Origin of the sequence: Streptomyces sp. NPDC002701, assembly GCF_042889045.1 — a bacterium.
In the GTDB taxonomy this organism is placed as follows: Bacteria; Actinomycetota; Actinomycetes; order Streptomycetales; family Streptomycetaceae; genus Streptomyces.
Map to the genome: position 1 here is coordinate 1 of NZ_JBIAQL010000019.1, position 55,773 is coordinate 55,773.

Here is a 55,773-nt window from a genome sequence, read left to right on the forward strand (position 1 = left end):
CCGGCGAAGCCGATCGCTGCGATGACGACCGCTCCGAAGACGACCACCCCGATGAGGATCCGGTGCGTCTTGGTGAGCTGCATAGGCGCGGCCACCCGTACTCCCCTCCCATTACGACCTGTTGCGCGCAACAGAGTGGCACATGTGTACGGGGTGCGGATGCCCGGTACGGGTGGGGCCCGGCCTCCGTCGGGGCCGGGCTCCGTCAAATGTCCTGGTCGGGCTACGAGTTGGGTCGGCAGCCGTCAGTTCTTCTCGGCGTCGGACTTGCTGGGGCTCGCACTGCCCCCGGTGTCCTTGCCGATGCTGGAGCCCTTGCCGGACGCCTTGCTGGCACTGGCACTGGCACCGGCACTCGCACCGGCGCTCCTGTCGGGGGTCCCGCCGCCCGAGCCGGCTCCGTCGCCGGCGCCGCCGCCGTTCGCGGTGACGACCGCCTGCACGGCCTCCTTCGCGGCCTTCTGGGCCGCCTTCGTCAGGTCGGCGGCCTTCGGGGACTCGTCACCGGCCAGGCCCGCGCCGTTGTAGTCGACCGTCACGACGACGTTCTCGACGCGCGTCACCAGCGTCTGCTGCCTGAAGGTGCCTTCCTGCTTCTTCAGGTCGTACGTCACCAGCGTCGCCTCGTTGCCCGTCCCGGACACCGGCTCCGACTTGGTGTTCTTCGCGCCCTCCACGGAACGCGCGTCCTCGGCGTGCTTCGCGTAGTACTCCGAGGCCAGCTTCTCGCCGGTGCCGCGGGTCTCGCTCGACTCGAAGCGCAGCAGCGACACGTTCAGCCAGCGGAACTGCGAACCGTCCACGCCGTTGTTGTCCAGGCTGTCCCAGGAGCAGTTGCCGCGCGTGGCGATGTCGTCCGACTCGCCCTCCTTGTCGGACTTGGTGCCCTCGGGGACCAGTTCCTTCAGGGTCTTCGACGAGAACACCTTGCAGGGCTCGGGCAGCTTCGCGTACGCCGCCTCCTTCACCACCGCGCCCGCCTCCGTGGGGGAGGACGACGCCGAGGCGGCGGACTCCTTCTTCGCGTCGTCGCCGGAGCCGTCGCCGGAGTCCGAGGAGCAGCCGGAGGCGACGAGCATCGCGGGGACGGCGGCCGCCCCGACCAGGACGCGGGTGAGTCGCTGACGGTGTCGCTGTACGGATCGGTGCATGGTTCCTTCACTCAAGACGCTCGGATGTACGTGCGTGTACGTGCGAACGGCCACGGTAGCCCGAACGGGACATGTGCGGCTGAGGTTCCGCCGAGGCCGAAACCCTCGCCGAACGCCTCTAATCGCTGAACGTCCCGGCGAGCTGACCCGCCAGTTTCCGTGCCCTGTCCTGCATGTCCTCGCTGCTCGGGACGTCGGTCGTGGTCGCCGGCTGCTCGTCGTACTGGATGGTCACGACCACGTTGGACGTGCGGAACACCACAGTCACCGTGCGCTGCTTCGAGTCGTTCAGCGCGTCGTCGAGGAAGGCCGCGTCGCCCAGTCCGCCGAGGACGCGGGGCTGGAGGGCGGTCGGGGTGGAGCCCGGGGCGCCGGTGCCGGACGGGTCACCGGAGGAACCGCTGCCGGCGTCACCGCTCGCGTCGCCGGAGGTGCCGGAGGGCTCCTTCGTGCCGGCGGCGGACTCGGAGGCGGAGGGCGCGGACGAGCCGGACGACTCCGACGTTCCGGATGAACCGGGTGACTCGGACGCGTCAGGTGACTCGGGTGTCCCGGCCGGCGCGGAGGACGACGGGGCCGGTTCCGGAAGGTCCGCCTCCTCCTCCTTCTCGCCGTAGATCTCGGTCGCGCGGTCGTCGTCGCTCACCGCGTTGTCGTACGAGACCACCCGCTCGAAGTCCACCAACAGGTGGTCCGTCGCGGACGCCGACTCCGCCTTCCAGCGGCAGCCGACCTTGCGGTCCGTGTCGTACGTGACCGTCGCCGTGCCCTCGTACGCCTTCTCGCGCTGCTCCTCGTCGGTCAGCTGCTTGATGCCGGGCAGCAGCGAGTCCAGCGTGCCCCGGGACACCGCGCCGCAGGGCTCCGGCAGCGTGCGGTACCTGCCGGGCTGCGCGGCGGCCGTCGTCGCGGTGCCGCCCGGCTTCGGGTCGTCCTCGCCGCCGCCGTCCGACGATCCACTGGTGCAGCCGGCCAGCAGCGCCGCGAGAAGCGCGGCGACGCCGGGTGCGTGGGCCTTCCGCTGCACGGTGGGCTCCTCTCGACGGGTCGCTCGACTGGGCTCGCGACCAGGGTGTCCTGTGGTTATTCGGTTGCCGCACGGGGGCGGTCCCTGGAGACAATGTGTATCGCACGCACTGCCGTGGATGCCGGTCCGTTGTCTCAAACGTTGGCCTTGGCGCCGGTTTTGCGATTTTTGACTTCTGTTGGTTTTCCGGGGGAACGAGGACGATATGTCGTACGTGGAAGTGCCGGGGGCGAAGGTCCCGATCCGTATGTGGGCGGACCCGGCGTCGGTGGAGGACGGCGCGATGCAGCAGCTCCGCAACGTCGCCACGCTGCCGTGGATCAAGGGCCTGGCCGTCATGCCGGACGTGCACTACGGAAAGGGCGCGACGGTCGGGTCGGTCATCGCGATGCGGGGTGCGGTGTGCCCCGCGGCGGTCGGGGTGGACATCGGCTGCGGCATGTCCGCGGTGAAGACGTCGCTGACCGCCAACGACCTGCCGGGCGACCTCTCCCGGCTGCGCACCAAGGTCGAGCAGGCGATCCCGGTGGGCCGGGGGATGCACGACAGCCCGGTCGACCCCGGGCGGCTGCACGGGCTTCCCACCGGCGGGTGGGACGACTTCTGGGCGCGGTTCGACGGGGTCGCGGAAGCGGTCAAGTTCCGTCAGGAGCGAGCCACGAAGCAGATGGGAACGCTCGGATCGGGAAACCACTTCGTCGAGATCTGCCTGAGCGAGGACGGTTCGGTCTGGCTCATGCTGCATTCCGGGTCCCGGAACATCGGCAAGGAACTGGCGGAGCACCACATCGGTATCGCTCAGAAGCTGCCGCACAACCAGGGACTGATCGACCGTGACCTCGCCGTCTTCATCGCGGACACCCCGCAGATGGGGGCGTACCGCAACGACCTGTTCTGGGCGCAGGAGTACGCCAAGTACAACCGCACGCTGATGATGGCACTCCTGAAGGACGTGATCCGCAAGGAGTTCAAGAAGGCCAGGCCGGCCTTCGAGCCCGAGATCAGCGCGCACCACAACTACGTGGCCGAGGAGCGCTACGAGGGAATGGACCTGCTGGTCACCCGCAAGGGCGCGATCCGCGCGGGCTCCGGCGAGTACGGCATCATCCCCGGCTCGATGGGCACGGGCTCGTACATCGTGAAGGGTCTCGGCAACGAGAAGGCGTTCAACTCGGCCTCGCACGGGGCGGGCCGGCGGATGAGCCGCAACGCCGCCAAGCGCCGCTTCTCCACGAAGGACCTGGAGGAGCAGACGCGGGGCGTGGAGTGCCGCAAGGACTCCGGTGTCGTGGACGAGATTCCCGCCGCGTACAAGCCGATCGAGCAGGTCATCGACCAGCAGCGGGATCTCGTCGAGGTCGTGGCGAAGCTGAAGCAGGTCGTCTGCGTGAAGGGCTGACGGACCTCCGCGGTCGGCGGAGGTCCGGGGGCGGCGGGCCCCCGCCGGCCGGCGGGCCTCTGCGGCTGACGGAGGTCCGGGGTCGGCGGAGGTCCTCCGGGGTCGGCGGGCCTCCGCGGCCGGTGTGGAGCCGGTGAAGGCGGCCGCGTGCTCCGGGGGCCGTTACAGCTCCCGGTGGACCTTCGTGTTGGACGCCTGGGCACGGGGGCGTACGACCAGGAGGTCGATGTTGACGTGCGAGGGGCGGGTGACCGTCCAGGTGATCGTCTCCGCCACGTCCTCGGCGGTGAGGGGCTCGGCCACTCCGGCGTAGACCTTCGCCGCCTTCTCGGCGTCGCCGCCGAAGCGGGTCAGCGCGAACTCGTCGGTACGGACCATGCCCGGCGCGATCTCGATGACCCGCACCGGCGTGCCGACGATCTCCAGGCGGAGGGTCTCGGCGAGGACGTGCTCGGCGTGCTTGGCGGCCACGTAGCCGGCGCCGCCCTCGTAGGTGCCGTGGCCCGCGGTCGAGGAGACGACGACCACCGTGCCGTCGCCGGAGGCGGTCAGCGCGGGCAGGAGGGCCTGGGTGACGTTGAGTGTGCCGATGACGTTCGTCTCGTACATCTGGCGCCACTCCGCCGGGTCGCCGGACGCGACCGGGTCGGCACCGAGCGCGCCGCCCGCGTTGTTGACCAGCACGCCGATCTTCTTGAAGGCCGTCGCGAACTCGTCGACGGCCGCGCGGTCGGTGACGTCCAGCGTGTACGCCGTCGCCTGGCCGCCCGCCGCGGTGATCTCCTCCGCGAGGGCCTCGATGCGGTCCTTGCGGCGGGCGGTGAGGACCACGCGGTAGCCCCCGGCCGCCAGCTGCCTGGCCGTCGCGGCACCGATCCCGCTGCTCGCGCCGGTGACGACGGCGATACGGGACGCGGGGGGCGCGGCGGGCGCGGGGGCGGTCATGGGGGTGCTCCTCGGGGAGGGGGCGGGCGTGAGGGCGGTGGTCTGTGGTTGTTGCTCGGTTGCTCGCTTCGGTGGTCAGGATATGTGGCGGGTCTCCGGCCGGGGGTGGGGTGGGGGCGTATGCGGGTGCGGGTGCGTCGTGGCTGGTCGCGCAGTTCCCCGCGCCCCTGGTGGGTCGGGTGCGGGGTGCCCGGAGGTGTGGAGGCGGGTCAGGGGGCGGGGAATAGTGCTGGTGGTGGGGGTGTTTGTGGATATAGTTGAATCGTAAACAACCTGCGAGGGATGAGGAAGCCATGCAGTTCGGGATCTTCACCGTCGGCGACGTCACGCCGGACCCCACCACGGGCCGGACCCCGACCGAGCACGAGCGGATCAAGGCCATGGTCGCCATCGCGCAGAAGGCCGAGGAGGTCGGGCTCGACGTCTTCGCGACCGGCGAGCACCACAACCCGCCCTTCGTGCCGTCGTCGCCGACCACCATGCTCGGCTGGATCGCCGCGCGCACCGAGAACATCGTCCTGTCCACCTCCACCACCCTCATCACCACCAACGACCCGGTGAAGATCGCCGAGGACTTCGCGATGCTCCAGCACCTCGCGGACGGGCGCGTGGACCTGATGATGGGGCGCGGCAACACCGGCCCGGTCTACCCCTGGTTCGGCAAGGACATCCGCCAGGGCATCAACCTCGCCGTCGAGAACTACGCCCTCCTGTACCGCCTGTGGCGCGAGGACGTGGTGACCTGGGAGGGCAAGTTCCGTACGCCGCTGCAGTCGTTCACGTCGACGCCGCGGCCGTTGGACGGCGTGCCGCCGTTCGTCTGGCACGGCTCGATCCGTTCGCCGGAGATCGCCGAGCAGGCCGCGTACTACGGGGACGGGTTCTTCCACAACAACATCTTCTGGCCGGCGGACCACACCAGGCAGATGGTCGAGCTGTACCGGTCGCGGTACGCGCACTACGGGCACGGCACCCCGGAGCAGGCGATCGTCGGGCTCGGCGGACAGGTGTTCATGCGGCGCAACTCGCAGGACGCGGTACGGGAGTTCCGGCCGTACTTCGACAACGCGCCGGTGTACGGGCACGGTCCCTCGCTGGAGGACTTCACGCAGCAGACCCCGCTGACGGTCGGCACGCCCGAGCAGGTCATCGAGAAGACGCTGTCCTTCCGGGACTACGCCGGTGACTACCAGCGGCAGTTGTTCCTCGTGGACCACGCCGGGCTGCCGCTGAAGACCGTGCTGGAGCAGATCGACATGTTGGGCGAGAAGGTCGTGCCGGTCCTGCGCGAGGAGTTCGCCAAGGGGCGCCCGGCGGGAGTGCCGGGAGCGCCCACGCATGCGGCGCGGGTCGCCGCGGCCGCTGCCGGTGCCGCTGCCGACCAGGAGGTGGCCGCGTCATGAAGTACGTCGTCGTCTCGGCGGGGCTGAGTGTTCCGTCGTCCACGCGGCTGCTGGGCGACCGGCTCGCCGCGGCCGTCGTGGGGCGCCTGCCCGCGACGGCTCCGGCCGAGGTCGAGGTGGTGGAGCTGCGCGATCTCGCGGTGGAGATCGCGCAGAACCTCACCAGCGGGTTCCCCGGGCCCGCGCTCGGTGCGGCGCTGGAGGCGGTGGCGTCCGCGGACGGGCTGATCGTCGTGACGCCCGTCTTCTCCGCCTCGTACAGCGGGCTGTTCAAGTCGTTCTTCGACGTACTGGACCGGGACGCGCTGGCGGGGAAGCCGGTGCTGGTCGCCGCGACCGGGGGGTCGGCGCGGCACTCGCTGGTGCTGGAGCACGCGATGCGGCCGCTGTTCGCGTACCTCCGGGCGGTGGTCGTGCCCACCGGGGTCTACGCGGCGTCGGAGGACTGGGGCGCGGAAGGGCTTGCGGAACGGATCGAGCGGGCCGCGGCGGAGCTGGCGGCGCTGACGGGGGCGTTGTCGGGGACGTCGGCGGGGGCCTCGCGGGGAGTGGCCGGTGACGCGGCCGTACCTCAGGCGCGGCGGACCGGGTCCGTGCGGGTCGGCGGTTTCGAGGTGACTCCCTTCGCGGAGCAACTGGCCGCGCTGCGGCCCGAGTAGGAAGGGGCCGCCCTCGGTCCTCGGCCGGCGTCCGGTCTTCGGCGTCTGCCCCGTCCGGCGCCGGGGCACCGTCCGTGAACCACCGGTGAAACGGGGCGGCGGGAAGTCTGTCTCGGGCCCTCCCACCGGGCACAGACGGAGAGAAGGGCCCGGCAGACTGGTCCCGTGCCCCACAATCTGCTGCTCGCCGAGGACGACCGTGCGATCCGCCATGCCCTGGAGCGGGCCCTGACCCTGGAGGGATACGCCGTCACGGCGGTCGCCGACGGTGCCGAGGCGCTCGCGCGGGCCCACCACACCCCGCCCGACGTGCTCGTACTCGACGTGATGATGCCCGGCATCGACGGCCTCCAGGTCTGTCGTGTCCTGCGCGCCGAGGGCGACCGCACTCCCATCCTGATGCTCACCGCGCTCGTCGAGACCGCGGACCGCATCGCGGGTCTGGACGCCGGTGCCGACGACTACGTGGTCAAGCCCTTCGACGTCGAGGAGGTCTTCGCCCGGCTCCGGGCCCTGCTGCGGCGTACGGGCGCCACCGACGACGTCCCCGGGGAACCGCGGCCCACGCCCGGCGGCCTGCTCGCCGCCGCGGGTCTGCGGCTCGATCCCCGGGCACGCCGGGTCTGGCGGGGCGCGCGGGAGGTGGAGCTCACCCGTACCGAGTTCGACCTGCTGGAGCTGCTCGTCCGCAACGCCGGCATCGTCCTCGACCACACCACCATCTACGACCGCATCTGGGGCTACGACTTCGGGCCCGGCTCCAAGAACCTCGCCGTGTACGTCGGTTACCTGCGGCGCAAGCTCGACGAGCCGGGCGTTCCCTCGACGATCCACACGGTGCGGGGCGTGGGATACGTGCTGAGGGAGGGCTGAGTGCGGCCCGGCCTTTCTTCACTGCGGTCCTCGCTGCGGACCACCTTCACCGTGTCGTTCGCGGCCGTGGCGGCGGTCGTCACCGTGCTCATCGGCTTCCTGTCGTACGACGCGGCCGCCCGGCTGGTGCGCGTGGACCAGCAGACCGTGTTCGAGGGTGTCGTACGGGACCTGCTCGACGAGGTGCGCGGCAGGCCGCTGTCGCCGGCGGACTTCGCGACCGCCGACGCCGACGGCGGCCCGCGCGACGAGATCGTCCGGCCGAGCGGCACGGTCGTGCAGGTGCTGGGGCCGGGCGGGTCGATGGTCGACCGGGGGCATCCGACGCTGCCCGTGACCGCCGCCGACCGGCCGGTCGCGGCCGCGCGGGTCGCCGGGCGGCTGGTGGAGCACCGGGACGTCGAGGTCGGCGACAGCGACGACGTGTACCGCGTCGCGACCGTCTCGCTCGGCGGCGGGCGGGGCGCCGTCCAGGTGGCGCAGGAGTTCAGCGGCACCGAGGACCTGCTGCGCGACCTCCAGCAGCGGACCGTACTGCTGGAGGCCGCCGTGGTGACCGCCGCGGGACTCTTCGGCTGGTGGCTGGCCCGGCGCATCACCTCGCGTCTGGTGCGGCTCACCGGGGCAGCCGAGGACGTGGCCCGCACCGGCAGCCTCGGCATCCAGGTGCCGGTCGCCGGGTACGACGAGGTGGCCCGGCTCGGCCGGTCCTTCGACCGCATGCTGGGGCGGCTCGCCCAGTCCGAGGACGACCAGCGGCGCCTCGTGCAGGACGCGGGCCACGAGTTGCGTACGCCGCTGACCTCCCTGCGTACGAACATCTCGATGCTCCGGCGGATGGACGAGCTGCCGCCCGCCGCCCGTGAGGAACTGGTCGCCGACCTCGCCCAGGAGTCCCGCGAACTCACCGACCTGGTCAACGAACTGGTCGCGCTGGCGGCCGGGCGGTCCGACTCCGAGCCGGTGGGGCGGGTGACCGTCGCCGACCTCGCCGACGACGTGGCGGTGGCGGCGCGCCGGCGCACGGGGCGGGCCGTCACCGTCCGGGTGTCCGGTGACACGGTGATCGACGGGCGGCCCGCGGCGCTGCAGCGGGCCGTGTCCAACCTGGTGGACAACGCGGCGAAGTTCGACCGGGGTGGCGGCGAGCCCATCGAACTCGTGGTGACGCGCGACAGGGACGCCGTGCGCATCGAGGTACTGGACCGCGGGCCCGGTATCGCCGAGGAGGACCTCGACCGGGTCTTCGACCGCTTCTACCGCGCGCCGGACGCCCGGAGCCTGCCCGGTTCCGGGCTCGGCCTGTCGATCGTCCGAGAGGTGGCCACCGCCCACGCCGGCAAACCGTTCGCCCACCGCCGCAAGGGCGGCGGCGCGATAACAGGCTTCACAGCCACCACCGCCACCCCACCCGAACAGGAACGAAAGTAAGCACCCACGGGGGTCGGGGCGCAGCCCCACCCGGGGGGCGCGGGGAACGGCGCGCTGAGCCACGACGCTCCCGCACGTCGTCACGGCGGGTCGGGGCGCAGCCCCATCCGGGGGGCGCGGGGAACGGCGCGCCCGGCCACAACGCACCCGCACCCGCCAACGGCACCCCCTCACCAGCCAGACCGCAGGTCATCGTCCTCGCCCTCCTCAAGCAGCGTCGCCGCCGCCCCCACCACGCTCGGGTCCGGCTCCCCGACGACCTCGTGGTCCTTGCCCGTGTAGTCGAAGCGGGCCAGCACGCTGCGCATGGCCTCGACCCTGGCGCGCTTCTTGTCGTTGCTCTTCACCACGGTCCACGGGGCCTGCTCGGTGTCCGTCTCGCGGAACATGGCGACCTTCGCGGCGGTGTAGTCGTCCCACAGGTCCAGCGAGGCGAGGTCCATCGGGCTGAGCTTCCACTGCCGTACGGGGTCGACCTGGCGGATCGTGAAGCGGGTGCGCTGCTCGCCCTGCGACACCGAGAACCAGAACTTCACCAGGTCCACGCCGTCGTCGACGAGCATCCGCTCGAAGCCGGGGGCCTGCCGCATGAAGCGCCGGTACTCGTCGTCCGTGCAGAAGCCCATGACCCGCTCGACACCGGCCCGGTTGTACCAGGACCGGTCGAAGAGCACGATCTCGCCCGCGGTCGGCAGATGCTCCACGTAGCGCTGGAAGTACCACTGCCCGCGCTCGCGTTCGGTGGGCTTCTCCAGCGCCACCACCCGGGCGCCGCGCGGGTTGAGGTGCTCGGTGAAACGTTTGATCGTGCCGCCCTTGCCGGCCGCGTCCCGTCCCTCGAAGACGACGACGAGCCGGCGCCCCGTCTCCTTGATCCAGCCTTGCAGCTTCAGCAGCTCGATCTGCTGCAGCCGCTTGTGCAGGTCGTACTCCGCGCGCTCCATGCGGCGCGCGTACGGGTAGTTCTCGCGCCAGGTGTCCACCGGGCTGCCGTCCGGCCGGATCAGTACCGGGTCGTCGTGGTCGCTGTAGTCGACGGTCATGCCGTTCATCAGCTCGGTCATGTCTCTCCCCAGGTGTGTCGGTGGAACCGCGGGGCCGGTGGAACTGCGGGGCCGGTGGAACTGCGGCATCCCATGGAGCCCGTACGCCACGCCCTCTCCCGGGGTTTCCCGGCTGTCCCCTCTCATGCGTGACCGGCCCCTGCCCCGCGTGACCAGGCTCTGCGCGCCCCGGCGCCGGCGGCGGAGGTCTCGGCCGGTGCCGTAGGAAAGCAAGCCGTATGAAAGCAAGCGGAGGCGTACGGACGGCGACACGCAGGCAAAGGACCCGCGCGAGGGCGGCGACGCCGGGGGCGGTCGGGGGCCTGCCGGGTAACGGGGGTGTCACTGAGTACACCTCCCGATACGGGCTCTGCGCCCAATGTGCGGACGACGCCCGTTCCGTAACTTTGTTGACGGAGCACAGAGAGTGCCGAACAGCGGGGCGCGGACCGTGCCCGACGGAGGCTGATGACGATGTTTCGCCGGACCAAGCGACGTGACCACGCCAACGGATCGAACCCTGTCGAGATGGCTCTGCGGCTGGTGAAGGTCAGCAAGACCTACGGAAGTGACGACAGTGCCGTGAAGGCGCTGGACGAAGTGACGTTCAGCCTCGCGAGCGGCACCTTCACCGCGGTGATGGGGCCCTCGGGCTCCGGCAAGTCCACGCTGCTGCAGTGCGCGGCCGGTCTCGACATGCCCGACAGCGGCATCGTGACGGTCGACGGCGCGCAGATGACCGGCGGCACCGAGGCCGAGCTGACGAAGTTCCGGCGCAACCGCATCGGCTTCATCTTCCAGCAGTACAACCTGCTGGACACGCTCACCGTGGTGCAGAACACGATCCTGCCGCTCAAGCTCGCCCGGCGGCGCGTGAACCGGGGCCGGGTGCGGGAGACCCTCACCGCCGTCGGCCTCGGCGACCGTCTCGGCCACCGGCCCGACCAGCTCTCCGGCGGCCAGCGCCAGCGCGTCGCCATCGCCCGCGCCCTGGTGGCCGAGCCGAGCGTGATCTTCGCGGACGAGCCGACCGGCGCCCTGGACACCCGCAGCGCGCGGGACGTCCTGCGGCTCCTCCAGGAAGCGGTACGGGTCCACGGCCGTACGGTCGTCATGGTGACCCACGACCCGGTCGCGGCCTCGTACGCCGACTCGGTCCTGTTCCTCGCCGACGGCCGGCTCGCGGGCCAGATGCACCAGCCGACCGTGGACGCGGTGGCCGAGCGCCTCGCGCACCTCGGCGACGACGTGATGGTGGGAGTCTGACCATGATGTTCACCCTGGCCATGCGTTCCGTCCGCAAGCGCCCCGGGCGCTTCGTCGCGACGCTGCTCTCCGCCTTCCTCGGCGCGACCATCGTCATGACGTTCAACTCGATGCAGGACACGGCCGGCGCGGACGGCGTCGACGCCGTCAGCAAGGACATCCTCGGTACCTCGGCGGGCGTCGTCGGCAGCTACGGCACCCTCCTGGTGTTCTTCGCCGTCGCCTCCACCCTGACGGTGAACGTGCGCCAGCGCTCCTCGGAGATCGAGCTGCTGCGCTGCTCCGGTGCCACCCCCGCGCAGATCAAGCGCATGATCGTCGGTGAGTCGGTGGTCGTCGGCCTGGTGGGTACGCTGCTCGCCATCGGTCCCGCGATGCTCGGCGGGCAGGCGCTGCTCGACCTCTTCAAGGACAGCGGGCAGGTCTCCGACTCCGTCGACTTCGTCTTCGGCCCCATCGCCATGTCCTCGGGCTTCGCCATCACGATGGTCGCCGCGGCGGGCGCGGCGTTCCTCGCGGTGCGCCGGGCCACCCGGCGGGTCAAGCCGCGGGGCAGGGGACGCACGTTCCTCACCCTCGGCTCCCTGATCCTCGGCGCGGGGGCGGTCAGCTTCACCTTCACCCTCTCCTCGACCGACGAGGCGCTGATGGCGCCGGCCGCGTACGGCTCGATCCTGCTCTCGGTCGCCTTCGGGCTCATGGCGCCGGGTCTGCTCAAGGGCCTGGTCATGCTGCTGCCCCTGCGGGGCCCGAGCGGCTACCTGGCCGTACGCATCCTGCGGGTGCAGTCCAAGCAACTGTCGGGTGTCCTCGTACCGTTGACCCTCTTCGCCGGGATGGCCACGGCGACCCTCTACATGCAGGCCGTCGAGAACGACGCCATCGACGCGTCCGGTGTGCCGAAGACCGTCGACGCGAAGAACCTCGAGACGCTCAACCTCGTGATCGTCGGCATCATCGTGGTCTTCTCCTGCATCATGCTGATCAACTCCCTCTACGCGTCGACGACCTACCGCCGCAAGGAGTTCGGCCAGCAGCGCCTGGCGGGGGGCACTCCGGGACAGGTGCTCCGCATGATCGGCATCGAGTCCTTCGTCCTCACGGTGACGGGTGTCGTCTTCGGTGTGGCGGCGGCGCTCGCCGGGATCATCCCCTTCACCGTGGTCCGCACGGACGGGGTGCTGCCGGAGCAAGGGCTGGGGATCTGGCTCGGGATCGTGGCGGTGGCCGCGCTGGCCACGCTCGGGACGAGCCTTGTCACCGCACGGCGGGCGCTGAAGACTTCGGCGATCAGTGCGGTCTCCCTGGCCGCGTGAGCCTCTCCGGGGCGTGGGCAACCGCTGATGCGGTTGCCCACGCCTTGTGCGTTGTGCGCGCGTTCCCCGCGACCCCGAGAGCGAAGGGGCTTACGTATCTTGGGGTTTGGCAGTTGTGTTGTGCGTGTTCGTACGCGCCTTGGATGAGAAGACGGTGGCCATGAGTGATCGCGAGAGCTCGGCGGGACAGCAGCCTCGGCAGAGAATCGACACGTCCGTGCCGCACTCGGCCCGGATCTGGAACTACTGGCTGGGCGGCAAGGACAACTACCCAGTGGACGAGGAGGCCGGCGACGCGTACACCGACGTCTTCCCCGGCATCGTGACCATCGCCCGCAGCAGCCGCGCCTTCCTCGGGCGCAGCATCCGCCACCTGGTGGAGGAGGCGGGCATCCGGCAGTTCCTGGACGTCGGCACCGGCCTGCCGACCGTGGACAACACCCACGAGGTCGCCCAGCGGCTCGCCCCGGAGGCCAAGGTCGTCTACGTCGACAACGACCCGCTGGTCCTCGCCCACGCGCGCGTGCTGCTCACCTCCACGCCGGAGGGGGCCACCGACTACGTGGACGCCAGCCTCTTCGCACCGGACCTCATCCTGGAGGCCGCCGCCAAGACCCTGGACCTGAGCCGGCCGACGGCGCTGATCCTCAGCGGCATCCTCGGTCACGTCGCCGACCACGACCAGGCCCGCGCCCTGGTCCGCGACCTGATGGCGGGGCTCCCGTCGGGCAGCTACCTGTGCGTCAACGACGGCTCGCGCGGCACCGATCCGGCCTACGAGGCGGCCCAGGACGGCTACAACGAGACCGGCGCGGTCCCGTACTTCCTGCGTCCCGTGCCGCAGATCGAGGCGTACTTCGAGGGCCTGGAGATGGTGGAGCCGGGAGTCGTGTCGGTCCCGCTGTGGCGCCCGGATCCCGACGGCGCCGGTGAGCCGACCCCGATCGGCCAGCACGGAGGACTGGGCCGCAAGCCCTGACCCGCGGCCCCGGCCCACGGCCTGCCCCACAGCGCTGCCGCACACGCTCTGGCCCGCACGCCCTGACGCGCACACCCCCCACGGCGACCGCCGCAGGGGGTGTGCGCGTCAGACCTGTCGGCTCAGGGCCACACCAGGCAGTACGGCTGATGCCCCGCCTCGTGCAGGCGGTGGCTGAAGTCCTGCCACTCGTGCAGGAGTTGGTAGACGTTGAACGCGTCCCGGGGGCCGCCGCGGTCCGGGACCGTGGACCAGATGAAGGCGGCCGCGCCCACGGCCTCCTCGCCGATGCCGCGGAGCGGGTCGACGACGGTCATGGGGAGCCTGACGACGGCGTAGTCCGGGTGGAGCACGACCAGTTCGAGCGGGGGCACCTTGTGCAGGGGTATGCCCTCTATGCCGGTGAGGACCATCGCGGCCATCGTCTCCGGCTTGATCTTCGTGAACATGCCGTTCATACCCAGCTCGTCGCCGCCGAGCTCCTCCGGGCGCATGGAGATGGGGACGCGGGCGGCGGTCGCGCCGTCCGGTGCCCCGAAGTATTTGTAGGTCACCCCCACCCGGCCACCATTCCCGCTGCTTCCTGGCCTGAGCTGGTCTGCCCCGCGGTCCGTGTAGTCCATACCGTCCATACGCGCGGACGGCTCGATCCGCTCAGGTTCGCCCTGCGACCCTTGAGTCTGCCGTGCTTCGGCCGCTTCCGCCTCGCGCCGGTGTTTCCCCCGCCGGGCACGCCGAGGACCGAGGTCATCGGTCCCCTCGCCCAGTCCGCCACCGCGATGCATATCTCCACCCGACTGCTTTTTTAGGATGCGCGACCCCCGCCACGCAACCCGATCATCGTGACAGTGACCTCCCCCACGGCCGCACGCCGAAACGTGCGGTGAAACACCTGTCCGCAGGATCTTCGCAGCCTCTGACACCATGGTCCGTGTGAGCTATCCGTACGAAGCCCCAGTTTCGCAGACTCTCTTCGACCGTGCGGCGGCCGTGACGCCCGGCGGCGTGAACTCTCCCGTCCGCGCGTTCCGCGCCGTGGGCGGTACGCCCCGGTTCATGGTGTCCGGTAACGGTCCATACCTGACAGATGCCGACGGGAGGGAGTACGTCGACCTCGTTTGTTCCTGGGGGCCGATGATCCTCGGCCATTCCCACCCCGAAGTGATCGCGGCGGTCCAGGACGCCGTCTCCCGCGGCACGAGCTTCGGGACACCGGGGGAGGGTGAGGTCGCGCTCGCCGAGGAGATCGTCGCCCGGGTCGGGCCGGTCGAGCAGGTCCGGCTGGTGTCCAGCGGTACCGAGGCGACCATGTCCGCCATCCGTCTGGCGCGCGGGTTCACCGGCCGCGCCAAGGTCGTGAAGTTCGCCGGCTGCTACCACGGGCACGTCGACGCCCTGCTGGCCGCCGCGGGGAGCGGCGTCGCCACCTTCGCGCTCCCCGACACCCCGGGCGTCACCGGCGCCCAGGCCGGGGACACCATCGTCCTGCCGTACAACGACCTCGACGCCGTCCGCGCGGCCTTCCGCGCGCATCCCGGCGAGATCGCCTGCGTGATCACCGAGGCGTCACCCGGCAACATGGGCGTCGTGCCGCCGCTGCCCGGCTTCAACCAGGGACTGAAGGACGCCTGCGCCGCGGACGGCGCGCTCTACATCTCCGACGAGGTCATGACCGGCTTCCGCACGAGCAGGGCCGGCTGGTACGGGGTGGACGGGGTGGAGCCCGACCTCATGACCTTCGGCAAGGTCATGGGCGGCGGTTTCCCGGCCGCCGCCTTCGGCGGGCGCCGGGACGTGATGGCGCACCTCGCGCCCGTGGGCCCCGTCTACCAGGCCGGCACGCTGTCCGGTAACCCGGTGGCGACCGCCGCTGGACTGGCCCAGCTCCGGCTGCTCGACGACGCCGCGTACGCCCGGGTCGACGCGGTGTCCGAGCAGATCCGTACGCTCGTCACCGACGCCCTCACCAAGGAAGGTGTGGTGCACAGACTGCAGAACGCGTCCAACATGTTCTCCGTCTTCTTCACCGGGGAAGACGTACGCAATTACGAGGACGCGAAGACGCAGGAGTCGTACCGCTTCAACGCCTTCTTCCACTCGATGCTGGCGCAGGGCGTCTACCTGCCGCCGTCCTCGTTCGAGTCCTGGTTCGTGTCGACGGCGCACGACGAGCAGGCGGTACAGCGGATCGCCGACGCCCTTCCGGCGGCGGCACGGGCAGCAGCGGAGGCCACGGCAGCATGAGTGACATCACCGTCGTACACGTGATGCGGCACGGAGAGGTCGAGAACCCGGACGGACTGCTCTACGGGCGGCTGCCCGGCTACCACCTGTCCGAGCTCGGGCTGCGGATGGCCGAGCGGGTCGCCGAGCACCTCGCCCCGCGGGACATCACGCACGTCGTCTCCTCCCCGCTGGAGCGGGCCCGGGAGACGGCCGTGCCGATCGCCGAGTCGCGCGGTCTGGACCTCGCGACCGACGCCCGGCTGATCGAGGCGGAGAACGTCTTCCAGGGCAAGGCGTTCGGGGTCGGGGACGGGGCGCTGCGCCGGCCGGAGAACTGGAAGCACCTGGTCAACCCGTTCAAGCCGTCCTGGGGTGAGCCGTACCTGGAGCAGGTCGTACGGATGATGGGGGCGCTGGACGCCGCGAAGGACGCGGCGCGGGGGCACGAGGCCGTGTGCGTCAGCCATCAGCTGCCGATCTGGATCCTGCGGTCGTTCGTGGAGCGACGGCGGTTGTGGCACGACCCGCGGAAGCGGCAGTGCACGCTGGCCTCGCTGACCACGTTCACGTACCAGGGGGACAAGATCGTGTCCGTGGGCTACACGGAGCCGGCGCGGGAGCTCGTGCCGGTGCATCTCCTCGCGGGGGCCCGGCCGGTGAAGGGCAAGTCCAAGGCGTACGGGGCCTAGCCTTTTCGGCTCCGCCCGGCTTTTCGTCGTGCCGGTGCCGGTGCCGGTGCCGGTGCCGGTGCCGGTGCCGGTGCGCGTGCCCGTGCGTGGGGGCTGGGCGCGCGGTTCCCCGCGCCCCTTCGGGGGCGAGTGCGGCCGGGACGCGGGATTCGTCGTCGCGGTTCTCCTTCTGTCCGTCACACATTCATCATCGGACAGTCACCGGAAGATACGTGTGTATGGGGAACCCCCCTGTTCGTCGTGCCCTCTAACCCGGTGTCCGGATTGTTCGGGCGCCGGGCACGACGAACGGGGACGGAAATGCGCGACATCAGTCGAAGGGGAATGCTGGGGCTCGGAGCCGGGGCCGCGGCCGCCATGGGGCTCGCGGGCTGCGGTACGGCTCTGGGAGACGGCGCCGGCGGTGTCGGAGACTCCGGACACACTGGTGGCGGCGGTGGCGGGCGTCCCGCCCGTCCCCTCGGTGACGGCTCCACCTCCTTCACCGGGAAGCAGCCCGGACAGCCCGGTGAGCCCGTACCACTCGAACCCGGCGAGACCCCGCCGCAGTTCGTCGTCTTCTCCTGGGACGGTGCGGGAGACGTCGGCAACGGCCTCTTCGAGCGATTCCTGAAACTCTCCGAAGAGCACGACGCGCGTATGACGTTCTTCCTCTCCGGCATCTATCTCCTGCCCGAGTCGAAAAAGCGGAAGTACCTCCCGCCGAACAACGCGCCCGGCGCGTCCGACATCGGCTATCTCACGGACGACCACATCAGGTCGACGCTGAGGAACCTCCGGCGGGCCTGGCTCGACGGGCACGAGATAGGCACCCACTTCAACGGCCACTTCTGCGGCGGCACCGGCACGGTCGAGAACTGGACGCCGGCCCAGTGGAGGAGCGAGATCGCCCAGGCGAAGGCGTTCGTCAAGGAGTGGCGGACGAACACCGGCTGGAGCGAGGACGAGGTGCCCGCGCTGCCCTTCGACTACGAGAAGGAACTCGTCGGCGGCCGCACCCCCTGCCTGAAGGGCCAGAGCAACCTGCTGCCCACCGCCCGCGAGCTCGGCTGGCGCTACGACGCCTCGTCGCCCGGCGGCCTCCAGGTCTGGCCCGGCAAGAAGGAGGGCCTGTGGGACCTGCCGCTCCAGGCCATCCCCTTCCCCGGCCACACCTTCGAGGTCCTCTCGATGGACTACAACATCCTCGCGAACCAGTCGGTCAACTCCACCCAGGCCCCGCCCGCCAACTACCCGGCCTGGCGCAGGCAGGCGACCGACGCGTACATAGCGGGCTTCACGCGCGCGTACGAGACGAACCGCGCCCCCTTCTTCGTCGGCAACCACTTCGAGGACTGGAACGGCGGCATCTACATGGACGCCGTCGAGGGTGCGCTGCAGCACATCGCCGGCAAGAAGGACGTACGCCTGGTGTCGTTCCGCCAGTTCGTGGACTGGCTGGACGTGCAGGACAAGGCCGTCCTGGAGAAGCTGCGGTCGCTGGGTGTGGGCCAGGAGCCGGCCGGCGGCTGGAACACCTTCCTCGGGGCCGTCCGGCAGCCGTGAGGGGGGTGCGGAAGATCCCCGGAACGGACATGCGAAACTTTTCACATGAGTGCCGCCAGCCGCGCCCCACGGCGCACGAACCGGACCCGTAGCCGCGCCGCCGCGCTGACCGGCGGCGCCGTCGCCGCGGCACTGCTCCTGTCCGCGTGCGGCTCCGGGGGCAAGAGCGGCGGGGCCGGGGACACCGGCTTCGTCACCGGTTCCGACGGCATCGCCACGGTCGAGAAGGGCAGCCGCGCCCAGGCCCCCGACCTGTCCGGCGAGACCATCGACGGCAAGCAGCTCGACGTCGCCGACTACAAGGGCAAGATCGTCGTCCTGAACGTCTGGGGCTCCTGGTGCGGCCCGTGCCGTCTGGAGGCCAAGAACTTCGTCAAGGTCTCCGAGGACCTCGCGGACCAGGGCGTCCAGTTCGTCGGCATCAACACCCGCGACACCAGCACCACCCCCGCGATCGCCTTCGAGAAGGCACACGGCGTCGAGTACCCGAGCCTGTACGACCCCACGGGCAAGCTGATGCTCCGCTTCGAGAAGGGCACGCTCAACCCGCAGGCGATCCCCTCCACGCTCGTGCTCGACCGGGACGGGAAGGTCGCCTCCCGGTCGCTGGCCGCCCTGAGCGAGGCGAACCTGCGCAAGATGATCAAGCCGATCCTCGCGGAGAAGTGACCGCTCGTGTCCCTTCTCGTCGCCGCCGGCACCGACCCCAACCAGACCGTCCTCACCGGGGCGCTGGTGCTCGCCGTACCGATCGCCGTCCTCGGCGGGCTCGTGTCCTTCTTCTCGCCGTGCGTGCTGCCGCTCGTGCCCGGCTACCTCTCGTACGTCACCGGGATCAGCGGCACCGACCTGGCCGAGGCACGGCGCGGCCGGATGGTCGCGGGCGCCTCGCTGTTCGTGATCGGCTTCACCGCGGTCTTCGTCTCCGGCGGGGCCCTCTTCGGCTACTTCGGCTCGACGCTGCAGGAGCACAAGGACGTCATGTCCAAGGTGCTCGGCGTGCTCATGGTCGTCATGGGCGTCTTCTTCATGGGCATGATGCCCTGGCTGACCCAGCGCGAGTTCCGCTTCCACAAGCGGCCGGTCGCCGGGCTGGTCGGCGCTCCCGTGCTGGGCGCGCTGTTCGGCATCGGCTGGACGCCCTGCATCGGCCCGACGCTCGCCTCCGTGCTGGCGCTCTCCTCCGACCAGGCGAGCGCCGGACGCGGGGCCATACTGACGGTCGCGTACTGCGTCGGTCTGGGCGTGCCCTTCGTCGTCGCGGCGATCGCCTTCCGCAAGGCGCTCGGGGCCTTCGGCTGGGTCAAGCGCCACTACGTGTGGGTGATGCGTATCGGCGGCGGCATGATGATCGCGACCGGTCTGCTCCTGCTGACCGGCGCGTGGGACAGCATCGTGCAGGAGATGCAGGGCTGGTCCGACGGCTTCACGGTAGGGGTCTGACTCATGGGCACGACACGGGACACTGACGTGCGGACCGACGGCGGGAACGGCAGGAGCGACGGCAACGGCGGCGGCCCGAACGGCGTTGACGACACCGCCGCGCGGGACGCCGGCCCGAACGGCGGGAACGACACCGCCGCGCGGGACGCCGGCCCGAACGGCGGGAACGACACCGCCGCGCGGGACGCCGGCGAGCTCGGTGACGCCGGAGCCCAGCTCTCCACCGCGCCCGGGGAGACGGCGATGCCCGGCTCCTTCGGCGGCACGCGGGCCCCCGGCGCCACGGGATGGCTCGTGTGGACCGGCCGCGAGGCCCTCGGCTGGGCCCGCTGGATCTGGCGGCAGCTGACCTCCATGCGGGTCGCGCTGCTCCTGCTCTTCCTGCTGTCGCTCGGCGCGATCCCCGGCTCGCTCATCCCGCAGTCCGGGACCGACGAGACGAAGGTGGCCGACTTCCAGGCCCGGCACACCACACTCGGACCCCTCTACGAGAAGCTCGGCCTGTTCCACGTCTACAGCTCCGCGTGGTTCTCCGCGATCTACATCCTGCTCTTCATCTCGCTCATCGGCTGCATCGTGCCCCGCACCTGGCAGTTCGTCGGGCAGCTGCGCGGCCGCCCGCCGCGCGCGCCGCGGCTGCTGACCCGGCTGCCCGCGTACACGACGTGGCGGACCGAGGCCGGACCCGAGCAGGTCCGCGAGGAGGCGCTGAAGCTCCTCAAGCAGCGGCGCTTCAGGGCCCATGTCGCCGGGGACGCGGTCGCCGCCGAGAAGGGCTACCTCCGGGAGGTCGGCAACCTCGCCTTCCACATCGCGCTGATCGTGATGCTGACCGCCTTCGCCTGGGGCCAGCTCTTCAAGTCCGAGGGCAACAAACTGGTCGTCGAGGGCGACGGATTCGCCAACACCCTCCTGCAGTACGACGACTTCAAGTCGGGGAGCCTCTTCGACACGGACGACCTGGAGCCGTTCAGCTTCGTCCTGAAGGACTTCGAGGGCACGTACGAGGAGACGGGACCCAACAGGGGCACCCCGCGCACCTACCAGGCGACCGTCGACTACAGCGTGGGTGCCGACGGCGCGGAGCGGAAGAAGACCGTCAAGGTCAACGAGCCGCTGGAGATCGACGACTCGAAGGTCTACCTCACCGCGCACGGCTACGCGCCCGTCGTCACCGTCCGGGACGGCAAGGGCGACGTCGTCTACCGCCAGGCCGTGCCGCTGCTGCCGCTCGACTCCAACTCCACCTCGACCGGCGTGATCAAGGTCATGGACGGCTACCGCAACGCCGAGGGCGAGCGGGAGCAACTCGGCTTCCAGGCGTTCTTCCTCCCGGCGTACGGCGGGGACGGCACCGCGGTGGTCTCGCAGTTCCCGGCGCTGCTGAACCCGGTGCTGAACCTGGAGGCGTACCACGGCGACCTCGGCGTCGACGCGGGTCTGCCGCAGAGCGTGTACCAGCTGGAGAAGAAGAACCTGAAGGAGTTCAAGAACGCCAAGGGCACGCAGCTGCGGGAGAACCTGAAGCCCGGCGAGACCATGCAGCTCCCGGACGGCGCCGGCTCGATCACCTTCGAGAAGGGGATCAAGGAGTGGGCGAACTTCCAGGTCACCCGGCAGCCCGGCGCCGGCTGGGCCCTCGCCGGGGCCTTCGGCGCGATCTTCGGGCTCGCCGCCTCCCTCTTCATCCAGCGCCGCCGCGTCTGGGTGCGCGCGGTGACCGGCCCCGACGGCGTCACGGTCGTCGAGATGGCGGGCCTCGGCCGCAGCGAGTCCGCCAAGGTCCCGGAGGAGCTGGGTGTCCTCGCCGGCCACCTGTACGACCTGGCCCCGGGCGCACCCGACAGCCCGGACCAGCCGGAGAACGAGACCCCCGCCGCCGGGCCCGCCCCGGCCGGCCGGACCCCCGACCCCGAACCTCCCGCCGCACCTGCCGAAGGGGCTGAGACGAAGTGACGCTCGCCGCCGCAACCGACCTCGCCGCCGCGACCGACCTGGCTGCCGCGACCAACGAGAACCTCGCGAACCTCAGCAACACGCTGATCTACTCCGCGATGGCCGTCTACACGCTGGCCTTCTTCGCGTACATCGCCGAATGGCTCCTCGGCAGCCGCAGCAAGGTCGGCCGCACGGCCGCCGCGCTGACCGCCGGCCAGGACGCCAGGGGCGCCAAGGATGCCAAGAAGGCGGCGGGACCCGCGGTCACCGTGCAGAACGCGGGCGGCACCGCCGTGCTGGAGCGGCCCAAGGTCGTCACCCGGGCCGCGGCCGGCGCGCGTGACGTGCCGGACGGGCCCGGCGCGCACGGCGGGGACGAGCAGGGGGACCTCTACGGCCGGATCGCCGTGTCCCTCACCGTGCTCGCCTTCCTCATCGCGTTCGGCGGTGTGCTCGCCCGCGCCCTGTCGGTGCAGCGGGCGCCGTGGGGCAACATGTACGAGTTCAACATCACCTTCTCCACGGTCGCCGTCGGTGTGTACCTGGCGCTGCTCGCGATGAAGAAGAACGTCCGCTGGATGGGTCTCTTCCTGACGACGACGGTCCTCCTGGACCTCGGTCTCGCCGTCACCGTCCTCTACACCGCCAGCGACCAGCTCGTACCCGCCCTGCACTCGTACTGGCTGTACATCCACGTCTCCACGGCCATCTTCTGCGGTGCCGTCTTCTACGTGGGCGCGGTCGGCACGATCCTGTACCTCTTCAAGGACTCGTACGAGAACAAGCTGGCGACCGGCGGCCGGCCGGGGCGGTTCGCGACCTCGGTGCTGGAGCGGCTCCCCGCCGCGGCGTCGCTCGACAAGTTCTCGTACCGGGTGAACGCGGCCGTCTTCCCGCTGTGGACGTTCACGATCATCGCCGGTGCCATCTGGGCGGGCGACGCGTGGGGCCGCTACTGGGGCTGGGACCCGAAGGAGACCTGGTCGTTCATCACCTGGGTCGTCTACGCCGGTTACCTGCACGCCCGTGCCACGGCCGGCTGGAAGGGCCGCAAGGCCGCGTACATCGCGCTCGTCGCCTTCGCCTGCTGGCTGTTCAACTACTACGGCGTGAACATCTTCGTCTCCGGCAAGCACTCGTACGCGGGCGTCTGAACCCGTTGGGCACGCCCTGACGAGAACCCTTCCGGCACGTCCTGACAGCTAGCAGAGGCGCAGGGGCCGGCCCGCCAGGGCGTCCTTGGGCCAGTGCCGGGAGGCCCGCCGCAGCGGCTCGGCGTCCGCGGGCCGGAGCCTCGACAGCTGCTCCAGCTCGGACCGCAGCCGCTCGGCGACGACCGGGTCCGGCAGCATCAGCGGGTCGGTCACCTGCCAGAGCCCGTACAGGAGCCGGCGCATCCTCAGGTGCAGCGCGGTGTCCGCGCCCTCCGGCGGCCGGGGTCCCGTGCCGACCCTGCCGAGCGCGACCGGGGCCCGGTCGTCGGTCCCCGGACCGCCTCGTCCGTCCGGGGCGGTGCCGGGACGGTACGGCGCCGACGAGAGGAAGGCCAGCGCGGCCAGCCACTCCCGCGGATCGACGCGGTGGAAGGTGTCGCGCAGATACGTGACGGCCGACTCGGCGGCTCCGAGGGCGAGTTCGTGGTGCAGCCGGTAGAGGACGCGCTGCTCCCTGCCCGCTGGGGCGCCGGGGGCATCCGAGCTGTCCGGACCGCCCGGACCGCCCGGACCGCCCGGACCGTCCGGAGTGTCCGTGTAGTGGTGTATGAGGGTGCGGTGGGCGGCCTTCCAGGTGTCGTGGTCCGGTTCCCTGCGGTACAGGTCCAGCAGCAGCAGCGCCCGCAGCAGCGGGTCGCCGACGAACTGCCCGGGCACCGTGGGCAGGCCCTCCTCGGCGAACCGTGCCTCCAGGGCGAGCACCCCCGCCGCGCCGAAGCCGGCGGGGAGCCGGGCCGCGGCCAGCGCGCACGCCGACTCGTGGTCGTGGGCGACGGCCAGCAGCGCCAGTTCGGTCCGGCGGTCGCCCGGCACCAGGCGGTCGAGGAGCTCGCGGTAGGCGGGGCGGCCGTCGTGCTGCGGTCCTTCGCCCTCCGGCCCGTCGTCCTCCGGTCGCGGTACGAGGCGTGCGGTGAGCAGGTCGCCGGGGGTGACGGCGCCCCGCGGCAGGTTCTGCCGGGCGGACTCGGCGAGCAGGGCGGTGCCGAGCGGGCTGCCGCCGGTCAGCCGGTGGGCGGCGTGCGGCAGCCGGGACGGTACGGCCAGCCCGCGGCAGGCCGCCTCGACGACCCGCGGGGTGTCGTCGGGCGACAGCGGCGACAGCGGCACGAGCAGGGCCCGGGACGACGCCGTGCCGCCGGGCTCCCAGCCGCTGGTGCGGGCCAGTTCGGACAGGGTGCTGCGGGTCGCGTTGCGCAGCGCCGGATGACCGTGGCCGCGCAGTCCGGCGAAGAACGCCACCCGGTCGGCGATGCCGCCGGCCCGGTCGCGCAGGACCGCTCCGATCAGCCCGACACCCGGTGTGCTCTGCGCGTTGTCGATGAGGACCACCGGGCGTCCGGCCCGGTGCCCGCGCGGCAGCGAACCGCCGTACGCGTCGTCGAGGTCGGCCAGCAGGGCCCGTACGAGATGGCCCTCGGCGTGGGTGCGCGCGTCGCCGCCCGCCCTGAAGTGCCCCGAGAGCAGGAGGAGTCCGAGCTTGGGGTTGCCGCCGGCGTTCGGGTGGTCGCGGTACCAGGTGGCGGCCTTGCGCAGCCGGCGGTGCGTGGGCGAGACCCCTTCGGAGAAGGCTTCCAGGGTGGCCTCGATGACCGGCTCGACCACCGGTCCCGTGCCGGACAGCGAGCCGGTCAGGGCGTCGGCCAGCGCGTCGGTCAGTCTGGCCGACACCCGGCCGACCCAGCGGCCCGCGATGGTGCCGACCCACGAGTCCGTGTCGTTCAGCAGCAGGATGCGCTCGGCCTCCTGGCGGATGCGCGGCACGTCCCGGTCGTTCCAGCCGCCCGCCGCGACGGCCAGCAGGCCCGCCGCGAGGCGCGGGAAGGGTATCCGCCCGGCGTCGGCCACCGGCTCCGCCAGCTGCTCGGCGATCGTCACCAGCGCCTGGGACACGGGCGACCAGACCTCGCGCGGCCGTCGGGCGGGCGGCCCGGTGAACTCGTCCGCCTCGCAGTCGATCAGCGCGACGGGCGTGTGCCCCTGGTACGCGGCCCGCAGTTCGGCCAGCAACGTGCTCTTGCCGAGCCCGCGGGCGCCGGCGAACACCACGAAGGGGAGGTCCTTCGGATGCTCGTACGGGCTCTGTCCGTGCTGGAACGGGCGCAGCCCGACGAGCCGTGGCGCGAGGCCGGGCGGCTCCGTGTCGAACAGCGCCCCTCGGCCGTGCAGCCCTCTGCGCACCGCATCTCCCCCTGGGGCCCGTGTCCGGTTCTGGTGTCGAGGTGAGGTGTATCAACCGTGGGGCGGCCAGGGGGCGTTGCTTCGGAGTGGACCGAGTGCTGTCGCTCGGCGTCCGTAAATGTCGGCGCCGCCGACGGAGTCCGACCGCGGAACACCGGCCCGGGGGCGCCCATGACGCCCTTCACGCCGGGCCGACCGATCCGCGCGCCCCGGTCAGTGGCCGGACGGTGTCGGGGTGTCCCACGCCAGGAGGTTCGCTGTTTTCAGGGCGGTCCAGAAGTCCGCCGGGACGGGGTGACCGAAGAGCCGCACGTTCTGTGCCACCTCCTCCGGTGTGCGGGCGCCGACCACGACGCTCGTGACGGCCGGGTGGCCGAGCGGGAACTGCACGGCCGCGGCGAGCGGCGGGACGCCGAAGTCCGCGCACACCTTCCGTAACGCACGGATGCGCGCGGCCAGTTCGGCGGGTACGGAGGCGTATCCGTGCGGCCCCCCGGGGCGGGGGTCGGCGAGCAGCCCGGACTGGTAGACGCCCGCGGCCATGACGGCGACGCCGCGCTCGGCGCACAGGGGCAGCAACTCGTCGAGCCCCGAGCGGTCGAGGAGGGTGTGACGCCCGGCGAGCAGGACGCAGTCGGGGCCGGGCGGCGCGGCCTCCCGCAGGAAACGGGCGGCGACGGGAGCGTGGTTGACGCCGATCGAGACGGCGCCGACGACCCCCGCGGCCCGCAGGTCGGCCAGCGCGCGGTACGCCTGCGAGACCGCGGCGCCGAAGTCCTCGTCGGGGTCGTGCACATGGAGGACGTCGACCCGGTCGAGTCCCAGCCGCTCCAGACTCTCCTCGACCGACCGCAGCACCCCGGCGTACGAGTAGTCGAGCCGCGGCCCGACACCGGCCGGCGGGTCCGCCCAGATCGGCTGGGTGTCGGGACCGCCCGGCTCGATGATCCGCCCCACCTTGGTGCACAGCACGAACGCGGCACGCGGCCGTACCGCGAGAGCGGCTCCGGTACGGGTCTCGGACCGCCCGTACCCGTACACCGGGGCCGTGTCGTACAGCCGGATGCCGAGGTCCCAGGCGGTGTCGAGGACGGCGGCCGCCTGCTCCGGCGGCACCGGCTCGAACAGCCCGCCGAGGGAGGCGAGCCCCAGCCCGAGGCGGCTGACCCGCAGCCCCGTGCGGCCCAGCGGTACGAGTTCGTCGGCTCTCATCGGGCTGTGCCGCCTTCCGTCGGGGTGGGCGCCGGTGTGCCTGCCGGCGTGGCCGTCGCGGGCGACCGCGGCCGCAGTCGCGGCCACCACCGCAATCACAACCACAGTCGCCGCCGGGCGACGCCGACCGGACTTTGCCTTTTCTTTACAACCCGTCCAGGTGCTGCCTCGTCTCTCCGCTCGATCCCCGACGCACTTAGCCCGCCGTGTCCTTGACCGGCGTGCGCGGACGGGACCGGCCAGTCCGGTACGGCCGACGAGACCAACGCGACTGACGAGACCGACGAGACCGACGAGAGAGAGCTTCTTCATGCGCCGAACTGTCCTCAGTGCCCTGGCACTTGCCTGCACCGCCGTGCTGGCGAGCACGGTGCCCGCGTTCGCCGACACGTCCCCCAGCCCCGTGCCCACCGCCCAGGCGCCGAGCCCCGAAGCGGCGAAGACCGCCAGCCCGGTCCCGTCCGAGCCCCCGAGCACCGAGCCGACGGTCGCACCGACCAAGGCGCCGGCCCCGGGCGAGGTGTCCCGCGTACCGAGCGGAGCGCCCGACACCGGTGTGGCGCCGACGGACTCCGGCGGCGAGGGCGGCCTGATCGGCGGGAGCGCCGCCGCGGCGTTCGCGCTCGGCGGGGCGGCGGTCTACGTCGTACGCCGCCGACGGGCGACCGGGGCATGACCCTGCCCTCCAGGCGCGCCTTCGTCGCCGCGGCGACGGCCTCTCTGCTCGTGGGCTGCGGTGGGGGAGGGGGCGGCAAGGCCGACGGGGCCGGCACCGCCCGCCGCGAGAGCCCGCCGTCCTCGGACTCCGCCGGGAAGACGTCACGGGACTCCGGGAAGCCGGGGCGCGCCCTCGCGCGTTCGGTGCCGGTGCGGCTGAGGATCCCGGCCATCGAGGTCGACACCCCGGTGATGCGGCTGGGGCTGGCCGCGGACGGCAGTGTGCAGGTGCCCCCGATCGAGGCCGACGACCGGGCGGGCTGGTACCGGCACTCGCCGACGCCCGGCCAGGTGGGTCCGTCGGTGATCCTCGGCCACGTCACGGCCGGCACGTACGGGGACGGCGTCTTCCGTCGTCTCACGCGCCTGCGGCCGGGCGACCGGGTCATGGCGCGTCTGGAGAACGGCACGACGGCCCGCTTCACCGTCAGTGGCGTACGGACGGTCGCCCAGGCGGAGTTCCCGACGGACGACGTCTACGGGGACGTGGGCCGCCCCGAGCTGCGGCTCATCACGTGCGGCGGTCCGCGCAGCAAGGACGGGTACCGCGACAGTGTGATCGTCTTCGCCGAGCTGAGCCCGGGAAGCACTTGACCGGCACCTCCCCGGCCCGCGCGGCCCCGGCCCGCGCGGAGGATCCCGGGCCGGCGGAACCGTACACCGACGGCCCGGGATCCTCCTCTACGAGCCCTACGAGCCCTACGAGCCCTACGAGCCCTACGAGCCCTACGAGCCCTACGAGTTCCGGGAACTTCCCGGATGCCACGAGTCCCACGATCGACGTCACGGCCTGGAGAGTGGTGAAACGGTCCCGCGAGGAGGCAGCGTCCGAGCTGTTCGCCGCCCTCTACCCGCGCCTCGCCGGCTGGTGCCGCCGCCTGGTCGACGACGACGGGACGGCCCACGAGATCGCCTCGGAGGCGTTCACCCGGCTGTGGGCCCGCTGGACCTCCGTGGCGGAGCCCCGCGGCTTCCTCTACGTCACCGCCGCCAACCTCGTGCGGGACCACTGGCGCAAGCTGGAACGGGAGCGCAGGGCGGTGCACCGGGCGACGGTCGAGGCCGCCGTCCGGCCCGGCACCGAACCGGCCGATCCCTCGGTGCGCCTGCTCGTGCAGTCGCTGCCCGAACGGCTGCGCGTCCCGATCCTGCTGCACTACTACGCTGACATGCCGATCCGGGAGGTGTCCGCGCTGACCGGGCGCAAGGAAGGAACCGTCAAGGCCGATCTGCACGCGGCCCGAGAACTGCTCCGCGCCCATCTGAGGAGAAGCCTTGATCACACACTCTGACGACGGCCCGGACTTCGACCCCGACGACCCGCTCGCCGTCATCCTGCGGCCCGCCTCCGACCACCTCGGTCCGCCGCCCGGCCGGTACGAGGCGATCCGCCGCGGCGCGGCCCGCAGAAAGCTGCTCCGGGCGGCGGCCGGGGCGGGCCTGGTGTGTGCCGTCACCGTCGCCGTGGCGCTGCCGGCCCTGCTGACGGCACCCGACCGGCCCGTCTCCCCGACCGTTCCCCTCGCCCCGCCGCCGTCGAGCAGTTCGCCGGTCCCGCCCGCCTCTTCGGCGCCGCCGTCGCCCGCGCCGGCGAAGTCCCGGGCCGCCGGGACGACCCCGACCGCGGGCACCGGCGCGCGGACGAGTCCTCCCGCGGTCGCCCCGAGCATGCCGCCGACGGAAGCGGGTGCGACGGGTCCGACCTCGGCGCCGACACCGGTACCGACTCCGACGGCCCAGCGGCCGTCGAAGGCCACGGACCCGGCCGGCCCCGCGCCCCAGAGCGGCTGACGGCCGTCAGCCGCCGCCCGTCAGGGCTTCGGCGGGGCCGTGTCCTCGGGTCCCTCGCCGCCGGTGTCGTCCTTGTCGGCGTCCTTCTTGCCGACGTCCTTCTTGCCGACGTCCTTCTTGTCGGCGTCCTTCTTGTCGTTGTCGTCGAGGGACTTGAGGAAGTCGGGGTTGTCGTCGGGCGCGACCCAGCCGCCCCGGCGGGCCGGTGAGGTGCCGCGCGGGGTGCGGGCGCGGCCGACGATCAGCCAGGAGATGGAGCCGACGAGCGGGAACAGCAGCACGAGGATCGCCCAGAGGGGCTTCGGGATGTAGCGGACGTCCTTCTCATCGGTGGTGATGCAGTCGATGAACGCGTAGATGCTGAGTGCCAGCGGCACCAGGATCATCAGCACCCGAAGCATGCGGTGGTCCCCCTGCTGTGGAAACGCTTCCGGACATCGGGGCCGGCTGAGCGGCCCCCCTTACGGAGCCAGCGTAGCGAGTAGCCGATACTGGAACGCATGGCTTACGACGATCTTCGCTCCCTGCTCCGGGCGCTGGAGCGCGAGGGCGACCTCCAGCGCATCAAGGCCGAGGTGGACCCGTATCTGGAGGTCGGGGAGATCGTCGACCGCGTCCAGAAGGCCGGCGGCCCCGCCCTGCTCTTCGAGAACGTGCGCGGTTCGGCGATGCCGCTCGCGATGAACGTCTTCGGGACGGACCGCCGGCTGCTCAAGGCGCTCGGCCTGAAGTCGTACGCGGACATCAGCGACAAGATCGGCGGGCTGCTGAAGCCCGAGCTGCCGCAGGGGTTCGTCGGGGTGCGCGAGGCTTTCGGGAAGCTCGGCGCCATGACGCACGTACCGCCGAAGAAGGTGAAGGACGCGCCGGTCCAGGAGGTGGTGCTCCGCGGTGACGACGTCGACCTGGACGCCCTGCCCGCGCTGTTCACCTGGCCGCAGGACGGCGGGTCCTTCTTCAACCTGGGGCTCACGCACACCAAGGACCCCGAGTCCGGCATCCGCAACCTCGGCCTCTACCGGCTGCAGCGCCACGACAAGCGCACCATCGGCATGCACTGGCAGATCCACAAGGACAGCCGCAACCACTACCAGGTGGCCGCGCGCCGGGGCGAGCGGCTGCCGGTCGCGATCGCCTTCGGCTGCCCGCCTGCGGTGACGTACGCCTCCACCGCGCCCCTCCCCGGGGACATCGACGAGTACCTCTTCGCCGGGTTCCTCCAGGGCAAGCGGATCGAGATGGTCGACTGCAAGACGGTGCCGCTCCAGGTGCCGGCGCAGGCCGAGGTCGTCATCGAGGGCTGGCTGGAGCCGGGCGAGATGCTCCCCGAGGGCCCCTTCGGCGACCACACGGGCTTCTACACGCCGCAGGAGCCTTTCCCGGCGCTGACGATCGACTGCGTGACGACGCGCAGGCGCCCGCTCCTCCAGTCGATCGTGGTCGGCCGCCCGCCGACGGAGGACGGCCCGCTCGGCCGCGCGACGGAACGCTTCTTCCTGCCCCTCCTCAAGATCATCGTGCCGGACATCGTGGACTACCACCTCCCCGAGGCGGGCGGCTTCCACAACTGCGCGATCGTCGCGATCGACAAGAAGTACCCGAAGCACGCGCAGAAGGTCATGCACGCCGTCTGGGGTGCCCACATGATGTCGCTGACCAAGCTGATCGTGGTCGTCGACGCCGACTGCGACGTCCACGACCTGCACGAGGTGGCGTGGCGCGCGCTGGGCAACACGGACTACGCGCGGGACCTCAGCATCGTCGAGGGGCCGGTCGACCACCTCGACCACTCCTCGTACCAGCAGTTCTGGGGCGGCAAGGCGGGGATCGACGCCACGAGGAAGTGGCCCGAGGAGGGCTACACCCGGGACGGCGGCTGGCCCGAGATGGTCCTCCCGGACCCGGAGACGGCGGCGAAGGTCGACCGCCGCTGGAAGGAGTACGGACTCTCGTGAGCAGCGCATCGGCGGCGGTCCCGCAGCCCCAGCCACAGCCCCAGCCGGGCCGGACCAAGGCGTTCCTGCGGCTGGTCATGATCGAGCACTCCGTCTTCGCGCTGCCGTTCGCGTACATCGCGTCCCTGACGGCGATGTACGAGCTGGACGAGAACATCCACTGGGGCCGGCTGCTCCTCGTCACCGTCGCGATGGTCGGGCTGCGTACCTTCGCGATGGCCGCGAACCGGATCATCGACCGGGAGATCGACGCCCGCAATCCGCGTACGGCCCACCGTGAGCTGGTCACCGGCGCGATGTCGGTGAAGCACGCGTGGACGGGCGCGCTGGTCGCCCTGGTGGTGTTCCTCGGGGCGGCGGCGCTCCTGAACCCCCTGTGCCTGGCCCTCGCCCCCGTCGCGGTGATCCCGATGGTGGTCTACCCGTACGGCAAGAGGTTCACGAACTTCCCGCAGGCGATCCTCGGCCTCGCCCAGGCCATGGGCCCGATCGGCGGCTGGCTGGCGATCACGGGTGAGTGGTCCTGGGACGCGGTGATCCTGGGCCTCGCGGTCGGCGTCTGGATCGGCGGCTTCGACCTGATCTACGCCTGCCAGGACGTGGAGACGGACCGCGAGGTCGGCGTGAAGTCGGTCCCGGCCCGCTTCGGCATCCCGGCCGCGGTCTGGGGCGCCCGCGCCTGCCACGCGGTCACGACCGCACTCTTCGTCTGGTTCGCGCTGGCCACGGACGCGGGTGTCTTCTTCTGGCTGGGCCTGCTGATCGTGGCGGCGGCGTTCGTCTACGAGCACACCATCGTCCGCCCGACCGACCTGACCCGCCTGAACAGAGCGTTCTTCCAGGTCAACGGCTTCATCGGCATCGCACTGTTCATCTGCGCGCTGCTGGATCTGCTGGTGCGGGGGCTGACGGTCTAGCGCCGCGGTGACCGAGTCCGGGCCGGGTCGAGCCCTCGGCCGGAATCACGGTACGAGGGCGTCGAGATCGATGTCGAGGGAGAAGGGGACGGAGACCTTCAGCCGGCCTCGATGGATGCCGGTGGGCACGTAGGTACTCGTCATGGCGTCGAGTTCGTAGGTGTGGACGGTGGGTGCTCCGGCCTCGTCCTCGATGCGCCAGAAGTGCCCGATCCGGGCGCCGGCGTACTTGAAGGGCTTCAGGGACCTGTCACGGTCCGCCGACTCCTCCGAGACGACCTCGACGACGAGCGCGACGTCTTCGGGTGCGTACCAGGTGCGGTCGGGGTCGTACGCGACGGTGGAGACCAGGATGTCGGGCTCGGGGCGGCTCTTCCGGTCGAGGCGGACCGTCATCTCGCGCTCGGCCTCGAAGCCCTGGGGAGCTGCCTGGCGCAGGGCGAGGGTGAGGTTCTCCACGAGCCGGGAGTGCCATGACCGCTGCGGAGACATCATGAAGATCAGGGCTCCGTCGATGAGTTCGGTGTGCCGAGGCGCCTGGGGAAGGTTGTCCAGGTCGTCCGCCTCCCAGCCACTCGGCCTGGGCGGGATCATCCAGTCGGGAAGTTCGGCGGTCATGGCTTCCTCCACACGCCTTGAGGAGTTGGTCGGGGGCCCTGATCCCGGACTGCGGACACCGGCCGCGCATCGGCCGACAGCCTAGGCGGGTCCGCGTACTCGCGCACACCACCGCATCCGCGGCCGGCGGTCAGGAGTCGGCTTCGGCGCGGGCCTTCGCGATGAGCGCCGGGGCATCGGGGGAGACGAATGAGCCCATGCCGATCTCGGTGTAGACGAGCCCTTCCTTCTTCAGGCCCACGTTCACCTTGGCCGCGGTGGCCGTGGCGATGCCGAACTCCTCGACGATCGCCTGCACCGAGGGCACACGGCTGCGCGGCGGGTAGGTGCCGTCCTCGATGCGATCACGGATCACGGCCGCCACTTGGCGCCACCTGGGTACGTCCGGCTCGAACTCCATCACCCACCCATAGTGTTCTAGGTATGCCACAGTAATCGATCTCTAGTTCACCCTAGAATCCTGTAGATTTCTTACGCTATGTTGGACGTGCAAAACCCCGGCGGCGATTGGAGTCGCCCCGGGGCACGGCACCAGCTTGTAAGGAGCTGACGCATGTCCGAGTTTATCCCTGCTCTGATTCCCTGGGTGAGTTTTCGGGTGGCCGCCCTTGGGGTGCTGTTGGTCCTGGCGCGGACCACGGGGCCCGCGGCGGGCGGTGGCCGGCACCGTAAGGGGGACGCGGTGCCCCAGGTCCGGGCGCGCGTCCATCGACGCGCCGGGCGCTGGAGCGGGGCTCCCCTCGACGGGAGCGCGTCCCCGGTCGTGCGGCCCTACCTGCCGCGGGAGTTCTGCCTGACCCGCGGGGCGGGGGCGGAGGCGGCGTGAGCGCCCGGAGCCACGACGGGGCCGAAGCGCTCAGGCTGCTGCCCTGGACGAGTGCGGGCGGCGGCCCCGCCTACGTCGTCGCCGACCCGGAACGGCCGGGGCCGGTCTCGCGGCTCGCCGACGTGGTCGAGGCCACCCACCTGGAGATGGCCGCCGTACTGCTCGGCCACGCCCGCGAGCTGACCGACGACGCCGGACCGGTCGAGCTGCGTCATCTGGTGGCGGAACTGACGCAGGCCCTCACGAACACCCTGCGCATCGCCTCCGCCGCGCGGCGGTCAGGGGGGTAGGGCGGGAGACCGGTCTACGCGTCCTGGGCCGAGGGGTGGACCAGGGCGGCCAGGACGATCTCCCGCGCCGTGCGGACCGTGGCCGTGAAGGCGGCCGGGTCCCGGCTGATGCGCTCCGCGCCCGCACGCATGGCGCCGGACAGCAGTTCCACCGTGAGGGGCACGTCGCCCACGTCGCGGAACTCTCCGCGCGCGATGCCGTCCCGGACGACGTTCTCGATCTCGACCACGACCGCGTGGAACGGGCTGTCCGGCCCTTTGGGCAGCTCGTCGACGAGCGGGCCGGAGCCCGGCCGGAACATCGGCTGCATGGACTGGTCCGTGGACGTCTCCAGGACGGCCTCGATGATCTCCCGCATCCGCTCCGCCGCCGGGTCCGCGGACCGCGCGGCGACCGCGGCCACCCGCTCGACCATGGGCCGACTGGCCCTGTGGGTCAGCGCCAGGACCAGCGCCCTCTTGTCGCGTGCGTAGTTGTACAGCGTGTTGCGCGCGAGGCCGGCCCGGGTCGCGATGTGACCCATGGTGATCGATTCGTAGTCGCGTTCCAGCAGCAACTGCCGCGTCGCCTCGGCGAGGTCGGCCCACACCATCTCGTGGTGTTCCTCGATGCTGGCTCCCCGGATACGCGGCATCCGGCCATTCTCCTTCCACCGCGCCCGCCCCGGCGCCCGGGTTCGGTCTTGGCCCCTAGCGCGCCGGCTCGGAGGGCAGTGCCGCGCTCGCCAGCTGCGCGTTCTCCTGGTACGACGCGGTGAGCTTCACCCGGCTCAGGCGCCAGCCGTCCGCGGTGCGGACCGCCTCGTTGTCGTAGAAGCCGACCACCAGCCAGCGGTTGGGCCCGCCGCCGGTGAGTTCTTCCGGCAGCCAGTGCTCGGCACGGACGTGCGCGTGGACCGTAGCGCGGTCGCCGTCGATGTCGACGACGTGGCCCGTGATGGCGTGGTGGGTCGCCGTGAAGGGCGCGAAGGCGCCACGGAGGATCTCGGCGTAGGCGCCGAGCGGCGTCTCCATCGGCGGTATGCCGGCGACCGACTCGAAATCGACGGTGAGCGGATCGGTGAGGACGAGGCCGGGCAGTTCGTCGAACTCCTTCAGATCCGCGATGTCGGCGTAACGGCCCAGCAGTTGGATGATGTCGGCTCGATCGGTGGCGTTCATGGGGGTGGGGCCTTTCCGTTCAGCGAACGACGGCGCGGCGGCCGTCCTGTCGGCTCTCGCGGTGGCATGCGCGCGCAGCAGCTGTCGCCGCCGCCACCGCCTCTTTATGCGACAACCTGTCGTAAACATTACGACAGGTTGTCGCAAAAACAAGTCGGGTGGGATGTCGTGCGCCAACTCGCCTGCCCGGAGGCCGGCGGGCCCGGTGACCCCCGGGCCCGCCGCCGGTCCCGAGGCGGGGTCGTCGCGCCGGTAGGCTCGGGGTGTGAACGCAGGAGAAACACAGCGGCGGCCTTGGATCGTGGGGGTCTCCGGTGCGTCCGGAACGCCGTATGCGGCGGCCGTGCTGCGCGCCCTCCTCGACGCCGGTGAGAGCGTCGACCTGGTCGTCAGCCGTGCCTCGCGGCTCACCCTGCTCGACGAGACCGGGATCAGCTTCAGGGACGCCCACTGGCGCGACGACCTGCGGGAGTGGCTGGCCCGCGGGGCCGACGGCAAGCTCGGCACCTTCGAGGTCCCCGGCGAACGTCTCGCCGACGTACGCCACTGGAGCGCGGGGGATCTGGCGGCGGGGCCGTCCTCCGGCTCGTACCCCGCCAAGGGCATGCTGATCGTGCCCGCCTCCACCGCGTGTGTCGCCGGAGTCGCGCTCGGCCTCTCCAAGGACCTGCTGCAGCGGGCCGCGAGCGTCACCCTCAAGGAGCGGCGCAAGCTGGTCGTCGCCGTCCGGGAGACCCCGCTGAACGGGCAGACCCTGCGGCACCTGGTGACGCTCGACGACGCGGGCGCGACCGTCCTGCCGGCCTCCCCGGCGTTCTACGCGGGGGCCACGCACATCCAGGACCTGGTGGACTTCGTCGCCGGGCGCGTGCTGGACGCGGCGGGCGTCGGGCACACGCTCTACCGCCGCTGGGAGGGCGAACTCGGCGGCTCCCGCACCACCTGAACACGGCGCGCCACCCAAGCACAGCGCACCACCCGAGCACAGCGGATCAGTACCACTCATCTCAGGAACTTTTCAGCGGAAGGCTATCGATCGCATGGACGCGGTGGACAGGCAGCTCATCCAGGCTCTCCGGGAGAACGGCCGGGCCTCCTACGCGGAGCTGGGACGCCTCGTCGGACTGTCGGGACCCAGCGTCACCGACCGCATCAACCGCCTTGAGGCCGCCGGGGTCATCACCGGCTACCGCGCGACGGTCGACTCGGCCTCGCTCGGTCTCGGCGTCACCGCCCTCATCGGCATCTCGCTCTCCGACGCCGCCGACCACGAGGACGTGGCCCGCCGGATGAAGGACCTGAACGAGATCGAGGACTGCTGGTTCATCGCCGGTGACGACTCCTTCATGCTCAAGGTGCGGGCCTCCGACGTGGACGGCCTGGAGCGGACCATCCGGCGTCTGTCCGGGACCAAGGGCGTCTCCCGGACGCGTACCACCATCGTGCTCTCCACGAAGTGGGAGAACCGGGTGGGCGAGCTGCCCGAGGAGGAGCAGTAGGGCGGGGGAGTACGGTTGAGCAGGCCAGTCACAGGGAGAGGTGCACGCATGGACGTCGGGCTCAAGCGCGAGCTGGAGGACAAGGTCCGGGCCGGTGAGCGGCTGACCCGCGAGGACGGCATCGCGCTCTACGAGTCGGACGACCTGGCCTGGCTGGGCGGACTCGCCCACGAGGTGCGCACCCGCAAGAACGGTGACGTCGTCCACTTCAACGTCAACCGCCACCTCAACATGACGAACGTGTGCACGGCGTCGTGCGCCTACTGCTCGTTCCAGCGCAAGCCGGGCGAGAAGGACGCGTACACGATGCGCATCGAGGAGGCGGTGAAGCTCGCCAAGGCGATGGAGGGCGAGAACCTCACCGAGCTGCACATCGTCAACGGCCTGCACCCGAACCTGCCGTGGCGGTACTACCCGCGCTCGCTGAGCGAGCTGAAGAAGGCGCTGCCGAACGTCTCCCTGAAGGCTTTCACGGCAACCGAGATCCACCACTTCGAGACGATCTCGGGGCTGTCGGCGTCCGAGATCCTGGACGAGCTGATCGACGCGGGACTGGAGTCCCTCACCGGCGGCGGCGCGGAGATCTTCGACTGGGAGGTCCGGCAGCACATCGTCGACCACCGCACCCACTGGGAGGACTGGTCGCGCATCCACCGGCTCGCGCACGAGAAGGGTCTGAAGACCCCGTGCACGATGCTGTACGGGCACATCGAGGAGCCGCGGCACCGGGTGGACCACGTACTGCGGCTGCGTGAGCTGCAGGACGAGACCGGCGGTTTCCAGGTCTTCATCCCGCTGCGCTACCAGCACGACTTCGTGGACATGAAGGACGGCAAGGTCCGCAACCGGCTGCAGGCGCGTACGCAGATGGCCACCGGCGCGGAGGCACTCAAGACCTTCGCGGTCTCGCGGCTGCTGTTCGACAACGTGCCGCACGTCAAGGTCTTCTGGGTCATGCACGGCGTCCAGACGGCCCAGCTCGCGCTGCAGCACGGGGCGGACGACATGGACGGGTCGGTCGTGGAGTACAAGATCACGCACGACGCCGACAACTACGGCACGCCGAACAAGCTGACGCGTGAGGATCTGCTGGACCTGATCCGTGACGCGGGATTCCGCCCGGTGGAACGGAACACGCGGTACGAGATCATCCGCGAGTACGAGCCCGCGGCCGCGGACCGCCGGGACACCCCGCAGCCGATGCGGCTCTGACCCCCGGGCTCGCCCGCCCTCGGAAGGGGTGCGCCCCGTTCTTCCGGGGCGCGGGGAGCCGCAGGGGCAGAGGCAGGCGCTTGAGCCACCGTTGAAGTAATGGGTAGCCTGACTGTATGGCCCTTACCTTCGAGTTCGACCCCGCCGTCGACTCCGCTCTGCGGGACGGCATCAGTGCCCTCTGGGCGGACGTCACCAACGCGGGCGGCTCCGTCGGCTTCGTGCCTCCCGTCTCCCCCGAGACGATCCGGCCGGAATTGGTCAGGCACTTCGTCGCGATGGCGGAGGGCCGCACGAGACTCCTCGTCGGCCGCGACGAGGACGGGGCCGTCGCGGCGACGGCCTTCCTCACCCTCAACACCCACCGCCTCATGACGCACTGGCTGTGGCTCTACACGGTGATGGTGCATCCCAGGCACCAGAACAGGGGTTACGGCCGCGACCTCCTCGCGGCCGCCGCCGACGCCGCCCGCGGTCTCGACGGCATCGAGGCGATACGCCTCACCTGCCGGGGCGGCGAGGGTCTGGAGCGCTTCTACGGCTCCTGCGGTTACAAGGAGGTCGGCCGCGTACCGGACGCGATCAGGGTGGCGCCCGGCGACGACCGCGACGACATCACGATGCTGCTGTCGCTTGGCCGCCTCAGCTGAGGGGAAACGCCCTGGCACCCCCCTACAAGATCGCCGCCCGTGCGTGCTTCACTGGACGGTGGTCTTGGGGAACGTTCGGAACGGGAAGAGTGGATTGAGATGCTCCGCTACACACTGATGCGCCTCGGTATCTTCGTGGGCTGCCTCGTGGTCGTCTGGGGCCTCGTCTACTCCGGCGTCGCCCCGCGCGGCCTCGGTGACTCGAACGGCATGTGGGTCGTCATGCTTGCCCTGCTGGTCTCGGCGCCCATCAGCTTCGTCGTCCTGCGCAAGGAGCGCGACCGCGCCTCGGTGCAGATCGTCGAGCGCGTCGACCGGGTCAAGTCCAACCTGGAGGCCAACCGCAGCCAGGAGGACGCGGTGGCCGACGAGCTGCCGAGGCCCCAGGGCCAGACGTCCTGAAGGGCCAGACGTCCTGAAGGGCCAGACGTCTTGAAGGGCCAGACGTCCTGAAGCGGTCCTGAAGTCGGCCACGGGCCGCACTCCGCCCGGCGCGGCCGCCCGCAGAACATACTCTTTCCCGTATGGGTGCAGTGAAGAGCAAGCGGATGCCCCGTGCCGTGCGTGAACAGCAGATGCTGGACGCCGCCGTACGGACCTTCGGACAGCGCGGCTACCGGGCCGCGTCGATGGACGAGATCGCCGATCTGGCGGGCGTCTCCAAGCCGTTGGTCTACCTGTACCTGAACTCCAAGGAAGACCTGTTCACCGCGTGCATCCGGCGTGAGGCGGCGGCCCTGACCGCGGCGGTGCGCGCCGGAGTCCGCCCGGACCTGCCCGCGGACCGGCAACTCTGGGAAGGGCTGCTGGCGTTCTTCACCCACACCGCCCGGAACCCGGACGGCTGGGCGGTGCTGCACCTCCAGGCACGTACGCACGGCGAGCCGTTCGCCGCCGAGATCACCTCGATGCGCGAGGAGATCGTGGCGTTCGTCACCCAGCTGATCGTGGTCGCCGCCCGGGAGGCCCACCGGGATCCGTCGCTGCCCGAGCGCGAGGTCGCGGGTCTCGCGGAAGCCCTGGTCGGCGCCGCCGAGTCCCTCGCCGCGTGGGCGAACACCACCCCCGCGGTCTCCGCCCGGCAGGCCGCCGCGACCCTGATGAACTTCGCCTGGGCGGGCCTCGGCGACCTGATGGAGGGCCGCCCGTGGGAGCAGCTCCCGGAGGCGGCGGCGCGACCCTGATCAGGGCAGCGGCAGTATCTCCCCGGCCAGGTGCAGCCGGCCACCGGCCCCGCGCAGCTCGAAGCGGCCGTTCCTCGCCCCGTACGACACCGTCCCCGGCAGCAGTACCGGTGCCCTGAACTCCGCCCGCAGCGCCGCCGCTTGAGGCGTCCCGTGCTCGGCGAGGCAGCGTGCCACGGTCCACATGCCGTGCGCGATGGGCCGGGGGAAGCCGAACAGCCGGGCGGTGAGGGGGTGCAGGTGGATCGGATTGCGGTCCCCGGACGCGGCTCCGTACCGCCGACCGACGTCCTCCCCGAGCTGCCACTCGGCGAGGACGGGCAGGGGCGCGCCCTCCGCCACCGCCGTCCGCTGCCCGCCGGTGCTTCCGCCGACGCTCCCGCCGGGCCTCTCGCCCGTGCTCCCCGCAGTCGTGCGGTGCCGTGCCAGATACGTGCTGCGGGACTCCCACACGAGGTCCCCGGCCGCCCGCACCTCGGTCACGACAACGGCCTCGGTCCCGCGCCGGTGGGGCACCAAGTCGTCGACGCGCACGGTGAGTTCGTACACACCGGTGGCCGTCAGCGACCTGTGCCGGGTGATCGCGACGGACGTGTGCACCAGCCCGAGCAGCGGCAGCGGGAACGTCCGCGCGCTCATCAGCCGCATGGCGGCCGGGAAGCCGAGCACCTGTGGATAGGCGAGGGGCAGCTCGTCCGCCCCCACCCCGAACCCGCAGACCCGCTCGTACGCGGCGAGCCGGCCCAGGTCGATCCGGACACCGGGCAGGACCAGCTGGGTACGGGGAGCGGTGACTCCCGCCCGGGGCCGCTTGAACGGCGAGAGAAACGCCCCTCTGGCGAGCAGCGGCCAGAGGGACGGCGGTCGCGTAAGGGTCCGGCTCGGCACGGCATCCATGACGTCATCCATCGCTGACTCTCTTCCTCGGCCCCGGTCGGGGGCTCCGCCTGCGGATCGGTGGGGGGTGAGCGCGCAGTTCCTCGCGCCCCTGAACAGGGCGCCCTGTCCAGGGGCGCGGGGAACTGTGCGACCTTCGGCACATCGAAGCGGAGCGCCTACGCCCCGAGCAGACTCTGCCCACACACCCGTACGACCTGCCCGGTCACGGTCCCCGATCCCGGACTCGCGAGCCAGGCCGTCGTCTCGGCGACATCCACCGGCTGCCCGCCCTGCGCGAGCGAGTTCATCCGCCGCCCCGCCTCGCGGATGAACAGCGGCACCGCGGCCGTCATCCGCGTCTCGATGAACCCGGGCGCGACGGCGTTCACCGTCACCCCGTACTCGGAGAGCGCCCGCGGCCCGAGGGACCGTACGAGCCCGACGATCCCCGCCTTGGACGCGGCGTAGTTCGTCTGGCCGGCGTTCCCCGCGATCCCGGCGATGGACGCGGTGGCCACGACGCGCCCGCCCGCCCGGAGCGTGCCGCCGCCGAGCAGGTCGTCGGTCGTGCGCAGCACACTCGCGAGGTTGACGTCGAGCACCGGACTCCAGCGCTCGGCGGGCATGTTGACCAGCCGCCGGTCCCGGGTGACGCCTGCGTTGTGGACGAGGACGTCGAGCCCTTCGGGCAGCGCGGCGGCGATCCGCGCCCCCGCGTCGTCCGCGGTGATGTCCAGCGGCAGGGCGAGGCCGTCGAGCCGTTCGGCGACCGCGGCCAGGTCGGCCCCGGCGGCGGGCACGTCCAGGCACACCACCCGCGCCCCGTCCCGTGCCAGCGTCGCGGCGACGGCCGCACCGATCCCGCGCGCGGCACCGGTGACCAGGGCGGTCCGCCCGGCGAGGGGCCTGCGCCAGTCGTCGGGCGCGCTCACCTCGCCGTCGCCGACCTCGATCACCTGCCCGCTGACGTACGCCGACCTGGGCGAGAGCAGGAAGCGGAGCGTCGACTCGGCGGTCCGGGCGTCCGTGAGCCGTACGAGGTTCACGGTCCTGCCCCGCCCGATCTCCTTGCCGAGCGACCGTACGAACCCTTCGAGGGCCTGCTGCGCGGCGGCCCGGTGGTGGTCGGCGGGGTCCGGGGGCGTGCCCAGCACCACGATCCGCCCGCTCTCGGCGACCGACCGGACGACGGGGTGGAGGGCGGCGTGCACCTCGGCGAGCGTCTCGACGTCACGGACACCGGTGGCGTCCAGGACGACGGCGACGGGGTTCTCCGCGCCGGGATCCACGCCGGTGCCGGTGCCCGTGCCGGGATGCGCGCTCAGGTCCAGGTCCAGTTCCGAGCGGGCCAGGACGAGGTCCAGGTCCAGTCCCCACAGGGTCAGGAGCGGAGCCAGGCCGAGGTCCGACTTGCCCGCGGTGAGGTGCAGCAACCGGCCCTGCAGGGTGGGCTGTCCGGGGCTCCACCGCCGGAGCCGCGCCGGCTGGGGCAGACCGAGCCGCCGGGTCAGGAAGCGGCCGGGCGCGCTGCCGGCGAGGCTCAGATAGCGGTCGGCCACGGTTCAGCTCCCAGCTCGGTCGGATGCGCTCGGTCCCGGCTCACCCCCGACTTACCGTGGAGTAAGGTTACCGGAGGTAATCCTACGTCACGGTGAGGAGCAGGTCGAGATGAGTCCCCTTGGACCCGGCGGACCGCACCCCGGGCACGCGCCCCGCCCCTTCGGCGCGCCGCAGCCGCGCCCCGTCGCGGTCGTCGGCGGCACGCGCATCCCCTTCGCCCGCTCCGACGGCCCGTACGCCACGGCCTCGAACCAGCAGATGCTGACCGCCGCGGTCGACGGCCTCGTGGACCGCTACGGACTCGAAGGACCCGGAGCGGTCGGGGAGTTGGTGGCCGGGGCCGTCCTCAAGCACAGCCGCGACTTCAACCTCGCGCGCGAGACGGTGCTGGGCTCACGGCTCGACGCCCGCACCCCCGCCTACGACATCCAGCAGGCGTGCGGCACCGGTCTCCAGGCCGTGATCGCCGCGGCCAACAAGATCACTCTCGGGCAGACCGACTCGGCCGTCGCGGGTGGCGCGGACACGGCCAGCGACGCCCCGCTCGGCGTGAACGACGCGCTGCGGCGCATCCTCCTGGAGGCCAGGCGCGCCGGATCGGCGGGCGCCCGGCTGCGGGCGCTGGCCCGCATCCGCCCGGGCCACCTCGTCCCGGAGATCCCGCGCAACGCCGAGCCGCGTACCGGCCTGTCCATGGGCGAGCACGCGGCGGTCACCGCCCGCGCGTGGGCCGTCGGCCGTGCGGCGCAGGACGAACTGGCGGCGACGAGCCACCAGCGGCTGGCCGCCGCCTACGACCGCGGCTTCTTCGCGGACCTGGTCGTGCCCTTCCGGGGCCTGGAGCGCGACCAGAACCTCCGCCCCGGCTCCACCGTCGGCAAACTGGCCACCCTCAAGCCCGTGTTCGGCGTGCGGGACCCCGAACCGACCATGACCGCCGGGAACTCGACGCCGCTGACCGACGGCGCGGCGGTCGTGCTGCTCGCGAGCCAGGAGTGGGCGTCGGAGCGCGGACTGGCCCCGCTCGCGTACCTGACGGCGTACGAGACGGCGGCCGTCGACTTCGTCGGGGGCGATGTGGCGGGTGGCGAGGACGGGCTGCTGATGGCGCCGGCCCACGCCGTCCCGCGCATGCTGGAACGGGCCGGTCTCGGCCTCGGCGACTTCGACTTCGTCGAGGTGCACGAGGCGTTCGCGTCCCAGGTGCTCGCCACCCTGGCGGCCTGGGAGAAGCGAGGGCTGGGCCAGGTGGACCGGGCCCGGCTGAACGTGGCGGGCTCGTCACTGGCCACCGGCCACCCCTTCGCGGCGACCGGGGCGAGGATCGTGGCCACCCTGGCGAAGCTGCTCGCCGAGCGGGAGGGGCCCGGCCGCGGGCTCGTCTCGATCTGTGCGGCGGGCGGACAGGGCGTGACGGCCATCCTCGAACGTCCGTGAGGCGGGCGCGAGGTTCGTCCAGGCCGTCCGTGCGGCGGGTGTGACGTCCGTCCCGTCCGTCCGTGCGGCCGGGGTGGCGTGCGTTCGCGAGGTCCGCACAACACCCCTGCCGTACAGGCGAGTTGGGCGAAAAGACGGCCAGAAGGTGAACAGTCGTCCGAACAGGCACCAACTTCTCACTCTTCCGCACACAAGCCCCCCACTTTCCCAGGTGAACCCCCCACCTCACGGGTCCGTAATGGGTTGAGCACGAGAGTAAGGAGCCGCCCGTGTCCCGCGATCCCTCATCCCGTCCGCAGCCCGCCCTTCCCGAGCCCGAGGTCAGGCGGCTGGACGGGGTCGTCCGAGAGGTCTCGGTCCCGCCGCTGATCCTTCCCGTGACCCACGGCTCCCTCGCGGACATCCCCTTCGACAACGCCGACCAGGTGCCCGATGACGCGGTGCTCAGCCGCAAGGGCCCGGACGGCCGGTGGACGGACGTCACGGCGGCCGAGTTCGCCGACCAGGTCCTCGCGGTCGCCAAGGGGCTTGTCGCGGAGGGCCTGATGCCGGGCGACCGGCTCGCGATCATGGCCCGTACGTCGTACGAGTGGACGCTGCTGGACTTCGCCGCGTGGGCCGCGGGCCTCGTCACCGTCCCCGTCTACCCGACCTCGTCCGTCTTCCAGACGCGCTGGATCCTCCAGGACTCGGGAGCGGTGGCGATCGCCGTCGAGCATGTGTCGCAGGCCGCCGCGCTCGGCCCTGAACGCGACCGGCTGCCCGACGTCCAGCACATGTGGATCTTCGAGAAGGGACACACGGACCGCCTCGCCGAACTGGGCCGGGACGTCCCCGACCAGGAGGTCGCCGTACGCCGCGGGGTGCTCGGCCCCGACTCGCTCGCGACGATCATGTACACCTCCGGCACCACCGGGCGCCCCAAGGGCTGCGCGCTGACCCACGGCAATTTCTTCGCCGAGGTCGACAACGCCGTCGAACTGCTCCACCCCGTCTTCAAGTCCACCTTCAAGGAGCCGGCCTCCACGCTTCTCTACCTCCCCCTCTCGCACGTCTTCGGCCGGATGGTCGCCGTCGCCTGCATGCGCGCCCGGGTGCGCCTCGGCCATGCGCCGAGCATCCGTACGGAGGAGCTGCTGGCCGACCTCGCGGGCTTCGGCCCGACCTTCCTGCTGGCCATCCCGTACGTGCTGGAGAAGGTCTACAACACCGGCCGCGCGACCGCCGAGAAGATGGGCCGCGCCGCCTCCTTCGACCGCGCCGCCCGGGTGGCCCGCGGCTACGGGGAGGCGCTGGAGGCCCAGCAGCACGGCACGGGGAACGGACCGGGCGCGAAACTGCGGGCCGCCCGCGCCCTCTACGACCCGCTCGTCTACCGCCGCATCCGCGCGGCCCTCGGCGGCAAGGTCCGCCAGGTGGTCTGCGGCGGCTCCCCGCTCGGCCGCCGCCTCGCCTCCTTCTACGCGGGCGCCGGCATCCAGGTCTACGAGGGCTACGGCCTCACCGAGTCCACCGCCGCCGCGACGCTCACCTACCCGCACCGGCCCCGCCTCGGCACGGTCGGCTGGCCGCTGCCCGGCACCCGCGTCCGCATCGCCCAGGACGGCGAGGTGCTGCTCAGCGGCGACCAGGTGTTCCGCGGCTACTGGGACCCGCAGGCGGGCGGGGTGCTCCCGGCCGACCAGGACGGCTGGTTCGCCACCGGCGACATCGGCGAGCTGGACGACGACGGCTACCTCACGATCACCGGCCGCAAGAAGGACATCCTGATCACCACCAGCGGCAAGAACATCGCCCCCGCGCCGCTGGAGGACTGGCTGCGCGCCCATCCCCTCATCAACCAGTGCGTCGTCGTCGGCGACAACCGCCCGTACGCCACCGCGCTGGTCACCCTGGACGCCGAGGGCATGGACCACTGGTGCCGCATGACCGGCAGGGGCCGGGTCCCGGTCGCCACGCTGGTCACCGACCCGGAACTGCTGGCCGTGCTCCAGCGGGCGGTCGACGACGCCAACCGCCTCGTCTCCCGTGCTGAATCGATCCGCCGCTTCACCGTGCTGCCCCTGAACCTCACGGAGGCGGCGGGCCACCTGACCCCGACGATGAAGCTGCGCCGGGCGGTGGTGACCCGGGAGTTCGCCCGGCAGATCGAGGAGATGTACGAGACGGCGCTGCCGATGTAGGCGGGCGGGGCCGGGAGGATCGGGAACAGGGAGGGCCGGGAGAGGGCGCGGTCGGGAAAAAGCGCGGTCGGGAAAAGGCAGGAGCCCCTTCCACCTGACGGTGTGGGGGCTCCTTGGGTCTTGCTTCTAGGTTCCGGATCAGAGTGTCTGGCTCGGGGAGCCTGGACTCAGCCGAAGGATCAGACGGGGGTGACGTTCTCCGCCTGCGGGCCCTTCGGACCCTGGGTCACGTCGAAGGTAACCGCCTGGTTCTCTTCGAGGGAGCGGAATCCGCTCGCGTTGATCGCGGAGTAGTGGACGAAGACGTCCGGGCCGCCGCCTTCCTGGGCGATGAAACCAAAGCCCTTTTCGGCGTTGAACCACTTCACGGTTCCGGTAGCCATAAGCCCTCCTTGGGCCCAAAGGGTTGCCCTGCTCCAGAACCTGCAAGGTGTAAACAAAAGCTTGTAAACAACTGCATTCTTCTGAAAAAGACGAGAGCCCGCGGTCACATGCTCCGCAGGCTCTGTACTGCAAGGGAAACCAAACTGCAACGTGCGGAAGAGACTACCCACGAGGGCAGCCGAACGCAATAGAGGGCAAGATCACGTCACCCGCGGGTTTGGCGGGGTCCCCCGGAGGGTTGACGTTGCGATATCACTTGGCGTCACAGGGCTTGACAGAACGGCACAAGAGGCGTTCCGCACCACTCCGGGACCCTGGAGCCTGCACCGTACCCCATGCGGGTTAGCCTCGCGATGTGGACAATTCTCCCGAGTCATCCGAGGGGCGTCCCGACGCCCGCCGCTCCCGGCCGCGCGTCGGCCACATCCAGTTCCTGAACTGCCTGCCCCTGTACTGGGGACTCGCGAGAACGGGCACACTGCTCGACTTCGAGCTCACCAAGGACACCCCGGAGAAGCTCAGCGAGCAGCTCGTACGGGGCGATCTCGACATCGGGCCCATCACCCTGGTCGAGTTCCTCAAGCACGCCGACCAGCTGGTCGCCTTCCCCGACATCGCGGTCGGCTGCGACGGCCCGGTGATGTCCTGCGTCCTCGTCTCCCAGGTTCCGCTGGACCGGCTGGACGGCGCCAGGGTCGCCCTCGGCTCGACCTCGCGCACGTCGGTGCGCCTCGCGCAGCTCCTCCTGTCGGAGCGGTTCGGCGTCGAGCCGTCCTACTACACCTGCCCGCCCGACCTGAGCCTGATGATGCAGGAGGCGGACGCGGCGGTGCTGATCGGTGACGCCGCGCTGCGGGCCAACCTGCTCGACGGCCCGCGCTACGGCCTGCAGGTGCACGACCTCGGCGCGCTGTGGAAGGAGTGGACGGGCCTGCCCTTCGTCTTCGCGGTCTGGGCGGCCCGCCGCGACTACCTGGAGCAGGAGCCGGTCCTGACCCGCAAGGTCCACGAGGCGTTCCTCGCCTCCCGCGACCTGTCCCTGGAGGAGGTCGGCAAGGTCGCCGAGCAGGCGGCCCGCTGGGAAGCCTTCGACGAGAGCGTCCTGGAGCGCTACTTCACGACGCTCGACTTCCGCTTCGGCGCACCGCAGCTGGAGGCGGTCACCGAGTTCGCGCGGCGGGTGGGGCCCACCACCGGCTTCCCCGCGGACGTCCGGGTCGACCTGCTGGAACCCTGAGGACCCTTCGGCCGGCGTGCGGCCTCGCCGGGAGGCGTGTGACCCTTCCGGGACCGTGCGATCCCTCCGGGAGGTGCGCGCCGGGGCTCACGGGGGCGTCCGGCACTACCCTGCATAGGCACACGGGTGCGGGGGATACAGGGCACGGGGCACGCAGGGTATGGGCACACGGGCAGGGGCACGGGTACGGGGGAGGTGCGGGTGATGCGGCCGCTGGACGTCGGCGAACCCACCGTCGTGGGGCCCTACCGGCTGCTCGGCCGGCTCGGTTCCGGCGGGATGGGCCGCGTCTACCTGGGCCGCAGCGCGGGCGGCCGGACCGTCGCTGTCAAGATCGTGCATCCGCACTTCGCGCTCGACGACGAGTTCCGCGCCCGGTTCCGCCGCGAGGTGGAGGCCGCACGACGGGTGGGCGCCGCGTACACGGCCCCGGTCCTCGACGCGGACCCGGACGCCCCGGTCCCCTGGGTGGCGACCGGCTACGCCGCCGGCCCCACGCTGACCGCGGCGGTCACCGACTCCGGCGCCCTCGCGGACCACTCCGTACGGGTCCTCGGCGCCGGTCTCGCCGAGGCGCTGTCGGCCGTGCACGGCCTGGGCCTCGTCCACCGGGACGTCAAGCCGTCGAACGTGCTGCTGACCCTCGACGGGCCGCTGCTCATCGACTTCGGCATCGCCCGCGCGGCGGACGGCACGGCCTCCCTCACCTCGACCGGCGTCTCCGTCGGCTCGCCCGGCTACATGGCGCCCGAGCAGATCCTCGGCAAGGGCGTCACGGGCGCGGCCGACGTCTTCTCGCTGGGCGCGGTCCTGGCGTACGCGGCGACGGGCTCGTCCCCGTTCCCCGGCGACTCCTCGGCCGCGCTGCTCTACAAGGTGGTCCACGAGGAGCCCGAACTCGGAGCCCTGTCCGGCGAGTTGCGGGAGCTGGTGGCCGGCTGCCTGGCCAAGGACCCGGCCGCCCGCCCGTCCCCGGAGGCCGTGGCAGCCGCGCTCGCCCCGGACGGCGCGGCCCGGCTGGTGGCGGCGGGCTGGCTTCCCGGGCCACTGGTGGAACAGGTCAGCCGGAGTGCGGTCCGCCTCCTGAACCTGGACGCGACGGGGGAGACACCTGAGCAGCCACCGTCGGGAGTGGTGGGCTTCAGCAGTCCTTCGGTGGGGGAGGCGGCGGGTGCCGGTGCCGGTGCCCCGCCCGTGCCCGGGTCCTTGCCCGTCGCCGGACCCCCGCCCGCTGTCGGATCCCCGCCCGCTGTCGGATCCCCGCCCGCTGCCGGGTCCCTTCCCGTGGTCGGGTCTCTTCCCTTGGCCGGGGTCTTCGGGCCGCCCGACCCGTCGTACGCGTCCTCCACCCCGTACTCGTCCCACCTGCCCGTCGCGCGCGACGGGCAGCACACGGCCGGCTCCGAGCACCAGGGCCCCGGCGCCCCCACCCACGTACCGGAACCGCGGGACGCGGCCGGCGCCGGCAAGGTGTCCGTCAGTGTGTCGGCGACCTCCGTGCCGGGCGCGGGCGGCCGTGGCCGCAGGCTGAGCTGCAGCATCGCCCTCGCGGTGGCCGGTGCCCTGGCGGCGGTGACGTTCGGCTCGGTGGTCGTGTTCGACCTGCTGCCGGGCGGCGACTCGGACGACAGCAGCGACGCGGGGCCCGCCGCCCCGGCCCCCTCCGCCTCCGCTTCTGCCTCTGCTTCCGCCGGGACCAGCGCCCCTCCCACCGCCGACGGGAGCGCACCCGCCACCGTGCCCAGGTCCTACCTCGGTACCTGGGAGGGCGACGGCTTCGCCCTGGACGGCAAGCTGCCCATGGGCTCGTTCCGTGTCACGGTCCGCCAGGCCGAACGGGGCGACCTGCTCGGCAGCTTCCGCCAGACCGACCTCATCGGCGGCATCTGCGACACCGACCTCTTCCTCAAGGAGGTCGGCGCGAAGCAACTGGTCGCCACGAGTGTGGCCAAGCCGTCCACCACGTCGGAGTGCACGACGGGCCGGCACGAGGTCCGGCTGATCCCGGTCGGCGACGACCTGCGCTACGAGACGGACAACGCGAAGGCGGGGGACCCGGTGGCCCGCATGTCGAAGGTCGAGTAGCGGGCCGCCCCCGTCCCGGCGGTTTCCTTCCCAGCGGTTTCCTACAGCGGCACGGTGACCGTGACCGTCTCGCCGTTCCCCAGGTGCAGCATGCCCTTGCCGGGGGTGACCGGGCCGCCGACCATGCTGCGGGTCGTCCGGATGCCGATCAGTTCACCGGCGCCGGAGTCCTGCGGGGAGAGCAGAAGCCCGCGGCGGCCCTTCTTGGCCTCGACCTGCCAGCCGGAGAAGCCACTGCACACCTCCTCCTCGTCGCCGCCGATGACCAGCGCGAGACCGCGGTCGGCGCCGCGCTGCACGAGCCGCTTCAGCTCGCGCTCGCAGTCCGCGTCCTCCAGGACCTCGCCGTCGTCGACGACGACCACGACCGGTTCCTCGGGACTCGCCGACTCGATCGCCTCGTTGAAGTCGTCGCTCTCGATGTCGTCCTCGGTGAAGACCTTCAACACGCCGACCTGGCCGTCGAGTTCGCGCAACGGTGACGGGCGCGGGGCGGCGATCACCAGACGTACGCCCTGGAGGAGGTACGAGCGGGCGAGGTTCAGCAGCGCCGTGCTGCGGCCGGACTTGGCCGGACCGGCGACGACGAACGTCGGCACACCCTGCGAGAGGTCCGGGCCGAACGCCATGATGTCGTCGCCGCCGATACCCGCCAGGCCCCACAGCTTCGACTGCGCGACCGCCGGGTCCCGCATCTCCCACGCCTCGGTGAACCCGATCCGGGACGGCAGCGAGTCCACCCGGAACGGCCGCCGCGCACGCGGCACCCCGGCGTCGCGGGCGGTGGCCGCCTCACCGATCGTGGCGAGCGCGGCGGCCTGCCCCTGACCGGTCACGTCGTCGGAGAGCAGCGCGAACTGCGTCTCGATCGCCGACTCGTTCTTGAAGCCGCGGCCGGGCGGGATCTCCTCCGGCACCTTGCGCGCGTTGATGCCGAGCATCGTGAAGTCCGAGCGGTCGGCGAGCCGCAGCCCGTACTTCTCCTCGGTGAGCGACGCCATCCGGCCGAGCAGCACCTGCCGGTCACCGGTGACGACGAGATGGATGCCGACGCTCGCACCCTCCCGCATCATCGTCTGCAGCTCGTCGGTCAGCTCACCGTGGTTGTACTCGCCGAGCGTCGGCAGCCAGCCCTCCCACCGGTCGAGCAGCACGACGACGTGCGGCAGCCGCTCCTCCTCGGCGACGGACGCCCGCTGCTCGCCGATGTCCGCGAATCCCTTGTCGGACAACAGGTCCTGACGTCGGGTCAGTTCGCCCTTGAGACGGGTGATCAGCCGTACCGCCCGTTCCGTCTGGTTACGGGCGACGACGGCCCCGCAGTGCGGCAGCCGCGTCAGGGCGTTGAGCGCGCCGTTGCCGCAGTCGATGCCGTAGAGGTGCACGTCCGCCGCGGAGTGCGTGCGGGCGAGCGAGCCGGCCAGGGTCCGCAGGATCTGCGAACGGCCGCTGCGGGGCGCGCCGCCGACGATGAGGTGCCCGAAGGAGGAGAAGTCGACGACGACGGGCCGGCGGGCCTGGTCGGCGGGGATGTCCTCGACACCGTACGGGGCCGGGGGCAGTGCGCCCGGTGCGAGTGCGGCGGTGGCCGCCTGCGGCATCTCGACCTCGTCGAGCAGCAGCGTCTCGGAGAGCGCGGGCAGCCACGGACTGTGCTGCGCGGGGATCCCGAGCGAGCTGTTGGCCTCACGGACGGCGTCCACGAGGACCTTGAGGTCGGTGATCTCCTCCTCCTCGCGGGACTCGACCTTGGGCTTGACCAGCGCGGCCCGTCCCAGGTCCGCCCAGCCGAGCGGTCCCGCCCAGGGCGCGAGCAGCCGCGGGTCGGCGGCGCCGGGCCGCCGACCGCCGACGCGTCCCGACTGGAACGGTACGAGCGAGGCGTGCCCGAGCCGCACGTACGCGCGGCCGGGCGTGTTCTTGGAGATGTGCCCGGCCTCGGGCGAGTCGATGACGTCGCTCGACTCACCGCCGTCCGTCACGCGCAGCGCGATACGGAGGTTGGTGTTGGCCCGGATCTCCGGCGACACGACACCGCTCGGCCGCTGGGTGGCGAGCAGCAGGTGGATGCCGAGCGACCGGCCCCGCTGGGCGATGTTGACGAGTCCCGTCACGAAGTCGGGCAGGTCGCGCACCATCGAGGCGAACTCGTCGATGACGATGAGGAGCCGGGGCAGCGGCCGGTGGGAGGGCTCGCGGCGTACGAGGTCCTGGTAGTCCTCGATGTCCTTGGCGTCGGCGGCGGCCAGGATGTGCTCGCGCCGGTGCAGTTCGGCGCCGAGGGATTCCAGGGCGCGTTCGACGAGGTGGGCGTCGAGGTCGGTCACCATGCCGACGGTGTGCGGCAGGTTGACACAGTCCTTGAAGGCCGCGCCGCCCTTGTAGTCGACCAGCACGAACGTCATGTTCTCCGGGGTGTTGGCCACGGCCAGCGCCGCCACGATGGTCTGCAGCAGCTCCGACTTGCCGGAACCGGTCGTACCGGCGATCAGGCCGTGCGGCCCGTCCCGCCGGATGTCGATGCCGAACGCCCCGTCGTACGACTCGCCGACGACGGCCATCGTCGACTGCCCGCCCATGCGCCACCGCGCGGAGATCGCGTCACTCGTCGGCGGCTCCAACTGGAGCACGTCGAGCAGCCGGCTGGCGGCGGGCAGCGCCGAGTCCTCCGTCTCGCCGCTGATGTCCCGGATGGGGGACAGGGCGCGGGACAGGCGCGCGCACCAGGCCGGTGACACGAAGTCCGGCCGTACGTTCCTGACCCGGGCGGTGCCGGTCTGCTCGACGCGCAGCCGCAGTTCGAGCGGCTTCTCCTCGCCGGCCCGCTGGTCGTCGGCCTCGGCGGTGTGCCAGGCGTGGAAGGAGGGGAAGCCGTTGGCGCCGGCCTGGTAGCCGCGGCCGGGCGGGGTGGCCGCGTCAGCCGCGGGGGCGGTGCGCCCCTGCCCCGTGGACGTCGGCCTCGGCCGCGGCTCGGCGACGACGACGGCCTGGCACTCGCCGGGCAGGAACCGCTCCTCGGCGTCCAGGCAGATCGCGTACATGCTGACGGCGGGGCCCTCCCGCAGCAGCCGTACGACGCCGGGCATGGAGCGCAGCCGCCGGGATCCGTCCCAGACGACGACGATGTCCGGGTCGGTGAAGTCGGTCTGGCGGCCGTTCTCCTTGGCCGCCTTCTGGCGGGCATCGAGGAGCTGGGTCAGCTCGCCGATCCGGGCGCCGACGGTCTCGGCGTCCGTACCGATCAGGACGTTGGTGTCCTGGGCGCCGGAGGGCCGCGCGTGCGGCAGCCAGCGGACCCAGTCCCAGGCCGGCTCGGCGCCGTTCTCGGTGAGGACGTAGAACTGCACGTCCAGCGGGCTGTGCAGCACGGCGCTCTGCGCGACGATCCACCGGCCGATCGCCCGCGCCGAGTCGCCGGGCCCGGCGATGCCGAGGACCCCGCGCTCACGCAGCGGTACGGCGACGGGGGCGTCCTCGATCTTCCAGGTGACCTCGCGCTTGTGGTCGTCCTGCTCGGGGTCGTCGAGCACGACCTCGGAGGGCAGCTGCCCGGTGCCGACCCTGAGGAGCAGATGGTCGGCGTCGGTGCGCCGCCGCTCCCACAGCCGGGTGCGGGGTCCGGTGCTCAGGGAGAGGACGGTGGCGGGGTCGGGCACGGCCTGCCGCCGGTCGAGGCGTTCGTCGACGAGGGCGTCCTGCGCGTCCTTCTCGATCCGCTCCTTGTGCTCCTTGTACTCCTTGACCTGCTTGGCGTGGGACTTGCGCCCGTGCTTCTTGTCCATGAAGTAGTTGCCGAACAGGATGACCGGGCTCAGCAACGCCATGATCAGGTAGTACCAGCGCCCGAAGATCATCACGGCGACGACGGCACCGACGAGCGGGGTGATCGCCATCAGCCAGGGCAGCGGCCGGGCCTCGAAGTCACGCGGCTTGGCGGGCAGTTTGAACCGGGTCTGGCGCTCGGGGGGCTGGAGGCGGGGCGGCCGGTTGTAGTCGAGGCCGGTGCCGTCCTCGGACCATTTCAAGGCGGCGTTCGGCGGGGAGTAGCGGTCGAGTTCGAGGAGGGTGTTGCCGACGGCGATCTGGGCGCCGAGCGGCCAGTCCTTCCCTTCGAGGGGTTCGCCGTCGAGGGTGACGGCCGGCCTGTCCTTGTCGTCCCCGTCCGCGGCGGCCCTGTGATCGTTGCCGCGACCGTCCCCACGATCGTTGCCGCGACCGTCCCCACGATCGTTGCCGCGGCCGTCCCCGCGACCGTTGCCGTGGTCGTCCCGGTGATCGTGGACGGCGACCTGACAGGTTCCGTCCGTTGCAACTGACAACGTCAGCGCGCGGGGAGCGAGCTCGGGATCGTCGATGCGGAGGGCGGCTGCGGGGCCGCTGCCGATGTCGTAGCGTCCGATGCCGAGCCGGTGCACGGAGCCGGCGGCGGGCCCGCTCGCCACGCGCAGTTCGACGAGCCCGGTCGGCTCGCCGGGCAGGCACCCGGCGGGGTCGTACAGACTGACGACGGCGCCTTCGCGGAGGGGGGAGGTCGCGATGGTGGCGCTCGGGTCGACGGGGTGGCCGTCGACGTAGGCGATGGGTGAGCCGTTGCCGCGGCCGTTGCCGCCACCCCCGCCGCCGCTGCCCGGCTGCTGCCCGATGGGGATGATCCGGGCCCCGCCGCGGTAGCCGACGTGGGCGGCCAACTCCTTCGTTATGTCCCCCATGGAGGACTCGGGATCCGCGTCGAGCACGACGTCGGCGCTCGCGCCGCCGAGCGGATCGACGACGGTCAGAGTCAGGCGCACGATCGTCCTCCCGTATACCCCTGCTGCTTGCCCCAGGGCAGCCGAATACCGCCCCGTGCACTGCCCAGAGACGATATCCGCTCCACCCTTCCCACAGGCAACGGCGTATGTGCCGGTTCCCCCAAGGCTCTTGCAGGAACCGGGGTGTGCGGCTGCAAGCGTGCTGCGTAAGCTGCATGCTCAGCGGACGATCGCATCATCCGCACCGGGAGCCACGGGGGTTGGCCCTGCGGCACGTCGAGTTGTTACGGAGGACGCCACATGGCCGGCGGCAAAGACGCGGATATCACTTATGACGAGATGAACAAGGCGGCTACCAAGCTGACCGACGCCAAGGACAAGATCGACGAGAAGCTCGACTCCCTTGAGCGCTACATCCAGGGCCTCGTCAAGGACGGCTACACCACCCGCAAGGGCTCGCAGGCGTTCGAGGACTCCTTCACGGAGTTCAAGAAGGGCGCGAAGGACACGATCGAGGGCCTGACGGGCATGGCCAAGTTCCTCACGAGCGCGGCAAAGGCGTACGAGGACCTGGACAACGAGCTTGCCAAGGGTGTCAAGGGCTGAGCTTGCCCTTCAGGTATCTCATTGCGCTCGGGCGGCTGGGCTGCCCGGCGATGGTGTGGCGGCTGCAACGAGGTCGCCACACCGTTCTCGTTCTTGACGGACCGGACCTGGGGCTGGGGAGTTGTGTCGGATCAGCAGGCCGACGTCTCACGTATCAAGGAGAGCGCCAAGTCGCTCTCCAGGATCCACGGTGAGTTCACACGTAACGCGAATCCGGCCGAAGGACTCGCGGTCGATACGTTGGGCGACAAAGGACTCATCGAGACATTCGACGACTTCGGTGACAACTGGAAGATCCACCGGGAGCGGTTGACGGACGAGCTGAAGAAGCTCTCCACGATCCTGTCCCAGGCGGCCAAGGCGTACGAGGACATCGATCACCAGCTCGCCGAGGCCCTTCGCGGTACGGACGAGAAGAAGTCCGCCTCCGGGGGAGGGACGAAGTGACCCGTCCCAGAGCTGACGAATGGCCGACGATCGGTGAGGCTTCGGACCCGATTCCCGGCGATCCAGAAGAGGTCGCCAAGCTCGGCCGCGACCTGCGCAAGACCGCGGAGTCGATCAGGAAGCAGGCGGACGAGATCAAGGCGCTGTCCGGCGTCGAGGCATGGAAGAGCAAGGCGGCCGACGAGTTCCGCAAAGAGGCGGAGGAGGCCGAAGGGAAGCTGCGCAAAGCGTTCAAACGCTACGACGCCGCGGCTGATGCCCTCGGTGAGAAGGTGGTCGAGGGCGGCCCTTCGAAGCAGTACGCCTCTGAGCTGCACCGAGCGCAGAAGATGGCGGACAAAGCGCTCCGTGACGCGCAGGACGCGGAGTCGGAACAGAAAACGAGCACCGGCGCCGTCGACAGGCTTCCCAAGGACACGGCGTCCGACGACCCCGAGCGCAAGAAGCTGGAGAAGCGCCAGGAGGCGGCTGCTTCGGCGATGGAACGGGCCAAAAAGGATCTGGAAGCGGCGAAGGACATCCGTGACGCGGCAGCCGAGACCGCCCGGAAGTCCATCCGGTACGCCATCGACAACGACGGCTTGAAGGATGGCGGCTGGGACAAGTTCAAGGACTGGGTGCACGACAACGCGGACTGGATGAAGACCTGGATCGACCGACTTGGCTGGGTCGCGACCATTTGCGGCACTCTGTCTTTGCTAGTGGGATGGATTCCTGTCATCGGGCAGGCACTCGCAGGGATCCTGGGCACCATCGCTCTCCTTGCGACCCTGGTTTCCCTGGTCGGCCATCTGGTCCTGGCGCTGGCCGGAGAGGGGAGCTGGTTCGACGTGGCGTTGGACGTCGTGGGTCTGGCCACGTTCGGTATCGGTCGAGGCGCCATGGCGGGTGCGCGGGGTGCCGTGTCCGGAGCGAAGAGCGTGGCCCGTACAGCCGCATACCGGAACGCCATGTCGCGGGTGACCGCCAAAAGAGGGACCGCGGCCTACAACAGGGCGCGCAACGCGGCATGGAAGGAAGCAAACCGGTTGAGTGGCGGCGCCTTGCGTGGAAAAGCGGGTGCTCAAGCCCTCGCCGACGCCCCGAAGGGCTGGTTCCCGGAAGCGGGACGCTTGGCCGAAGCGTTCAACCCCAAAGCGATCTTCAGCGAATCCATGGACAGCATCAAGGACCTCAAAGCGTTCAAGGACACGGGAGACCTCTTCAAGAGGGATACCTGGACCGAGGCGTGGCGGAATGGCATGCGGCCCAGAGTGGGTGATGCCGGGTTGGGTTCACTTGAGAGAGGAATGGACGACATAAGCTCGTCTTTTCGCTCCTCCGGCGACGTTTCCGCACTTTCCGACACCTTCAGGGCACAGACGCGGATCTGGGCGGGGGCAACCGGTATCGCCACGTTCACGGATGCCATGGACAAGGGTGCGATCACAGGACGAATCGGTGAAGC

52 protein-coding genes (1 of these 52 only partly in view) are annotated in these 55,773 nt (G+C 71.3%); 36 read left to right on the plus strand and 16 right to left on the minus strand.

The window, feature by feature from the left end:
• Window positions 1–245: 245 nt before the first annotated feature.
• The gene (locus tag ACFYXC_RS32990; RefSeq protein ID WP_389555826.1) at window positions 246–1,151 is read right to left on the minus strand and encodes a DUF3558 family protein; all 906 of its coding nucleotides are present in this window, start codon (window positions 1,149–1,151) and stop codon (window positions 246–248) included.
• A gap of 118 nt (window positions 1,152–1,269) precedes the next feature.
• The gene (locus ACFYXC_RS32995; RefSeq protein ID WP_389555828.1) at window positions 1,270–2,178 is read right to left on the minus strand and encodes a DUF3558 domain-containing protein; all 909 of its coding nucleotides are present in this window, start codon (window positions 2,176–2,178) and stop codon (window positions 1,270–1,272) included.
• A 205-nt stretch (window positions 2,179–2,383) separates the two neighbouring features.
• Here ACFYXC_RS32995 and ACFYXC_RS33000 point away from each other — a divergent pair, with 205 nt between their 5' ends.
• On the plus strand, window positions 2,384–3,577 hold the full coding sequence (locus ACFYXC_RS33000) for an RtcB family protein (protein ID WP_389555830.1): 1,194 nt from the start codon (window positions 2,384–2,386) through the stop codon (window positions 3,575–3,577).
• Between the two features lie 162 nt (window positions 3,578–3,739).
• On the opposite strand, the gene ACFYXC_RS33005 is transcribed toward ACFYXC_RS33000, so the two are convergent.
• Window positions 3,740–4,522: an SDR family NAD(P)-dependent oxidoreductase gene (locus ACFYXC_RS33005; RefSeq protein ID WP_389555832.1), complete on the minus strand. Its 783-nt coding sequence runs from the start codon at window positions 4,520–4,522 to the stop codon at window positions 3,740–3,742.
• 293 nt (window positions 4,523–4,815) lie between these two features.
• On the opposite strand from ACFYXC_RS33005, the gene ACFYXC_RS33010 reads away from it, so the two are divergent.
• From ACFYXC_RS33010 to ACFYXC_RS33025, 4 genes are all read left to right on the plus strand, one after another.
• Window positions 4,816–5,925 (plus strand): LLM class flavin-dependent oxidoreductase, encoded by a 1,110-nt coding sequence (locus ACFYXC_RS33010; RefSeq protein WP_389555834.1) that lies wholly within the window; start codon window positions 4,816–4,818, stop codon window positions 5,923–5,925.
• A complete protein-coding gene (locus ACFYXC_RS33015) occupies window positions 5,922–6,584 on the plus strand; it encodes an FMN reductase (protein WP_389555836.1) in 663 nt (220 codons plus the stop codon). The genes ACFYXC_RS33010 and ACFYXC_RS33015 overlap by 4 nt, the downstream gene beginning before the upstream one ends.
• 165 nt (window positions 6,585–6,749) lie before the next feature.
• Window positions 6,750–7,457: a response regulator transcription factor gene (locus tag ACFYXC_RS33020; protein WP_388921647.1), complete on the plus strand. Its 708-nt coding sequence runs from the start codon at window positions 6,750–6,752 to the stop codon at window positions 7,455–7,457.
• Entirely contained in the window at window positions 7,458–8,888 is a 1,431-nt protein-coding gene (locus tag ACFYXC_RS33025) for an ATP-binding protein (RefSeq protein WP_389555837.1), read from the plus strand.
• Between the two features lie 170 nt (window positions 8,889–9,058).
• Here ACFYXC_RS33025 and ppk2 read toward each other — a convergent pair whose 3' ends face one another.
• On the minus strand, window positions 9,059–9,952 hold the full coding sequence (gene ppk2, locus ACFYXC_RS33030; protein WP_388921654.1) for a polyphosphate kinase 2: 894 nt from the start codon (window positions 9,950–9,952) through the stop codon (window positions 9,059–9,061).
• Between the two features lie 447 nt (window positions 9,953–10,399).
• Between ppk2 and ACFYXC_RS33035 the strand changes: the two genes are divergently transcribed.
• From ACFYXC_RS33035 to ACFYXC_RS33045, 3 genes are all read left to right on the plus strand, one after another.
• Window positions 10,400–11,197 (plus strand): ABC transporter ATP-binding protein, encoded by a 798-nt coding sequence (locus tag ACFYXC_RS33035; protein ID WP_389555839.1) that lies wholly within the window; start codon window positions 10,400–10,402, stop codon window positions 11,195–11,197.
• 5 nt (window positions 11,198–11,202) lie between these two features.
• Window positions 11,203–12,513, plus strand: a complete 1,311-nt coding sequence (locus ACFYXC_RS33040; protein WP_389555962.1) for an FtsX-like permease family protein — start codon at window positions 11,203–11,205, stop codon at window positions 12,511–12,513.
• 160 nt (window positions 12,514–12,673) lie between these two features.
• Window positions 12,674–13,492 carry an SAM-dependent methyltransferase gene (locus ACFYXC_RS33045; protein ID WP_389555841.1) on the plus strand — a complete coding sequence of 273 codons (819 nt, stop codon included), beginning with the start codon at window positions 12,674–12,676 and terminating at the stop codon, window positions 13,490–13,492.
• A gap of 122 nt (window positions 13,493–13,614) precedes the next feature.
• On the opposite strand, the gene ACFYXC_RS33050 is transcribed toward ACFYXC_RS33045, so the two are convergent.
• Window positions 13,615–14,277 (minus strand): hypothetical protein, encoded by a 663-nt coding sequence (locus ACFYXC_RS33050; RefSeq protein WP_388921663.1) that lies wholly within the window; start codon window positions 14,275–14,277, stop codon window positions 13,615–13,617.
• Window positions 14,278–14,416: 139 nt separating this feature from the next.
• On the opposite strand from ACFYXC_RS33050, the gene hemL reads away from it, so the two are divergent.
• The 7 genes from hemL (at window position 14,417) to ccsB (ending at window position 22,487) form a co-directional block, all read left to right on the plus strand.
• A complete protein-coding gene (gene hemL, locus ACFYXC_RS33055; RefSeq protein ID WP_389555843.1) occupies window positions 14,417–15,736 on the plus strand; it encodes a glutamate-1-semialdehyde 2,1-aminomutase in 1,320 nt (439 codons plus the stop codon).
• Window positions 15,733–16,407: a histidine phosphatase family protein gene (locus ACFYXC_RS33060; protein ID WP_389555844.1), complete on the plus strand. Its 675-nt coding sequence runs from the start codon at window positions 15,733–15,735 to the stop codon at window positions 16,405–16,407. Before hemL ends, ACFYXC_RS33060 begins: the two co-directional genes overlap by 4 nt.
• Before the next feature lie 300 nt (window positions 16,408–16,707).
• Window positions 16,708–17,952 carry a hypothetical protein gene (locus ACFYXC_RS33065; RefSeq protein ID WP_389555846.1) on the plus strand — a complete coding sequence of 415 codons (1,245 nt, stop codon included), beginning with the start codon at window positions 16,708–16,710 and terminating at the stop codon, window positions 17,950–17,952.
• 45 nt (window positions 17,953–17,997) lie between these two features.
• Window positions 17,998–18,621 (plus strand): TlpA family protein disulfide reductase, encoded by a 624-nt coding sequence (locus ACFYXC_RS33070; RefSeq protein ID WP_389555847.1) that lies wholly within the window; start codon window positions 17,998–18,000, stop codon window positions 18,619–18,621.
• 6 nt (window positions 18,622–18,627) lie between these two features.
• Window positions 18,628–19,395, plus strand: coding sequence for a cytochrome c biogenesis CcdA family protein (locus ACFYXC_RS33075; protein WP_388921678.1), 768 nt, complete (start codon window positions 18,628–18,630; stop codon window positions 19,393–19,395).
• 3 nt (window positions 19,396–19,398) lie between these two features.
• Entirely contained in the window at window positions 19,399–21,351 is a 1,953-nt protein-coding gene (locus ACFYXC_RS33080) for a cytochrome c biogenesis protein ResB (protein ID WP_389555848.1), read from the plus strand.
• A complete protein-coding gene (gene ccsB, locus ACFYXC_RS33085; RefSeq protein ID WP_389555849.1) occupies window positions 21,348–22,487 on the plus strand; it encodes a c-type cytochrome biogenesis protein CcsB in 1,140 nt (379 codons plus the stop codon). Before ACFYXC_RS33080 ends, ccsB begins: the two co-directional genes overlap by 4 nt.
• A gap of 48 nt (window positions 22,488–22,535) precedes the next feature.
• Here the strand turns inward: ccsB and ACFYXC_RS33090 are convergent, their stop codons facing one another.
• Both ACFYXC_RS33090 and ACFYXC_RS33095 read right to left on the minus strand, forming a co-directional pair.
• Window positions 22,536–24,725: a hypothetical protein gene (locus ACFYXC_RS33090; RefSeq protein WP_389555851.1), complete on the minus strand. Its 2,190-nt coding sequence runs from the start codon at window positions 24,723–24,725 to the stop codon at window positions 22,536–22,538.
• Window positions 24,726–24,938: 213 nt separating this feature from the next.
• Window positions 24,939–25,937, minus strand: coding sequence for an aldo/keto reductase (locus ACFYXC_RS33095; RefSeq protein ID WP_389555964.1), 999 nt, complete (start codon window positions 25,935–25,937; stop codon window positions 24,939–24,941).
• A 310-nt stretch (window positions 25,938–26,247) separates the two neighbouring features.
• On the opposite strand from ACFYXC_RS33095, the gene ACFYXC_RS33100 reads away from it, so the two are divergent.
• The 4 genes from ACFYXC_RS33100 to ACFYXC_RS33115 all read left to right on the plus strand — a co-directional run bounded on the left by ACFYXC_RS33100 (window position 26,248) and on the right by ACFYXC_RS33115 (window position 28,445).
• Window positions 26,248–26,613: a sortase-dependent protein gene (locus tag ACFYXC_RS33100; protein WP_389555852.1), complete on the plus strand. Its 366-nt coding sequence runs from the start codon at window positions 26,248–26,250 to the stop codon at window positions 26,611–26,613.
• Window positions 26,610–27,248 (plus strand): class F sortase, encoded by a 639-nt coding sequence (locus tag ACFYXC_RS33105; RefSeq protein ID WP_389555854.1) that lies wholly within the window; start codon window positions 26,610–26,612, stop codon window positions 27,246–27,248. The genes ACFYXC_RS33100 and ACFYXC_RS33105 overlap by 4 nt, the downstream gene beginning before the upstream one ends.
• 206 nt (window positions 27,249–27,454) lie before the next feature.
• Window positions 27,455–27,946 (plus strand): RNA polymerase sigma factor, encoded by a 492-nt coding sequence (locus ACFYXC_RS33110; protein ID WP_388921696.1) that lies wholly within the window; start codon window positions 27,455–27,457, stop codon window positions 27,944–27,946.
• Window positions 27,930–28,445, plus strand: coding sequence for a hypothetical protein (locus ACFYXC_RS33115; protein ID WP_389555857.1), 516 nt, complete (start codon window positions 27,930–27,932; stop codon window positions 28,443–28,445). The genes ACFYXC_RS33110 and ACFYXC_RS33115 overlap by 17 nt, the downstream gene beginning before the upstream one ends.
• Window positions 28,446–28,465: 20 nt before the next feature.
• On the opposite strand, the gene ACFYXC_RS33120 is transcribed toward ACFYXC_RS33115, so the two are convergent.
• Window positions 28,466–28,846 carry a PLD nuclease N-terminal domain-containing protein gene (locus ACFYXC_RS33120; RefSeq protein WP_389555858.1) on the minus strand — a complete coding sequence of 127 codons (381 nt, stop codon included), beginning with the start codon at window positions 28,844–28,846 and terminating at the stop codon, window positions 28,466–28,468.
• A 99-nt stretch (window positions 28,847–28,945) separates the two neighbouring features.
• On the opposite strand from ACFYXC_RS33120, the gene ACFYXC_RS33125 reads away from it, so the two are divergent.
• Window positions 28,946–30,400 (plus strand): menaquinone biosynthesis decarboxylase, encoded by a 1,455-nt coding sequence (locus ACFYXC_RS33125; protein WP_389555859.1) that lies wholly within the window; start codon window positions 28,946–28,948, stop codon window positions 30,398–30,400.
• Window positions 30,397–31,317, plus strand: coding sequence for a menaquinone biosynthesis prenyltransferase MqnP (gene mqnP / locus ACFYXC_RS33130; RefSeq protein WP_389555861.1), 921 nt, complete (start codon window positions 30,397–30,399; stop codon window positions 31,315–31,317). Before ACFYXC_RS33125 ends, mqnP begins: the two co-directional genes overlap by 4 nt.
• 45 nt (window positions 31,318–31,362) lie before the next feature.
• Here mqnP and ACFYXC_RS33135 read toward each other — a convergent pair whose 3' ends face one another.
• Window positions 31,363–31,935, minus strand: coding sequence for a Uma2 family endonuclease (locus ACFYXC_RS33135; RefSeq protein WP_388921710.1), 573 nt, complete (start codon window positions 31,933–31,935; stop codon window positions 31,363–31,365).
• A 130-nt stretch (window positions 31,936–32,065) separates the two neighbouring features.
• Window positions 32,066–32,335 (minus strand): GntR family transcriptional regulator, encoded by a 270-nt coding sequence (locus ACFYXC_RS33140; protein ID WP_388921953.1) that lies wholly within the window; start codon window positions 32,333–32,335, stop codon window positions 32,066–32,068.
• A 153-nt stretch (window positions 32,336–32,488) separates the two neighbouring features.
• On the opposite strand from ACFYXC_RS33140, the gene ACFYXC_RS33145 reads away from it, so the two are divergent.
• A complete protein-coding gene (locus tag ACFYXC_RS33145) occupies window positions 32,489–32,761 on the plus strand; it encodes a hypothetical protein (RefSeq protein ID WP_389555862.1) in 273 nt (90 codons plus the stop codon).
• On the plus strand, window positions 32,758–33,051 hold the full coding sequence (locus ACFYXC_RS33150; protein ID WP_388921716.1) for a hypothetical protein: 294 nt from the start codon (window positions 32,758–32,760) through the stop codon (window positions 33,049–33,051). The genes ACFYXC_RS33145 and ACFYXC_RS33150 overlap by 4 nt, the downstream gene beginning before the upstream one ends.
• A 14-nt stretch (window positions 33,052–33,065) precedes the next feature.
• Here the strand turns inward: ACFYXC_RS33150 and ACFYXC_RS33155 are convergent, their stop codons facing one another.
• Window positions 33,066–33,686: a TetR/AcrR family transcriptional regulator gene (locus tag ACFYXC_RS33155; protein ID WP_389555865.1), complete on the minus strand. Its 621-nt coding sequence runs from the start codon at window positions 33,684–33,686 to the stop codon at window positions 33,066–33,068.
• Between the two features lie 55 nt (window positions 33,687–33,741).
• Window positions 33,742–34,212, minus strand: coding sequence for a nuclear transport factor 2 family protein (locus ACFYXC_RS33160; RefSeq protein WP_389555866.1), 471 nt, complete (start codon window positions 34,210–34,212; stop codon window positions 33,742–33,744).
• Window positions 34,213–34,477: 265 nt separating this feature from the next.
• Here ACFYXC_RS33160 and ACFYXC_RS33165 point away from each other — a divergent pair, with 265 nt between their 5' ends.
• From ACFYXC_RS33165 to ACFYXC_RS33190, 6 genes are all read left to right on the plus strand, one after another.
• Window positions 34,478–35,158, plus strand: coding sequence for a UbiX family flavin prenyltransferase (locus ACFYXC_RS33165; RefSeq protein WP_389555868.1), 681 nt, complete (start codon window positions 34,478–34,480; stop codon window positions 35,156–35,158).
• A 94-nt stretch (window positions 35,159–35,252) separates the two neighbouring features.
• A complete protein-coding gene (locus ACFYXC_RS33170) occupies window positions 35,253–35,711 on the plus strand; it encodes an Lrp/AsnC family transcriptional regulator (RefSeq protein ID WP_388921728.1) in 459 nt (152 codons plus the stop codon).
• A gap of 48 nt (window positions 35,712–35,759) precedes the next feature.
• Window positions 35,760–36,923, plus strand: a complete 1,164-nt coding sequence (gene mqnE, locus ACFYXC_RS33175; protein WP_388921731.1) for an aminofutalosine synthase MqnE — start codon at window positions 35,760–35,762, stop codon at window positions 36,921–36,923.
• Window positions 36,924–37,039: 116 nt separating this feature from the next.
• Complete coding sequence (locus ACFYXC_RS33180) at window positions 37,040–37,573, plus strand: GNAT family N-acetyltransferase (protein ID WP_389555870.1); 534 nt, start codon at window positions 37,040–37,042, stop codon at window positions 37,571–37,573.
• 99 nt (window positions 37,574–37,672) lie between these two features.
• Window positions 37,673–37,975 carry a DUF4229 domain-containing protein gene (locus ACFYXC_RS33185; RefSeq protein WP_388921737.1) on the plus strand — a complete coding sequence of 101 codons (303 nt, stop codon included), beginning with the start codon at window positions 37,673–37,675 and terminating at the stop codon, window positions 37,973–37,975.
• A 122-nt stretch (window positions 37,976–38,097) separates the two neighbouring features.
• The gene (locus ACFYXC_RS33190; RefSeq protein WP_388921740.1) at window positions 38,098–38,757 is read left to right on the plus strand and encodes a TetR/AcrR family transcriptional regulator; all 660 of its coding nucleotides are present in this window, start codon (window positions 38,098–38,100) and stop codon (window positions 38,755–38,757) included.
• Here ACFYXC_RS33190 and ACFYXC_RS33195 read toward each other — a convergent pair whose 3' ends face one another.
• Together ACFYXC_RS33195 and ACFYXC_RS33200 are read right to left on the minus strand one after the other, a co-directional pair.
• Window positions 38,758–39,666 carry a MaoC family dehydratase gene (locus ACFYXC_RS33195; protein WP_389555872.1) on the minus strand — a complete coding sequence of 303 codons (909 nt, stop codon included), beginning with the start codon at window positions 39,664–39,666 and terminating at the stop codon, window positions 38,758–38,760.
• Between the two features lie 146 nt (window positions 39,667–39,812).
• Window positions 39,813–41,195 carry a 3-oxoacyl-ACP reductase gene (locus tag ACFYXC_RS33200; protein ID WP_389555874.1) on the minus strand — a complete coding sequence of 461 codons (1,383 nt, stop codon included), beginning with the start codon at window positions 41,193–41,195 and terminating at the stop codon, window positions 39,813–39,815.
• A 109-nt stretch (window positions 41,196–41,304) separates the two neighbouring features.
• Here ACFYXC_RS33200 and ACFYXC_RS33205 point away from each other — a divergent pair, with 109 nt between their 5' ends.
• Window positions 41,305–42,633, plus strand: coding sequence for an acetyl-CoA C-acetyltransferase (locus ACFYXC_RS33205; protein WP_389555876.1), 1,329 nt, complete (start codon window positions 41,305–41,307; stop codon window positions 42,631–42,633).
• A gap of 269 nt (window positions 42,634–42,902) precedes the next feature.
• Window positions 42,903–44,816 (plus strand): AMP-dependent synthetase/ligase, encoded by a 1,914-nt coding sequence (locus tag ACFYXC_RS33210; RefSeq protein WP_389555878.1) that lies wholly within the window; start codon window positions 42,903–42,905, stop codon window positions 44,814–44,816.
• Between the two features lie 179 nt (window positions 44,817–44,995).
• On the opposite strand, the gene ACFYXC_RS33215 is transcribed toward ACFYXC_RS33210, so the two are convergent.
• On the minus strand, window positions 44,996–45,199 hold the full coding sequence (locus ACFYXC_RS33215) for a cold-shock protein (protein ID WP_033319512.1): 204 nt from the start codon (window positions 45,197–45,199) through the stop codon (window positions 44,996–44,998).
• A 356-nt stretch (window positions 45,200–45,555) separates the two neighbouring features.
• Here ACFYXC_RS33215 and ACFYXC_RS33220 point away from each other — a divergent pair, with 356 nt between their 5' ends.
• Window positions 45,556–46,437, plus strand: coding sequence for a menaquinone biosynthetic enzyme MqnA/MqnD family protein (locus ACFYXC_RS33220; protein WP_388921754.1), 882 nt, complete (start codon window positions 45,556–45,558; stop codon window positions 46,435–46,437).
• Between the two features lie 204 nt (window positions 46,438–46,641).
• A complete protein-coding gene (locus tag ACFYXC_RS33225; RefSeq protein WP_389555880.1) occupies window positions 46,642–48,522 on the plus strand; it encodes a protein kinase in 1,881 nt (626 codons plus the stop codon).
• Window positions 48,523–48,563: 41 nt separating this feature from the next.
• On the opposite strand, the gene ACFYXC_RS33230 is transcribed toward ACFYXC_RS33225, so the two are convergent.
• Window positions 48,564–53,312 (minus strand): FtsK/SpoIIIE domain-containing protein, encoded by a 4,749-nt coding sequence (locus ACFYXC_RS33230; RefSeq protein ID WP_389555882.1) that lies wholly within the window; start codon window positions 53,310–53,312, stop codon window positions 48,564–48,566.
• A gap of 261 nt (window positions 53,313–53,573) precedes the next feature.
• Between ACFYXC_RS33230 and ACFYXC_RS33235 the strand changes: the two genes are divergently transcribed.
• From ACFYXC_RS33235 to ACFYXC_RS33245, 3 genes are all read left to right on the plus strand, one after another.
• Window positions 53,574–53,879, plus strand: a complete 306-nt coding sequence (locus ACFYXC_RS33235; RefSeq protein ID WP_388921760.1) for a WXG100 family type VII secretion target — start codon at window positions 53,574–53,576, stop codon at window positions 53,877–53,879.
• Window positions 53,880–54,002: 123 nt separating this feature from the next.
• Window positions 54,003–54,326, plus strand: coding sequence for a hypothetical protein (locus ACFYXC_RS33240; protein WP_389555884.1), 324 nt, complete (start codon window positions 54,003–54,005; stop codon window positions 54,324–54,326).
• Window positions 54,323–55,773 carry the 5' portion of a putative T7SS-secreted protein gene (locus ACFYXC_RS33245; protein WP_389555885.1) on the plus strand. 79 nt of this gene lie beyond the right edge of the window, so the window shows 1,451 of its 1,530 coding nt (coding positions 1–1,451); the start codon lies at window positions 54,323–54,325; its stop codon lies off the right edge, out of view. The genes ACFYXC_RS33240 and ACFYXC_RS33245 overlap by 4 nt, the downstream gene beginning before the upstream one ends.

Bases quoted from the DNA above. Each gene is read 5' to 3' on its own strand.
- ACFYXC_RS33095 (WP_389555964.1), bottom strand. From the start codon at position 25,937: ATGAGAGCCGACGAACTCGTACCGCTGGGCCGCACGGGGCTGCGGGTC.
- ACFYXC_RS33050 (WP_388921663.1), bottom strand. From the start codon at position 14,277: ATGCATCGCGGTGGCGGACTGGGCGAGGGGACCGATGACCTCGGTCCT.
- ACFYXC_RS33155 (WP_389555865.1), bottom strand. From the start codon at position 33,686: ATGCCGCGTATCCGGGGAGCCAGCATCGAGGAACACCACGAGATGGTG.
- ACFYXC_RS33070 (WP_389555847.1), top strand. From the start codon at position 17,998: ATGAGTGCCGCCAGCCGCGCCCCACGGCGCACGAACCGGACCCGTAGC.
- ACFYXC_RS33145 (WP_389555862.1), top strand. From the start codon at position 32,489: ATGTCCGAGTTTATCCCTGCTCTGATTCCCTGGGTGAGTTTTCGGGTG.
- hemL (WP_389555843.1), top strand. From the start codon at position 14,417: ATGGTCCGTGTGAGCTATCCGTACGAAGCCCCAGTTTCGCAGACTCTC.
- ACFYXC_RS33180 (WP_389555870.1), top strand. From the start codon at position 37,040: ATGGCCCTTACCTTCGAGTTCGACCCCGCCGTCGACTCCGCTCTGCGG.
- ACFYXC_RS33170 (WP_388921728.1), top strand. From the start codon at position 35,253: ATGGACGCGGTGGACAGGCAGCTCATCCAGGCTCTCCGGGAGAACGGC.
- mqnE (WP_388921731.1), top strand. From the start codon at position 35,760: ATGGACGTCGGGCTCAAGCGCGAGCTGGAGGACAAGGTCCGGGCCGGT.
- ACFYXC_RS33040 (WP_389555962.1), top strand. From the start codon at position 11,203: ATGTTCACCCTGGCCATGCGTTCCGTCCGCAAGCGCCCCGGGCGCTTC.
- ACFYXC_RS33190 (WP_388921740.1), top strand. From the start codon at position 38,098: ATGGGTGCAGTGAAGAGCAAGCGGATGCCCCGTGCCGTGCGTGAACAG.
- ACFYXC_RS32990 (WP_389555826.1), bottom strand. From the start codon at position 1,151: ATGCACCGATCCGTACAGCGACACCGTCAGCGACTCACCCGCGTCCTG.
- ACFYXC_RS33205 (WP_389555876.1), top strand. From the start codon at position 41,305: ATGAGTCCCCTTGGACCCGGCGGACCGCACCCCGGGCACGCGCCCCGC.
- ACFYXC_RS33120 (WP_389555858.1), bottom strand. From the start codon at position 28,846: ATGCTTCGGGTGCTGATGATCCTGGTGCCGCTGGCACTCAGCATCTAC.
- ACFYXC_RS33105 (WP_389555854.1), top strand. From the start codon at position 26,610: ATGACCCTGCCCTCCAGGCGCGCCTTCGTCGCCGCGGCGACGGCCTCT.
- ACFYXC_RS33100 (WP_389555852.1), top strand. From the start codon at position 26,248: ATGCGCCGAACTGTCCTCAGTGCCCTGGCACTTGCCTGCACCGCCGTG.
- ACFYXC_RS33125 (WP_389555859.1), top strand. From the start codon at position 28,946: ATGGCTTACGACGATCTTCGCTCCCTGCTCCGGGCGCTGGAGCGCGAG.
- ACFYXC_RS33000 (WP_389555830.1), top strand. From the start codon at position 2,384: ATGTCGTACGTGGAAGTGCCGGGGGCGAAGGTCCCGATCCGTATGTGG.
- ppk2 (WP_388921654.1), bottom strand. From the start codon at position 9,952: ATGACCGAGCTGATGAACGGCATGACCGTCGACTACAGCGACCACGAC.
- ACFYXC_RS33160 (WP_389555866.1), bottom strand. From the start codon at position 34,212: ATGAACGCCACCGATCGAGCCGACATCATCCAACTGCTGGGCCGTTAC.
- ACFYXC_RS33035 (WP_389555839.1), top strand. From the start codon at position 10,400: ATGACGATGTTTCGCCGGACCAAGCGACGTGACCACGCCAACGGATCG.
- ACFYXC_RS33045 (WP_389555841.1), top strand. From the start codon at position 12,674: ATGAGTGATCGCGAGAGCTCGGCGGGACAGCAGCCTCGGCAGAGAATC.
- ACFYXC_RS33005 (WP_389555832.1), bottom strand. From the start codon at position 4,522: ATGACCGCCCCCGCGCCCGCCGCGCCCCCCGCGTCCCGTATCGCCGTC.
- ACFYXC_RS33065 (WP_389555846.1), top strand. From the start codon at position 16,708: ATGCGCGACATCAGTCGAAGGGGAATGCTGGGGCTCGGAGCCGGGGCC.
- ACFYXC_RS33225 (WP_389555880.1), top strand. From the start codon at position 46,642: ATGCGGCCGCTGGACGTCGGCGAACCCACCGTCGTGGGGCCCTACCGG.
- ACFYXC_RS33135 (WP_388921710.1), bottom strand. From the start codon at position 31,935: ATGACCGCCGAACTTCCCGACTGGATGATCCCGCCCAGGCCGAGTGGC.
- ACFYXC_RS33010 (WP_389555834.1), top strand. From the start codon at position 4,816: ATGCAGTTCGGGATCTTCACCGTCGGCGACGTCACGCCGGACCCCACC.
- ACFYXC_RS33015 (WP_389555836.1), top strand. From the start codon at position 5,922: ATGAAGTACGTCGTCGTCTCGGCGGGGCTGAGTGTTCCGTCGTCCACG.
- ACFYXC_RS33185 (WP_388921737.1), top strand. From the start codon at position 37,673: ATGCTCCGCTACACACTGATGCGCCTCGGTATCTTCGTGGGCTGCCTC.
- ACFYXC_RS33140 (WP_388921953.1), bottom strand. From the start codon at position 32,335: ATGGAGTTCGAGCCGGACGTACCCAGGTGGCGCCAAGTGGCGGCCGTG.
- ACFYXC_RS33235 (WP_388921760.1), top strand. From the start codon at position 53,574: ATGGCCGGCGGCAAAGACGCGGATATCACTTATGACGAGATGAACAAG.
- ACFYXC_RS33215 (WP_033319512.1), bottom strand. From the start codon at position 45,199: ATGGCTACCGGAACCGTGAAGTGGTTCAACGCCGAAAAGGGCTTTGGT.
- ACFYXC_RS33060 (WP_389555844.1), top strand. From the start codon at position 15,733: ATGAGTGACATCACCGTCGTACACGTGATGCGGCACGGAGAGGTCGAG.
- ACFYXC_RS33080 (WP_389555848.1), top strand. From the start codon at position 19,399: ATGGGCACGACACGGGACACTGACGTGCGGACCGACGGCGGGAACGGC.
- ACFYXC_RS33195 (WP_389555872.1), bottom strand. From the start codon at position 39,666: ATGGATGACGTCATGGATGCCGTGCCGAGCCGGACCCTTACGCGACCG.